General features: G+C 44.5%; 32 protein-coding genes and 1 pseudogene. 22 read left to right on the top strand and 11 right to left on the bottom strand.

All coding sequences use genetic code 11. The features are described 5' to 3' along the window. Positions 1 to 526: transposase (locus JGK11_RS26275; RefSeq protein ID WP_293175469.1), on the top strand; the 526-nt coding region annotated here is incomplete at its 5' end. 83 nt (positions 527 to 609) lie between these two features. Here JGK11_RS26275 and JGK11_RS26270 read toward each other — a convergent pair. The 3 genes from JGK11_RS26270 to JGK11_RS26260 all read right to left on the bottom strand — a co-directional run bounded on the left by JGK11_RS26270 (position 610) and on the right by JGK11_RS26260 (position 5,291). Beyond that, positions 610 to 2,049: a DUF2079 domain-containing protein gene (locus tag JGK11_RS26270; protein ID WP_293175467.1), complete on the bottom strand. Its 1,440-nt coding sequence runs from the start codon at positions 2,047 to 2,049 to the stop codon at positions 610 to 612. Between the two features lie 104 nt (positions 2,050 to 2,153). After that, complete coding sequence (locus JGK11_RS26265) at positions 2,154 to 3,719, bottom strand: DUF2079 domain-containing protein (RefSeq protein ID WP_293213466.1); 1,566 nt, start codon at positions 3,717 to 3,719, stop codon at positions 2,154 to 2,156. A 9-nt stretch (positions 3,720 to 3,728) separates the two neighbouring features. Beyond that, the gene (locus JGK11_RS26260) at positions 3,729 to 5,291 is read right to left on the bottom strand and encodes a DUF2079 domain-containing protein (RefSeq protein ID WP_293175473.1); all 1,563 of its coding nucleotides are present in this window, start codon (positions 5,289 to 5,291) and stop codon (positions 3,729 to 3,731) included. Between the two features lie 295 nt (positions 5,292 to 5,586). Between JGK11_RS26260 and dxr the strand changes: the two genes are divergently transcribed. Continuing rightward, complete coding sequence (gene dxr, locus JGK11_RS26255) at positions 5,587 to 6,777, top strand: 1-deoxy-D-xylulose-5-phosphate reductoisomerase (protein ID WP_293213464.1); 1,191 nt, start codon at positions 5,587 to 5,589, stop codon at positions 6,775 to 6,777. A gap of 293 nt (positions 6,778 to 7,070) precedes the next feature. On the opposite strand, the gene JGK11_RS26250 is transcribed toward dxr, so the two are convergent. Beyond that, entirely contained in the window at positions 7,071 to 7,586 is a 516-nt protein-coding gene (locus JGK11_RS26250) for a phosphoribosyltransferase family protein (RefSeq protein ID WP_293213468.1), read from the bottom strand. Between the two features lie 142 nt (positions 7,587 to 7,728). Here JGK11_RS26250 and JGK11_RS26245 point away from each other — a divergent pair. After that, positions 7,729 to 8,917: pseudogene (locus JGK11_RS26245) on the top strand (RNA-guided endonuclease TnpB family protein). Positions 8,918 to 8,948: 31 nt separating this feature from the next. Further along, positions 8,949 to 9,491 carry a pentapeptide repeat-containing protein gene (locus JGK11_RS26240; protein WP_293204384.1) on the top strand — a complete coding sequence of 181 codons (543 nt, stop codon included), beginning with the start codon at positions 8,949 to 8,951 and terminating at the stop codon, positions 9,489 to 9,491. A 295-nt stretch (positions 9,492 to 9,786) separates the two neighbouring features. On the opposite strand, the gene JGK11_RS26235 is transcribed toward JGK11_RS26240, so the two are convergent. After that, the gene (locus JGK11_RS26235) at positions 9,787 to 9,987 is read right to left on the bottom strand and encodes a hypothetical protein (protein ID WP_293175457.1); all 201 of its coding nucleotides are present in this window, start codon (positions 9,985 to 9,987) and stop codon (positions 9,787 to 9,789) included. Between the two features lie 755 nt (positions 9,988 to 10,742). After that, positions 10,743 to 10,940: a hypothetical protein gene (locus tag JGK11_RS26230; protein ID WP_293175455.1), complete on the bottom strand. Its 198-nt coding sequence runs from the start codon at positions 10,938 to 10,940 to the stop codon at positions 10,743 to 10,745. A 1,547-nt stretch (positions 10,941 to 12,487) separates the two neighbouring features. Here JGK11_RS26230 and JGK11_RS26225 point away from each other — a divergent pair. The 13 genes from JGK11_RS26225 to JGK11_RS26165 all read left to right on the top strand — a co-directional run bounded on the left by JGK11_RS26225 (position 12,488) and on the right by JGK11_RS26165 (position 32,787). After that, positions 12,488 to 12,664 (top strand): hypothetical protein, encoded by a 177-nt coding sequence (locus tag JGK11_RS26225; protein ID WP_293189505.1) that lies wholly within the window; start codon positions 12,488 to 12,490, stop codon positions 12,662 to 12,664. A gap of 651 nt (positions 12,665 to 13,315) precedes the next feature. After that, positions 13,316 to 14,188 (top strand): calcium-binding protein, encoded by an 873-nt coding sequence (locus JGK11_RS26220; protein WP_293175453.1) that lies wholly within the window; start codon positions 13,316 to 13,318, stop codon positions 14,186 to 14,188. A gap of 1,130 nt (positions 14,189 to 15,318) precedes the next feature. Beyond that, positions 15,319 to 16,179, top strand: a complete 861-nt coding sequence (locus tag JGK11_RS26215) for a calcium-binding protein (RefSeq protein ID WP_293175451.1) — start codon at positions 15,319 to 15,321, stop codon at positions 16,177 to 16,179. Between the two features lie 645 nt (positions 16,180 to 16,824). Next, positions 16,825 to 19,689 (top strand): tetratricopeptide repeat protein, encoded by a 2,865-nt coding sequence (locus JGK11_RS26210; RefSeq protein ID WP_293213461.1) that lies wholly within the window; start codon positions 16,825 to 16,827, stop codon positions 19,687 to 19,689. A 24-nt stretch (positions 19,690 to 19,713) separates the two neighbouring features. Next, on the top strand, positions 19,714 to 23,805 hold the full coding sequence (locus JGK11_RS26205; RefSeq protein WP_293213459.1) for a tetratricopeptide repeat protein: 4,092 nt from the start codon (positions 19,714 to 19,716) through the stop codon (positions 23,803 to 23,805). Then, a complete protein-coding gene (locus JGK11_RS26200; protein ID WP_293213457.1) occupies positions 23,798 to 25,732 on the top strand; it encodes a tetratricopeptide repeat-containing sulfotransferase family protein in 1,935 nt (644 codons plus the stop codon). The genes JGK11_RS26205 and JGK11_RS26200 overlap by 8 nt, the downstream gene beginning before the upstream one ends. Positions 25,733 to 26,080: 348 nt before the next feature. Next, positions 26,081 to 26,722: a Uma2 family endonuclease gene (locus tag JGK11_RS26195; protein ID WP_293213455.1), complete on the top strand. Its 642-nt coding sequence runs from the start codon at positions 26,081 to 26,083 to the stop codon at positions 26,720 to 26,722. Between the two features lie 429 nt (positions 26,723 to 27,151). Then, positions 27,152 to 27,886 (top strand): glutathione peroxidase, encoded by a 735-nt coding sequence (locus tag JGK11_RS26190; protein ID WP_293175442.1) that lies wholly within the window; start codon positions 27,152 to 27,154, stop codon positions 27,884 to 27,886. Positions 27,887 to 28,082: 196 nt separating this feature from the next. Then, a complete protein-coding gene (locus JGK11_RS26185) occupies positions 28,083 to 29,054 on the top strand; it encodes a sodium-dependent bicarbonate transport family permease (protein WP_293153762.1) in 972 nt (323 codons plus the stop codon). Positions 29,055 to 29,058: 4 nt separating this feature from the next. After that, positions 29,059 to 29,367, top strand: a complete 309-nt coding sequence (locus JGK11_RS26180; protein ID WP_293153759.1) for a P-II family nitrogen regulator — start codon at positions 29,059 to 29,061, stop codon at positions 29,365 to 29,367. Between the two features lie 721 nt (positions 29,368 to 30,088). Further along, positions 30,089 to 31,120: a type I glyceraldehyde-3-phosphate dehydrogenase gene (gene gap / locus JGK11_RS26175; RefSeq protein ID WP_293175471.1), complete on the top strand. Its 1,032-nt coding sequence runs from the start codon at positions 30,089 to 30,091 to the stop codon at positions 31,118 to 31,120. A 134-nt stretch (positions 31,121 to 31,254) separates the two neighbouring features. After that, entirely contained in the window at positions 31,255 to 31,629 is a 375-nt protein-coding gene (locus JGK11_RS26170) for a DUF1823 family protein (protein ID WP_293204391.1), read from the top strand. A gap of 462 nt (positions 31,630 to 32,091) precedes the next feature. Next, positions 32,092 to 32,787, top strand: coding sequence for a CsgG/HfaB family protein (locus JGK11_RS26165; protein WP_293175438.1), 696 nt, complete (start codon positions 32,092 to 32,094; stop codon positions 32,785 to 32,787). 549 nt (positions 32,788 to 33,336) lie between these two features. On the opposite strand, the gene JGK11_RS26160 is transcribed toward JGK11_RS26165, so the two are convergent. Beyond that, on the bottom strand, positions 33,337 to 35,706 hold the full coding sequence (locus JGK11_RS26160) for a protein phosphatase 2C domain-containing protein (RefSeq protein WP_293189497.1): 2,370 nt from the start codon (positions 35,704 to 35,706) through the stop codon (positions 33,337 to 33,339). 285 nt (positions 35,707 to 35,991) lie between these two features. Between JGK11_RS26160 and JGK11_RS26155 the strand changes: the two genes are divergently transcribed. Further along, positions 35,992 to 36,192: a hypothetical protein gene (locus tag JGK11_RS26155; protein ID WP_293175434.1), complete on the top strand. Its 201-nt coding sequence runs from the start codon at positions 35,992 to 35,994 to the stop codon at positions 36,190 to 36,192. Positions 36,193 to 36,445: 253 nt separating this feature from the next. Further along, a complete protein-coding gene (locus JGK11_RS26150; RefSeq protein WP_293189496.1) occupies positions 36,446 to 36,751 on the top strand; it encodes a hypothetical protein in 306 nt (101 codons plus the stop codon). 61 nt (positions 36,752 to 36,812) lie between these two features. On the opposite strand, the gene JGK11_RS26145 is transcribed toward JGK11_RS26150, so the two are convergent. Both JGK11_RS26145 and JGK11_RS26140 read right to left on the bottom strand, forming a co-directional pair. Beyond that, positions 36,813 to 37,994, bottom strand: coding sequence for a transposase (locus JGK11_RS26145; RefSeq protein ID WP_293175430.1), 1,182 nt, complete (start codon positions 37,992 to 37,994; stop codon positions 36,813 to 36,815). A gap of 397 nt (positions 37,995 to 38,391) precedes the next feature. Next, positions 38,392 to 38,736 (bottom strand): NAD(P)H-quinone oxidoreductase subunit M, encoded by a 345-nt coding sequence (locus JGK11_RS26140; protein WP_293175428.1) that lies wholly within the window; start codon positions 38,734 to 38,736, stop codon positions 38,392 to 38,394. A 343-nt stretch (positions 38,737 to 39,079) separates the two neighbouring features. On the opposite strand from JGK11_RS26140, the gene JGK11_RS26135 reads away from it, so the two are divergent. Together JGK11_RS26135 and JGK11_RS26130 are read left to right on the top strand one after the other, a co-directional pair. After that, positions 39,080 to 40,276, top strand: coding sequence for an AAA family ATPase (locus tag JGK11_RS26135; RefSeq protein WP_293213453.1), 1,197 nt, complete (start codon positions 39,080 to 39,082; stop codon positions 40,274 to 40,276). Further along, positions 40,270 to 40,893, top strand: a complete 624-nt coding sequence (locus JGK11_RS26130) for a DUF4276 family protein (RefSeq protein ID WP_293196580.1) — start codon at positions 40,270 to 40,272, stop codon at positions 40,891 to 40,893. Before JGK11_RS26135 ends, JGK11_RS26130 begins: the two co-directional genes overlap by 7 nt. Positions 40,894 to 41,139: 246 nt before the next feature. Here JGK11_RS26130 and JGK11_RS26125 read toward each other — a convergent pair whose 3' ends face one another. Next, on the bottom strand, positions 41,140 to 42,876 hold the full coding sequence (locus tag JGK11_RS26125) for a pentapeptide repeat-containing protein (protein ID WP_293213451.1): 1,737 nt from the start codon (positions 42,874 to 42,876) through the stop codon (positions 41,140 to 41,142). A gap of 110 nt (positions 42,877 to 42,986) precedes the next feature. On the opposite strand from JGK11_RS26125, the gene JGK11_RS26120 reads away from it, so the two are divergent. Next, the gene (locus tag JGK11_RS26120) at positions 42,987 to 43,772 is read left to right on the top strand and encodes an ion transporter (RefSeq protein ID WP_293175420.1); all 786 of its coding nucleotides are present in this window, start codon (positions 42,987 to 42,989) and stop codon (positions 43,770 to 43,772) included. Positions 43,773 to 43,948: 176 nt separating this feature from the next. Here JGK11_RS26120 and JGK11_RS26115 read toward each other — a convergent pair whose 3' ends face one another. Next, positions 43,949 to 45,325, bottom strand: a complete 1,377-nt coding sequence (locus JGK11_RS26115; RefSeq protein ID WP_293204398.1) for an ATP-binding protein — start codon at positions 45,323 to 45,325, stop codon at positions 43,949 to 43,951. Between the last annotated feature and the right edge of the window lie 148 nt (positions 45,326 to 45,473).

Raw genomic sequence — 45,473 nt, 5'->3', positions numbered from 1 at the left:
TCGCCATCAAAAAGTGGATAATTACTTGCACCACGCCAGTCGGCAGATAGTCAATCTGCTCGCATCACAAAAGATAGGGACGCTAGTAATTGGCAAAAACGTACAATGGAAAAATGAGATCAATTTAGGCAAGAAAACAAATCAAAACTTTGTCAGCATTCCTCATGCTCGACTAATTGAAATGTTGAAATACAAAGCTGAATTGATGGGAATAAAAGTGATAGAACAAGAAGAATCCTATACTTCCAAATCGAATTTTTTAAATTTAGATCCAATTCCTGTCTATGGGAATATTGGCGCCCAGGATGCCAAATTTAGTGGAAAGCGAATTAAGAGAGGATTGTACAAAACATCAGACGGTCGATTGATTAATGCTGATGTTAATGGATCTTATAATATTTTGAGAAAAGCAATCCCAAATGCCTTTGGCGATGGGATAGAGAGCTGCGTAGCTCAGCCGAGGCGGGTTAATCCGCTCGAAGTAAAAGTGAAAGGGGAGGGAATTGAAGCCTCCCATGTCATGTAATAGATGACTATACTTTTACCAGCTATTAAGCGTCAATTTGACCAGGTAAAATATTATGTCGCTCGATATGAGATGATATAAAATCATTTATTAGCGTTTTGGACAAATAGATAAATGTCATCCCGCTGATATTTGAGTGTAAATTGGGGATGGTTGGCGAGTTGAGTTATGAGGTTTTGCACAAAAGCTCGATCGCTCATCCAGCCAGGATACCTCAGATTTAGCAAGACATACTCAAACTCTGCGAGATTTCCAGGAGGCGTCTGAGCCTGAGTTAAGCGTACTACAGGGCGGTGCGTTAAGTGCGGAGCCATGTGAGAAGTGGTTAAAACACTGCCTTTTGTGTTGACGAGGGCGATCGCTTCTCTGCTAGCCGACAAAGTGTCGAGGGAATCTACATAAATAGTCCAAAAATAGCCGTATTTCGCTAAAGCTAAGAAACCAATTAACGACCAAATTACAATAACTCTCGGTAATTGATATTTAGGAATTGGCAATTTATCAAAGATTGTATTTCCCTGGTGCTGATTCCTATCTGCTAAACTAGAAATTACCGCAACCAACAAAAACGGCAATATCGGAATAGAATATTGATGAATCAAGTCTCGTTGAGCGGGGATATCCGAAAGAATATTCATCGCCAACATTGGTACAGCGCTAATTAAAGGTGTCAGATGCCGTGGCGAAATCCACCAAATTACAGGTAATATTAATAAGGCTAAATATTCAAAAGTGTCAGCAGAAAACAAACGCCCTAAAATTAGATTTGGTTTCAAGATTAAATTAACAGCTATTTCTAAAACCGAGTTTCCCAAATATTGATATCGCCCGATTCCCGCGTGTTCTCTTCCCTGATTGAAATATGGTATAATTCCCTGAGTAACTACCAGAAACCAACCTACGCCAAGAAATAGAGCTATCAGCCCGCAATTGCGTTTTTTGTCAAAACATAAGAGCCACAATCCCATCGCAGCTACAGTTAAAGATAACACGGCTTTGCAGCTCAAAACTAAGACGATGGCAGCACAAAACCACAGAGTTTTATTCAGCCGCGCGGCGAGGATTGCTGCTAGCAGTGCGGGTAAAGCAATGACTTCGGGGTGGAAGTCGAAGAGGTTGACATTGAAGACTAAGGGGTAGAAAAGGTAGATACAGGCGATCGCCCAAGCTATACTATTCTTTAACCCAGCTTGACTAGCCAAACCCCAAGCCGGCCAAGCCCCGGATGTCAGGGCGACTGCTTGCACTAACAACAGCCAATGAACATCGGGATATATTTTGTACAGCCAAGCCACGGGATACATCACCCCAGCGGCGTGATTTCCCAGGTGGTGAATTTCCAGAAATGAGGAAAATGGCGTTTCTCCTTGACTGATGAGATACGCTACTTGATCGTAAATTCCGAGCTCAAAGGCGTTGGATTCAAGCAGGGCGTGGCGTACACTGCTGCATAGAAAAAATATTAGGGCGAAAAGGGCGATTTGCCAACTTACTGGATGATATTTTAGCTTAAAATTGTTCATATTGTATTCATTCCCAAATTATCTTAAAATTATCTGCGTCTGTCTGTGTTGCATTTGCCTTAAATCTGCGGTTGGTTTATCAATGAATAATTGCAATAAGTCTACTAATTGCTGATTTTCTGAAACAAAAAAACATCATCTTGCTGAAAGCTAATTTTAAATGCAGGAGATTGTTTCAGTTGAGTCACGACACTCGCAGCAGTATCCGCAGTATCGTGCCAAGGATGGCGCATATTTAATAGCACATACTCAAATTCATTCAAACTTTGTCCGTTGGCAACTTGATGCAACAATTTAATTGTTGCACGATGAGCGAGATGAGTTGCTAGGGAATTATCCGTTAAGACATTGCCTTGAGTTTGCACTCTATTAATTGCCTGCCGCGTCGCTTGCCAAGTATCGAGAGACTCTAAATAAATTGTCCCAAAATATCCATACTTTGCTAAAATTAAGAAACTCAAAAACGACCACAAAATTAACAATTTAGACACATTAGCAAATAGCAATTTTCCCCACCTCCAACTGCGGTGAATCCACAGGCGGCGCATCCAGATATGTTTGACAGATTTAATCGAAATACGTTTCGAGACTGGCTTCCAAATTCGCGGCATCAAATTGCGGTGATTCCATAGATAATTTCCGGCATTTTTCCAAAAATTATTGCCTCTTTGCTGTCTGTCTGCTATGGTAGAGATTACCACGGTTAATACAAAAGGAAATATCGGTACTGAATACTGGTGAATCAAATCTCGCTGGGCGTCAATATCCGAAAGAATATTCATCACTAGCATGGGAAAAGCACCTATTAATGGTGACAGGTGGCGCGGGGAAAGCCACCAAATTACAGGGAAAAACAACAAAATCAAATATCCGAAAGTATCAGTCGAAAACAAACGGCCTAAAATGAGATTTGGTTTCAAGATTAAATTAATCGCAATTTCCAAAACTGAGTTTCCTAAATATTGATATCGCCCGACACCTGCGTGTTGTTTGCCTTGATTGAAATATGGTACGATTGCTTGAGTAGCTATCAAAAACCAGGCTGCACCGAGAAATATAGCAATGAGTCCGCACTTGCGGGTTTTCTCAAAGAAGAATAACCAAACTCCCATCATCAAGACTGTCAAAGATAGCACGGCTTTGCAGCTTAAGATTAAGAGGATGGCTGCACAAAACCACAATGTTTTATTCAGTCTGGCGGCTAGGATTGCTGCTAAAATGGCGGACATTGCTATGACTTCGGGGTGGAAGTCGAAGAGATTGACGTTAAATACTGCGGGATATAGCAGATACATGGCTGAAATGGCGATCGCCTTTGGTTCAGTTAATCCCGCTTGACGTGCTAAACTCCAACTAGGCCAAGCACCTAAGGCTAGGGCAAAAGCTTGCACGAATAACAGCCAGTGCACGTCGGGATATATTTTGTAGAGTAAGGCTAGGGGATAGAAGATAAAGGCAGTATGATCTCCTAAAATATTGATTTCCATTAATGAGGAAAATGGTGTTTGATTTTGGGAGATTAAGTAAATTGCTTGGTCAAAAATTGCTAAGTCGTAGGCAGTGGAATGAAATAAAGCGTGGCGCGCGCTGCTGGCTACAAATAAGATTATCGTTGTGACGACAATCATTAACAATACTGGATGGGATTTTGGGGATTGTAAGGTTAGCATTTTCTTGGTTTAATCGGCGATGCGTTTAAATAGTAGAACTTGTTTTTTGTGATAAGTTAATTGAAAAGCGCGATCGTTTTTAAGTTGATTTGCTAAGGTGTTACCAATTTTTTCAGTATCTGGCCACGGATGGCGCAGGTTTAATAATATGTATTTAAATTCAGCTAGATTTGTTTGAGGTGAAGTTTGTGAAAGTAGTTTGACTGTGGGGCGATGGGCAAAGTGAGGAGCAAGTCTATTATCTGTTAAAATACTGCTTTGGGGTTGAACTTGGGCGATTGCTTCTCGTGTGGCTTGCCAGGTATCTAGTCTATTTGCGTACAGAATAAAGTCTTTGGATTCTCCCAGCAATAGGAATATTATTAATGACCAAATTATCATTGCTTTGGGTAATTGCATTCCCAGCCACAGTTGCGGAATTTGGATGTTTTTAAATTGTAGCTTTGCGGTATTTGGTGCGCTAGATAACGGTTGATTGAGTATGTTTGTATTTTTTATTCCTTGTTCTTTGGCGATAATTGCTAAGATTAAAAATGGGACAATTGGCACTGAATATTGATAAGCTAAACTGCGTTGAAATGGTAAATCGGAGAGGATATTGATAATTAATGTAGGGATGGCTGGAATTAGGGATGTTAAATATTTGAGGTTGCTTTTGCGGGAGAATGGCAGCAACAGCCAAATTACGGGTAAGGTGAGGACAAATAAGTATTTGAATGTGTCGAAGGAAAGGATTTTTCCTAATACTAGCTGTGGTTTTAATATGAGGTTGATGATGATTTCTAGGACTGATTTGCCTAAATAGCTGTAACGCCCGACTCCGGCGACTTCGCTACCGCTAAAGTAGGGGATGATTTTTTGGGAAGCTATCAAAAACCATGCTACACCGAGTAAAAGTGCGATCGCCCCAAATCGTTGCTTTTTATCGCAAACAAACAGCCATAAGCCAATAGCAGCAACGGTTATAGACAAAACTGCCTTGCAACTTAACACCAGCAGAATTGCGGTACAAAACCACACCAGTTTATTTAAGCGCGCTGCTAAAATTGCTGCTAACAGTGCGGGTAAAGCGATTACTTCCGGGTGAAAATCAAATAAGTTGATGTTGAATACCACCGGATAGAGCAAATAAATTAGGGCGATCGCACGAGACTCTTCTTGATTTAAACCCGCCAAACGCGCTAAACTCCAGCTAGGCCAGGCTCCCAGCGATAAAGCAACTGCTTGTACCAACAGCAGCCAATGCACATCCGGGTAAATTTTGTACAACAAAGCCAGCGGATAATAGATTACCGCTGCGTGATCTCCCAAAATATGAATCCCCATCAAGGAAGAAAACGGCGTTTGGTTTTGACTCAGCAAGTAAATTGCTTGGTCAAAAATTCCCAAATCGAAGGCTGTGGATTGGAATAAAGCGTGCCGCAAACTGCTACAGGCAAAGAAAATTGTAGCAGCAATGGCGATCGCCCAAACCAAACTCGACGGTAAGCGCGATCGACCTTCTTCTATATTTTCCCCGATTCCAACGCCGATATCCTCATGGTCATCAGCAAAATTTTCCCCATTTTCCATGAAATCTGGCACTAACTGACGACTCAAAATATGATTCCTTCAAATATGCTTACCACGCCATAGTTCAATACGGTTCACTTAAAACTATTTATGCGCCGGAGATCCCCCTAAATCCCCCTTAAGAAGGGGAGTAGGGGTTGACTTTGAGAGCATTCTTGTCCCACCCCCTACTCCCCTTTTTTAAGGGGGGTTAGGGGGGATCTGTCTTAATTGAACCGTATTGCGGCATAGTTAACCGCTAATTTTAGTTCCGGTAATCGTAATATTAGAATAATCCACAAAACCTTAAAAAATTGTGAAAGCAATAACTCTTCTCGGCTCCACAGGCTCCATCGGCACTCAGACTCTGGATATTGTAGCTCAATACCCGGAACAATTTCGGATTGTCGGGTTAACCGCCGGACGAAATGTAACGTTACTCGCACAACAAATTCGCCAGTTTAAACCAGAAATTGTCGCGATTTGCGACGAAGATAAATTAGAGGAATTGCAAAGCGCGATCGCAGATCTCGACCCTCAACCTATTTTACTTGCTGGCGAGTCAGGCGTTGTCGAAGTTGCCAAATATGGCGATGCTGAAGCCGTCGTCACCGGCATAGTTGGCTGTGCCGGTTTGCTGCCAACAATTGCCGCTATCAAAGCAGGCAAAGATATCGCCTTAGCCAATAAAGAAACATTAATCGCCGGCGGCCCCGTTGTCAACCCCCTGATCGAAAAATACGGGGTTAAAATATTGCCGGCAGACTCGGAACATTCGGCAATTTTTCAATGCCTCCAAGGCATACCGGCGGGAGGGTTGCGCCGAATTATTCTCACAGCTTCGGGCGGTTCTTTTCGAGATTTGCCGATCGACAAATTAGCACAAGTAACAGTCGCCGATGCCTTGAAACATCCGAATTGGTCGATGGGGCAGAAAATCACCATTGATTCTGCTACTTTGATGAATAAAGGATTAGAAGTAATTGAGGCTCATTACCTGTTCGGAATGGATTATGATGACATTGATATTGTCATCCATCCCCAGAGTATCATTCACTCGTTAATTGAGCTACAAGATACATCCGTTTTGGCACAATTGGGCTGGCCGGATATGCGTTTGCCCCTACTTTACGCTTTGTCTTGGCCGGAGCGAATTCAAACAGATTGGCCGAAGCTGGATTTAGTAAAATCCGGTGATTTAACTTTCCGAGAACCCGATCACGAAAAGTATCCTTGTATGCAGTTAGCCTATGCGGCGGGACGTGCCGGTGGTTCGATGCCGGCGGTGCTGAATGCGGCAAACGAACAGGCTGTAGCGCTATTTTTGGAGGAAAAGATTACATTTTTGGATATTCCGAAGTTGATTGAAAAGGTGTGCGACAAACATCAAGCTGATAACTGTGAAAGTCCGGCTTTAGATGATATTTTGGCTGCGGATCGGTGGGCGCGGCAGGAAGTTTTGACAAAAAGCATGGAATTGGGCGATCGTATTCTTTCGGTTCGCTGATTCTTAGATGGAGCGGTTGAAACCGCGTCTATACAAACAAAACCCGGATGGTGCGCGGGTTGAAGATAAGATGGTGAAAATTACGCGATTTTCTTCATTTATTTCTTCATTCCGCGGAGGCGGAATTCGTTTTTGTAGACGCGGTTTCAACCGCCGTCTTATATTTTCCCATTATTGATATAATTCCCCAATATGTCGATCGCAGCAACACCCAAGGAAGAAGCCCAACAATCAGAGCATTTCGAGCTTGGGTAAAAGAGCAACTTCAAACAAAACACGCCTAGGGGCGGATTTCAGTAACTCCCCGCTTTCGCCGCCAAATCAGCCGCACTCATCTTTTCGTACATTTCAAAAGGTTGATGAATCCAAGGATTGTCAGCCAAATAATCTACATAATAATCGGGCACTGCAACAGAGCAAGCCTTGTACCAAAGCACAGCAGTCCGAATTTCCTGAATATCCTCGCCGTAACGACTCTTCAGCCAAACAATAGCTTGCTCTAAACTAATTCCCGAATCCACCAAATCGTCAACTAGCAGAATGTGGCTGCCCAAATTATCGCCCACCATTGTCAAATCCCGCGCAAACTCGATCGCCCGCCGGACTTTTCCCTCCGCCCCACAATAGGACGAGGCTGCTAAAATCGCCAGAGGTTTGTCGAAAATCCGCGACAGAGTATCGCCGACGCGCAGCCCTCCCCTCGCCAAACAGACAATGCGATCGAATTTCCATTGAGATTCATCAATTTTTACAGCCAAATCTTCAATTTTTCGGTGGTACTCAGACCAAGAAATGTAAAGGTCGTTCATCATAAAATTGGGTTAGAAACCCCGTCACTTCGGCTACGCTCAGTGCATCGCCTTATAGGACGGCTTTACTTAAATTTTTGTTAAGACTTATTATTTCACATAAGACGTGCTAGTATGTGAAAATAGCGCACTCAAGGTAAGCATGACACTAAAAGCCTTCAGCTATCGATTCTACCCAACGCCGGAACAAGAAAGTTTGTTGCGACGTACTTTGGGCTGTATCCGTTTGGTCTACAACCGCGCTTTGGCAGCGAGGACTGAAGCTTGGTACAAAGACCAAAAACGGGTAGCGTATGCTGAAACTTCTAGTATGCTGACAGATTGGAAAAAAACTGAGGAATTAGATTTCCTCAATGACGTTAGCTGTGTGCCATTGCAGCAGTGTTTGAGACATTTACAAACAGCTTATACTAACTTTTTTGACGGGCGGGCGAAATACCCCAACTTCAAAAAGAAACGCAATGGTGGTAGTGCAGAATTTACTTTCGTCAGCATTTAAGTTCAGAGATGGACAAGTCTACCTAGCAAAAAATACCCAAGCGTTACCGATTCGCTGGAGCCGGACACTACCTGATGGTGCAACACCATCAACCTTAAGCGTGAAGCTTGCACCATCAGGTAGGTGGTCAGTTTCTCTGTTGGTAGATGTTGAAATTGAAGCACTACCTAAAACAGACAGTCAAGTCGGCATCGATTTAGGAATCACAAGCTTGCTTGCACTGAGCAACGGCGAAAAGATTGCCAATCCCAAAGGATTCAAGGCCAAGTATCACAAGCTTAGAAGAGCGCAGAAATCTTTAAGTCGCAAGCAAAAAGGGTCGAACAACCGTCAAAAGGCACGGCTTAAAGTAGCGAAAGTGCATCAAGAAATCACTGATGCAAGGAGAGATAATCTTCACAAGTTAACAACGCGGTTGGTGCGTGAAAACCAAACCATCGCCGTAGAAGATTTAGCTGTGAAAAATATGGTTAAAAATCGGAAACTTGCTGCTTCTATAAGTGATGCAAGTTGGGGGGAATTGGTCAGACAACTTGACTACAAGTGCGATTGGTACGGTCGCACTTTAATTAAGATCGATCGCTGGTTTCCGAGTTCTAAACGATGTGGCAATTGCGGTCACATCGTTGAAAAGATGCCGTTGAATATCCGGGAATGGGATTGCCCTCAGTGCGGTACTCACCATGACCGAGATATCAATGCAGCTCATAACATTTTGGCGGCAGGGCTTGCCGTGTCAGTCTGTGGAGCGACTGTAAGACCCGAACAGAGTAAATCTGTTAAGGCAGGTGCGAAAACCCCTAGTGGACGGAAGCAGAAACCTAAGTCGTGAGTCTTAGGAATCCCCGTGCGTTTACGCCGGGGTGGATGTCAAGTCGGCTAATTTTGGCGAATGCAATGCAGTGGGAGCAAACTTGAGCGGAGCTATCTTGCGGAGTGCCGTGCTCAGCGGGGCAGATTTTACGGGGGCGAGTCTCAGGGGTGCAGACATCAGAGATGCCAACCTTCAACGGGCAATTTTGATTCAAGTTTATGCAGTTAACGCTAACTTGCAAGGTGCCAATTTGACAGAAGTAAAACTTTGCGGAATCAACCTGACTCAAGCAAATTTAACTGACGCCAACTTAACACAAGCCGATCTCAGCCATGCTAATCTCACTCAAGCAAATTTGAGTTGGGCTAATTTGACAGAAGCAAATCTCGAAAAAGCTAATTTGAAGGGAGCAGATTTGAGCGGAGCTAACCTGATTTGTGCAAATCTGCATCTAGCAGATTTGAGCGGAGTTTCCCTTAAAGGAGCAAATTTCAGGGGAGCAAACTTGCATCAAGCTTCTTTGCGCGGGACAAATTGGAAGGAGGCGAATCTGAGAGAAGCTATGATGCCTGACGGCACAATCTCGGAGTAAATAAGCTTGCAACACAGAATTTAAAACCGCAGGGTGCTGGTGGCGCACCCTACATTTAGCTTAATTCCAGATTTTATTGAGGGGATTTAATTCGATCTTCAGGTTACCCCGCCCAAAAACGGAGACAGGCCTCCGAGACTCGCCTAGTGGAGAGTCAAAAATTTTAGATCAAAGTTCAATCTCCAGATTTATCTGTTGAGACAATCTCAAATCTCAAATCTCAAATCTCAAATCTCAAATCTCAAATTGATTGACAGTGCATTTAAAGAGAAGTGGCAAAATTTTGGGTAACAGTTTAATCTACAACTTTCAGCCAGCCCCGGCGAACCGCGTGGAGCAAGCGGTTGATGGCTGTTTGATCTTCTTCGGTAAGACAGTCATTTAATAGCGCACTCTTGAGCTGTTGTCGGTGAGTGGGAGTCAGCAGACCGGAGTGATATACCTGAAACACTAGCTCTGCAATCGTAAATTGAGGTAAAAACGTTTGGGTCATCATTGGTTTTTTTTGAAATCACTTTTGACATTATTGACTGATTTTCCAAATATTTATGTGATTCAAATACGCCAGTAAATGTGATCGATTCTGTCTTGATTGGTGATTTGTGTCAATCGGACTTGGGGAGCGGATGTTTCCTCGATCGAGAGAGCATCTCGAAACACAAACCCCGTCCCGATTCCTCCTTTTTAGTAACTCCAAAATCTGTGTTTTTTGTTAAAAGCTGCTGACAAACAAATTAATATTAATTTAACAAATCACTAAGTATGTCCTTACCAATAAACATAGATGCGTTGAGGGGTGAGAACACTCATTTACTCTTTTGTATATGAGCGATCTTGACGCTGAAAAACACCTACAATGTACTGCCTTTTTTTTGCGATGACTACTAAGTAATTACTCCTAACTAAATCAACCGATATTAAACGTAAAACTTTTACGGTGTTGGGAAACCCACTTTGCTTGCATTTACTGGGTATCTTTGTGTAGTTTTTTTTTCCGTAGATATACTTAATGAGTGCCCGCTGCTGACTACTGACTACTGTCCGCGTGCGGGGACAGCACTAAGGACTGTTAACGGTTTTGCATCAAAAATCCCGGCATCTTCAAGAAACCGGGTGCGATCGCCACGATCGCAACAAAAAATATTTTTGAGAGGGTTAATGGAGAGACCTACTCACGGAAATCTTACTTGCGGGCAAAGCTTTACACCAGACAGAGTAGAACTACCAATCTAAACTTACTGTCTGAGGGTACTAATCGGAAATTCTGACCCATCCGCGGCGGATAGCGTGAAGTAGGCGGTTGACTGCATCTCGATCGTCTTCGCACAGAGCGCTTTCACAAAGTGTACGCAGTCCGTGACTTTCGGTACGACTCAGATTGCCCGAATGCGTTACTTGATAAAATAGTTCAGCGATCGTGCGATCGGATTTTAAAGTCAGAGTTTGCATGAAATCTCGTTGAACTCGGCTATTCTAATATCCAGCATTTGAGAACAGAGTAGGGTGATGGCCGTCGGGTAAGCTCTGTGATCTTTCTGAGATCTGCTTGTGATCTAAATCTCTAAGTGTACGTGAGTCAAATCACTTAAAAGGAGAGACCTCGATCGCATTGGCTGTGATTGTGGCGGTAGCCTCCAGGTTGGACGAAACCTCAAAAACTCCTGATGGCAAGACTTTGAGCGCGATTGTTGGTGGTTTCGTCGGTGTGCCTCCGACATCCTAGGCTGTGGACTCCCAGACTGGTAAAACTGTTCGTTTTCAACACTCCTCACCAAGGCCTCCAGTTGCGATCGGCGAGCCGCAGCCTGAGATACAATAAATTATCAATACTTCGACCCCATCTATAGGCAGGCAGGTAAAAGAATGCTCATTATTGGCTACTTTTCGGTTTCCTTAATCGTTTTTGTGGTTTGGTTCATTGTTTTTTGGAACGATACTTCAACATCCAAAAAAGACTTGCTCTCTTGGGTGGCCTTACTACTCGGCCCCCTGGTTTGGCCTATTGTTCTACCCTTATCCCTGTTTCAAATTAGTAGCAGAAAGTCGGTTGAACAAGAAGCTAAAGCAGAGCAAAAATTATAGTAAATTGTGGAAGTAACTGACTCAAACATAGTTAGTCATCTTGCCTGAATCATCATTCCTCGCTCCTCCCATCGAGTAAATCATCTTGTTTTATTACAAAACGTGGCATCTAGAAGGTGGAATCAGATAATAAAAATACTGAATCCTAAAACAGTATGTTTTTACCCCTATCAAATTCTGCCTTCTGTTTTTTGATGCCTGCTGTTATTTGGTGAGATTGTGATTTAAGGCTGCCACTCAGTCCGACCCCACGGATAAATTCGGGGGAAGAGAGGATTTTCGATTTTCGATTTGGGATTGATTCCACGGATAAATCACGTGGCGGGTACCACCTGTGAAATTATTGGTCAAAAGTGTGAGACCCCGATTTTGGACAGCGACCGCAAAATTTTTTCAGTCATAAATTATCTTGCCACCTCCACCAAGCTCAAACTTAACAGGAAATTTAACACGTTCTCTTGCTGGCAAGAGTATAACTTCAGACATATTTTAGCGTTCGGCTGACAACTTAATGATTTTTATTATTTCCGGCTTCTGCGTACCATTAATCGAATTGGCGAAAATCATTGCTGGTTTTTGATAAAAAGCTATACTTTTTACCCTGTAAGCTTTTGATGTTAGATATTGACAGATTGTAGCAGCTTTCCAACAGAAAATTGTAGAGTTCGAGATCGCCACAAGTCCGAAACTCTTACCACAGTTAGATACACAATTAAAGGCAGAGACTTCAATATGAAATAGCCAACAAAACTCTTGCTTGTCTCAAGCAGGACTTGTTTTATGGGAGGAATAACGAGTGAGTTTATAAGGCGAGCGATGGAATTTTGATCTGGTGCTGCATTTTTGGGAACTTCCCCAAAAAAGTGCCGTCACAGTATCAAAATTCACTATTTGCACAAACCCTAGGAGTGAAAATGAACGAAATGTCTGAGAAGCGAATTTATGGAATTCTTAACGCAGTGTCGCTGCTAGTGCTGACCTACTATGCAGCTAGTTCAATCAATTATCTTTTCCAAACTGACGCTCACATCTACAGCTACGACAGCCAGAGCTATGTCAACGGGTCACCAGCAGACTTAGAATCACACTGAGCGGGTAAATAGTACAGCTTGTCTATGAATGCCAACGATTTTTTCGGGAAATTGCTAATTGTTAATTTATTGTGTTCGAGCGCGTCGGAATTAGCAATTAGCAATAAATAATTGCTGAAAACTATAATTTATAAAATTAATTTTTTAAATATAGCTGTATTCCAACTTACCTAAGACTTAGGCAGCACTGACACTTTTACAAAGGGCTGCTATTGATTTGTTGTGGAAGGCTGCGTTGACGTGCTTCCCATGACAGAAAATATCTTATGCACGGGCCATTCCCACAGATAACTTGTGGGGATAACTCATTTCGGCCTCTAAAACCTTGCTGCTTAATGCTTTGGAGATAAATCTAGTGTTTTTGTTTTTTTGGGGAACTAATATTTTAACTGAACAGTCAGGTTGATTGAAGCGTACTAAGAAATGGCACTCTGTTAATTATTACGCAATCCTGACGATCGCAATTTGTGCGATCGATCATTATTTGCCATCTGGCGTGCAAGTTCTATCAAAGAGCATAGTCCCATTAAAAATGGTACATGAAAGCCTATAGCAGCCGGGTCAATCTGGGTCTCAACCGATGTCCCGTTTAATTGATGAAATCCCGTTGAAGGGAACAAGTAGAAAAAATAATTTAGGGGGGGAATGTAAATGACACAGGTAACTAATCCAACTCAGCCACAATCGGCAGTTGAAAATCGTGGGGGTGGACTTGATATTATCGGCACCCAAGGCGATAACAGGATACGTGGAACGATCGAAGAGGATATCATCCTAACTTTTGGGGGCAACGATATCATTGCTGGTGGCAGTGAGAATGACCTGATTTTTTCAGGAGGTGGCAATGATAGTGTGGGTGGTGGCAGCGACAATGATACTATCTACGCTGGTACAGGCAACGATGTAGTCGATGGTGGTAACGGCAACGACACACTCTTCGGCGGTAAAGGTTTCGATCTCGTCAACGGCGGTGATGGTGCTGATTTCGTCTCCGGAGATCGGGGCAATGACACGGTACTTGGCGGATCGGGTAACGATACTGCTTTGGGCGGTGACGGCAATGATATCGTCTTGGGCGGTGACGGCAACGACAGTCTGTTCGGCGGTCGAGGGAACGATACTGTCGATGGTGGGAGAGGGGATGACTTTATCTCTGGCGACAGAGGATCTGACCTTCTGACTGGCGGCGCCGGTAGCGATACGTTCTACTTTGCTGGTGTTGGTGGCGATTATGGAATTGACACAATTACCGACTTTAACCCCGGTGAAGATAAACTCAGTTTCGATCGCAATGCTTTCTCTGGTTTGGGTGGCTCTTTCGATGCTACCGACTTTATCGTGGTTGCTGGTTTTGCTCCCGGAAGCGCACCAGCAAATACTTTGAACAAGATCGTCTACGACCCGCAAAACGGTTTGTTGTACTACAATCCAGGTAACGGCGGAGTGAAGACTGTGGCTCAACTGCAACCGGGGCTCAATCTTAGCTCCACTGCTGTCAGCAAGAACAACTTCGAGCTGTTCTAGAAAAACTAGCTATTGTGAGAACAGCACCGGACAGATTCCGGGGCTGTTCTCACGCGGCAGTCTGACAATTTTGAAGGCTTCAATCTTAAGAAAGTGATGCTATGTGCTTAAGTAATCGATCGCCAAATCGATCGCCAAAATATAAATAATCTTAGAGTATAAAAATCTCAAATCATAACTCTGGGGGTTCACGCCGATGGGCTGAATTTCCAGGGAATAATGTGCTGCTCAACAAATTTTATTTTTCGGGAACTCTGGGCGGAACTTAAAAGTCTCGTGATTCAGAGTCTACTGAAAAATCGCAACTCAGTTTAAGCTCGATTGCGGGCGATCGAACTTTCGGGCGATCGACAGTTGCCAAGGATTGGCTAAAACGTGAAAGCTTACCGAGGGATAACCGCTCCCATGCTCCCGATGAAGTAAGAAGCAAATGTCTAGACTTGTCTAGGATTTGTATAGCAGCATACTCCCATTAACAAATGGTCTATGTGTATTTCTGGCTACAGTTTAAAAAATAAGTAGCCGCACCCAAGGTACGTATGGTAGACTCACAAACGTTTAAGTGGAATATTTTCGTGCTAGAGGAGGGAGTGATGGAGCCGAGAGTCCAAGGCAGAAAACAACTGATACTTGCTGCTCAACGAATACAAGATTCAACTCGCGGTTCCCGGCTCCCTCCTGACCAAAAATTTGGGATACAAGCCCCGTCCTTTTAGGACGGTTTTAATTGTTCCTAATTTTATTGGCAAAGCCTGTAATATAACAACACTCAAAAGATTTCTAGGCCCAAGACGCGTTGAAACAGCTACGATGCGGGCAAACTTAGAGACGGCTATAAGGGCAATGGTTAGCTCCAACCGTAGGATAGCAGAGTAAAAAGTCGCCATAGGGCATTGGGAGACTCTAAACGGACGCAGAGACAGAGTAAGACTACGACCAGCATCAGTCGATGAAGCGTCAAGAATCACCGCACTTTTAGGGCGGTGAGTATGTCAAAAATTAAATTACATGACAGCTTATAGCAGCCGGGTCAATTAGGGTCTCAACCGATGTCCGGTTCGATTTATTGAATCCCTTTGGAGGGAAAAGTGTATTGTAGAAAAGTGATTCATCTTTTAGGAGGAGTGTAAATGACACAGGTAACTAATCCAACACAACCAGCAGTTTCTTTGCCAGGAGCTGGCGGCTCCAGTGTTGTCGGCACCACAGGCGCAAACAGATTAAGTGCAGGCAATCTCAACGATATCATCCTGACCTTTGGGGGCGATGATGTCATCGCCGGTAACGGTGGGGACGACATCATTTTTTCCGGTGGCGGCAATGACAGTCTCGGCGGCGGCAGCGGTAACGATGCCCTCGTTTCAGGCAGTGGCAACGATGCTGTCTCTGGTGGTGACGGCGATGATAGAATCTTTGGCGGCAAAGGGAATGACCAGCTCGACGGCGGTGCTGGCAATGACTTGGTTTCTGGAGACAAAGGCAACGATCTCGTACTCGGCGGAACTGGTAACGATACCCTGTTCGGCGGCGAAGGCAGCGATACTGTCAGCGGTGGCGATGGCAACGATACCCTCTGGGGCGGTAAAGGCAGCGATACTGTCGATGGTGGCGCTGGCAATGACTTTATCTCTGGCGACAGAGGCAGCGATGTCCTGACTGGCGGTGCTGGCAGCGACACGTTCTACTTCGCCACCTCCGCCGCTACCGGCACATTAGACGGCATAGACACGATCACTGACTTTACACCGGGTGAAGATAAGATTCGCTTGAAGCAGGGCGGTGTGTTCGCTGGTTTGGGCAGCAGCTTCGAGGCGAGCGAGTTTGTCGTCGTTTCTGGTTTCAGCGCCAGCAGCCCAGGATCCACCAGTAACAAGTTGATCTACGACCCGACAAACGGTGCGTTGTTCTTCAACGGTGGCAACGGAGTGTTACAGGTTGCTCAGTTGCAGCCTGGCCTGACTATTACCTCGAACAACTTCGAGCTGTTCTAAAACAACTGGCGGTTGTGGGGCGACACCGGATTTTATCCGGGGCTGTTCTCACAAAAGCTGATAGTTTGAAAGGATTTCAACCTCATTCTGCCAACAGCGGGGTGAGGTTGAAATATTCAATGGCTCAAGTGAAGCAAGATCATTTAAAAAAATCGACCAACACCGATCGACCGAATTAATATTTTGCCCGATCGCACAAAATATAAATCAAGACCCTTGGGTTAAGCCAGATCCCCCCTTAGCTTGCCCCCTACTCCCCCTTAAAAAGCAGGGTGGTTTTATTGTGGTAACACAAATTAGGTACGTAGTTGCGCTTGGGCGCTCTTTCCTAATCTTATAAAGAGCGCTGAAGCGCAACTACGTACCTTCGCCCAAGCGTGAGCCAATCTTTGAGCGATAATTTTGGTAGTTTCAGATTTCTTTTCCCGACAATAAAACCACCCTGCCTAGCCCCCCTTAAAAAAGGGGGGGACAAGAACTTCATCAAAGTCCCCCTTTTTAAGGGGGATTTACGAGGATCTCCGGGTAATAAAAATTGTGAACCCGATCGCCTAAAATATAGATAGTCTGAAAATATCAAACTTTCAAATCAAAATTTATACGTTTTCCTGAAGCGGTAAAGCAACCGCAACTGCACGGCAAGCAATGACCACTCAAGAATACATCCGGCAAGCCCAAGTTTATTTGAAGCAGGGAAAGTTAAGTCAGGCGATCGATTTTTGCCATCAGGCGATCGAACGACAGCCATTTTCGCCGCTAGCTTACACCACTTTAGGCGAAATCCTCGAAGCGAGCGGAGATCCGACGGCAGCAAGAGATGCTTTTGTGCAAGCTTTGGAGATTTCGCCAACGTTTGTGCTGGCCCATGCTTACTTGGGTCAACTTTACAGTGAGTATTGCTGGCTGGATGAGGCGGCTTTTCACTACGGCAAAGCTCTGGAGTTGAAGCCAGACTGGCCGGAGTTAAATTATAACTTGGGAAATGTTTTTCACAATCAGGGTAATTTGTTGGGGGCGATCGACTGTTACCGAAAGGCGATCGCCCAAAAACCCGATTATTTACTTGCTGTATTCAATCTGGCTGTGGTTTTAAATGAAAATAATCAGCTAGAAGCGGCAATTGATAGCTACCGTCAGGCGATCGCCCTCCAGCCCGATTATGTAGAAGCTTACAGCAATTTGGGCGTGATTTTGCTGAAGGAAGATCGCCCTGCTGAGGCGATCGAGATTTACCAGCGGGCGATCGAGATTAAGCCGGAGTGGGCAACGCCGCACAATAATTTGGGCCAGGTGTTCCACGAAAAAAGTCCCGAAAAGGCGATCGCATCTTACCGTCGCGCGATCGAGCTAGCGCCGGAGATGGTTTTGGCTCACTACAATCTAGGGAAAGCTTGGCAATTGCAGGGGGAACATTTGGCGGCGGTTGCTTGTTTCGATCGGGTAATCGAACTCAATCCCCAACATATTTCCGGCTATACAGACGCCGGATTTTCTTTGATGTTTTTGGGCAAAATTGCCGAAGCCATGCCTTATTTTCAGCAGGCGGTAGCTCTCAAGCCAGAATTTGTTGAGGCTTACTGCCGTTTGGGAGAAACGAGGCAAGTTGCCACTGTAGAGGATGATGAGTTGTCAAGGGCGATCGCTGCGTGCGATCGATTTCTGAAAGCGCTAACTGGAAGCAAGAAGGAAGAAGGAACAAGGAACAAGGAACAAGGAAAAGCGAACAAGGAAGAAGGAAGATTTATTACCGATGCCCAATTCCCAATTCCCGATGCTCAATTCCCAATTCCCGATGCCCAATTCCCAATTCCCGATGCCCAATTCCCAATTCCCGATGCCCAATTCCCAATTGCTGAAATATGCGATTATTTAGCAGAAATTTACCTGCATTTAGGGAATGCTTTAACAGAGTATGGCGGATATGAATCAGCCGCTGCTTATTATCAAAAAGCTTTGCAAATTCAGCCCAAAAATGCAGAGCTTTACTGGCGGCTGGGAAATTGCTTGGCCCAGCAGCACCGATTCGGCCCGGCAATTGTCGTTTACCGCATGGCTTTGAAAATTCAACCAGCTTTACCTCATGTTTATTTTGAGTTAGCGAAACTGCTGGAGAAACAAGGACATTGGGAACGGGCGATCGATTATTATCAACAGGTTTTAGAGTTGCAATTGCACGGGTATGGACAGCCAAAACAGTGGGGCAGACAGAGTTTTATATCTTCAGAAGGCAATTCTTTAGAACGTCCGTGCGGTATTTATTTATCGAGTTGGGATTGGCTGGTTAATGCTAAGTTGGATGCTGGCAATTATGTGGAAATTGTTTGGGAATCTGCAACAGAAGCCAGGGTAGAAAATATTCAGACTTCTAAATTTTCTGTTAATTCGCAGTTGGCAAATTCCGATTGTGCCGGTTTAACTTGCGGGCTGTGTTTGCACAGAATTTCTAAGTGGTTCGATCCGGTGCATTTGGGTTGGGGAGTTTGCCGTTTGTCTAACTCGCAGCCGATACCTGTGGATTCCCCAAAAACTTTTGTCGCACAGATTCCCAACGGGCGAGTTTGGATTGTGCCGCAGCAAAATTATTGGCTGATTTGCAAGGCGATTGCTGTCATGACTCCTGATAATTATTTGCTGGCTGATGTGTCGAGAGATTATCCGGGTTTGTTGCCGGGATGCGAGAAGCATGATATCAGAAAACACAGCGTTTTTAAGTTAGAATCCTTTCCACCTTTAAAGCAGATAGACGGCAGCGTGGCGGTGCTTTCTGGTTTATCGGGAAATGTTTATTTTCACTGGATGGTGGACGTTTTGCCGAGGATAGAATTGCTGCGGCGCAGCGGTAGGGATTTGGCGGAAATTGATTGGTTTTTGGTGAACAGTTGTCAGCATGAATTTCAGCGGGAAAGTCTCCGGATTCTGGGAATTCCCGAGGAAAAGGTCTTGGAGAGCGATCGCATTCCTCACCTGCAAGCAACAGAGTTAATTGTACCTTCTTTTGCGGGATATTTGGGCTGGCCGTCCGGATGGGCGATCGATTTTTTGAGGCGGGAGTTTCTCAAGGGAATTATACCTGGTTCAAGTTATCCAAAGCGCATTTACATCAGTCGCAGCAAAGCCAGATATCGCAGAGTTTTGAACGAGGAAGATGTGGTTGAGGTTTTGGCACGATCGGGCTTTGTTTCTATTTTACCTGAGTCGATGTCTTTGGCAGAGCAAATTGCTCATTTTTACCATGCTGAGGTGATAGTTGCTGCCCACGGTAGCGGGTTAACAAATACGATTTTTGGTAAATCTGGAACTAAAGTAATTGAGTTGGTGTCGCCTCATTATATCAGTCATTATTACTGGGGAATTAGTCAATATTTGCAGTTGGAACATTACTTTTTAGCTGGTGAGGCTTTTGAATGTTATCCTATTAGACAGTTAATGTATCAAAATTCGCTGACTGAGGATATTTTGGTGAACTTGAGTTCGCTGAAAAGGATGGTTGAAGTAGTTGGTTTGCGTTAGCTGGCGTCTGGAGTAAGTTTATTTATGCCCTCGATTGAGAAGATGGAAAAAGCAGCGGTTGATTTGAATCGGCAAGCAGAAGTTTATTTGGTTGAAGGAAGGTTGAATGAGGCAGTTGCTGCTTGCGAGTCAGCGCTGAAAATTGAACCGAATTTGGCGGTGGCTTGTCAGACACTTGGGAAGGTAATGCAGGTTCAAGGTGAAGTCGAGCAGGCTAAACAGTGGTATGAAGCGGCACTGGATCGCAATCCGAATTTGCCGGAAGTGTATGCTAATCTAGGCAGTTTGTATTCTCAAGGAAAACAGTGGGAAAAGGCGATCGCCAGTTGTGAAAAAGCGATCGCCCTAGCACCGAATTTTGCCGCGGCTTATCGGCTGTTGGCGAAAATTTGGATGCAGTTGGATCGGCGAGCACAGGCGGCAGACTGTTGGTATCAAGCTTTCAAGATCGAGCCAAATTGGGCAACGGCTGAGGAATACGTCACTCTGGGAAATAGTTTAGTTGAATTGGGAAAGCTCGATCGCGCTACTGAGTGTTATTCGCAGGCAATTGAACTAGACCCGCAACTGGCAACAGCTTATCACAATATGGGCGAAATGCTGGTCGCACAGAAACGGTGGGATGAGGCGATCGCCAATTACCGACAAGCCATTGCCATCAATCCAGATTCTTTTGAATCTTACCACAGCTTGGGTCAAACTTGGGCAGAGCGAGGAGAAGGCGATCGGGCGATCGCCTGTTACCGCAAAAGCATTGAACTCAATCCTAATTATGCTCGTGCTTACCTTGGTTTGGGCAATGTTTTTGTGCAGAAAGGTGAGTTTGATGAAGCTATTCAATGTTACCGCCAGACTCTGGCAATTAATAATAATTCCTATTGGGCGCATAATTATCTAGGAGAAGCTTTTGCTCACAAAAAGCTGTGGCAAGAAGCTGTTATTTCCTACCGCAAAGCGATCGAACTAAATTCAGATATTCCTTGGTTTTATTGCAATTTGGGAATTGCCTTAACCTGCGAAAAATCCTGGGATGAAGCTGTTGCTGCTTTCCTGCGCGCGATTCAACTTGAACCTAATTTGAGAGGAATTAATCAGAGGTTGGGATATGTTTTGCGGAAGCGCAGTGAATCGGGGTTAGACAGCACAATCGCAACTTTCTGTCAAGGTATTGAGGCACTTGGTAGCGGGGAATTTTTCCATAAATTGCTAAAAATTGAGTTAGATGGAGCTGATTTTTTTATAAATTTAGGCAATAGTTTAGCGAAACAGAAGCAGCTCGAAGGTGCGATCGTATTTTATAGCATGGCCGTGCAGATTGAACCCAATGCTGCGGAAGTTGTCGCGCAACTCAAGGAAGTTCGCGCGCAACAACAGGAGTTATACGTACAAATTGCTAATTACCGCAGCCAAATTGCGATCGATCCGACTAATTCTAAGGCTTACAATGATTTAGGCAATATTTTACCGCAATTAGGGGAATTGGAAGAAGCGATCGTTTGCCATCAACAAGCGAGCGCATTGAGGGGTTGGCCTGAGTGTGCACAGAAAGATTATCAATTTACTCAAGATTGGTTTACCCACAATATTCCTATTTGGCAACGGCACTTGCAGCCGCTTACAGGAATTGCAGATTTTCAAGTGGTGGAAATCGGTAGTTTTCAAGGAATGTCGGCTTGCTGGCTGCTAGATAATATTTTAACTCATCAGACTGCCAAAATCACTTGCATCGATTTATATTTTCAAGAAACTTTTAAGGGCAATATTGTTAAAACGGGGGTTGGTGAGAAGGTAATTGAATTGGAAGGTTACTCTCAAGATTTATTAGTAAACTTGGATTCAGAATTTTACGATATTGCTTACGTTGACGGCTGTCACAAACCCACCAGCGCTCTGCAAGATGCGATTTTATCTTGGAGGTTGGTGAAAGTTGGGGGATTGATGATTTTTGACGATTATCAGTTTACGTTTCCCGACAGCCCGGAGCAAGATACTAAAATCGGCATTGATGTTTTTCTGGAGATGTTTGGAAGTCAGTTAAAATTAGTCCACAAAGGCTATCAACTGATTGTTAAAAAAATCGGCAATGAAAGTTTGGGCGAGGAGCAAACTCTTTTGTCTCTGGGTTGGGAAAAGTTGGGGAATATTGCGGCAGATGCAGGTTATGTGGATGAGGCGATCGAACGGTATCAAACAGCTATTAAAATTAAGTCTGGCAACTACTCAACTTACCACAAGTTGGGCAAAAGTTTGCAAGAAAAAGAAATGTTCGAGCGAGGTGCGGCGGCTTACCAACAGGCGATCGCACTCAACCCTAATTTTAGCTGGTCTTACCACTTTTTGGGCGAAACTTGGCAGGTGATTGAGCAATACGGCGAAGCTGCTGCTGCTTACCGCAAAGCCATTGAATTAAATCCAAATTTTTGTTGGACTTACAACAATTTAGGCGATGTGCTGATGGAGCTTTCTGAGTGGGAGGAGGCTGTTGTTAGTTACCGCAAGTTAATTGAGTTAAATCCCGATTTTTGTTGGTCTTACGACAGGTTGGGCAAGGCTTTAATTGCAGTGGAAAATTGGGAAGAGGCGGCCGCGGCTTACCGCAAAGCTATTGAATTAAATCCCGATGATTGTTGGCTGTACAATAGTTTGGGGGAAGTTCTGGAATCACTAGAAAATTGGTCAGAAGCAGCGGTTGCTTTTGCTCGTGCTGTTGAGCTAGAACCCGAGCACAGTTGGCTGTACAAGAAGCTGGGCGATGCGCTGCGGGAGCAAGGGGAACTCGAAAGGGCGATCGCAATTTACGAGCAAGGCATCAATATAGATCCAAAATCCTGTTGGTGTTACGAAGGATTGGGTTTGAGTTTAATGGTACAACAGCAGTGGGATAGGGCAATATCTAATTTTGTTAAAACCCTGCAAATCAAACCCGATTTGTTTGGAGTTTACTATCATCTAACATATGCTTTAGAACAAAAAGGAGAAGTGAATGAAGCCGACCTCCTCAAACTTGGCTATAATTTTTTGCCGTTAAGTTTTCTCAAAAAATACTGTGGATTTACAGATGATTTAGTGATTGCAGCAGACTCAGATCCAGGGATTACTTGCACAGACATCTATCCTGCAAGTGAAATCAATTTATCCGATTCCAGAACAATCCATAGCAACAGCAAATGTTGGCAAGATGAAATCTTTTATATCAAAAAATCTTTTGTTGCTGCCATACCAAAAGGACGAGCTTGGGCAGATATTGCTACTACCGCCGTCATCACTTCAGACAATAAACTTGTCACCGATATTTCAATGGGTTGTCCTGAGTTGGTAATAACATCCGACAAATTGTCTCCCGTCGAACACATCGAGGGAAATGTAGCTTTTTTATCCGCTCGCTGGGGAGGCGCAGCTTATTTTCACTGGATGTTTGATGTGGTTACACGGTTCGAGCTTTTGCAGCGCTGCGGATTGATAGACACTATTGATAAGTTTGTTATCAATGCTTGCGATTTGTCTTATGAAAAAGAAAGTTTAAATACTTTAGGAATTCCACTAGATAAAATTTCAGAAAGTCGCTACCAGCAACACTTTACAGCGGATAAATTAATAGTTCCTTCAATTTGTGATGGTGCTTCGGGAACCTCTAAATGGAAATGCGAATATCTGAAACGAATATTTTTAAATCAAGATAATTCCCAAAATACAAAATATTCAAAACGAATTTATATCAGTCGAAATCGAGCATCCTATCGGCGAATAGTCAATGACGAAGAGGTTGTCGCCTATCTAGAAAAAATTGGGTTTAGTACAGTTAAGTTAGAAATGATGTCGGTAGCGGAACAAGCAGCCTGTTTGGCTGCGGCTGAGGTAGTTGTCGCACCCCACGGAGGTGGATTGACTAATTTAGTTTTCTGCACTCCGGGAACTAAAGTAATTGAGATTTTTTCTCCGATTTATGTGCCAACTTGCTTTTGGACTATTAGTAATTTGTGTGAGTTGGAACATTACTATTTAATTGCTGAATTGTTTGATGACCAAACTCATAAATATTCGGGACATAAAGATATGCGGGTGGATATGAACTCGCTAGAGAAGTTAATGAATATTGCAGGAGTTGTGCATGAATAGTCACGATTACCACAAGTTGGGTAATTCCTTGCAAGAAAGCGGTGAGTTTAATGATGCTGTTGCTGCTTACCGCAAAGCTGTTGAATTAAATCCAGATTTTTCGTGGTCTCATCACAGTTTGGGCGATGTTTTGTTGAAACTAGAACGCTGGGAGGATGCTGTCGCGGCGTACAAAAAAGCTGTTGAGTTAAATCCAGATTTTTCGTGGTCTTATCATAATTTGGGTGATGCTTTACTGAAACTCGAATGCTGGGAGAATGCTGTCGCTGCTTACCGCTGCGAGATTGCACTCAACTCAGATTTTGCTTGGTCTTTTTACAATTTAGCCGACGCTTTGACCAAACTAAAACAGTGGGATGAAGCTATTGTCGCGTATTTAAAAGCTATTCAAATTGACGGAAATTTGCCGGGAATTTACGAGAAGCTTGGATATGCTCTCGGACAAACAAAGTCTGACTCAAAGTCATTATCACAACAATTTCAATTGCAAGTTACACCGGAAAATTTGCAGTTTTATTTACAGTTAGGAAAGAATTTAGCAAAGCGCGATCGCCCAAAAAGCGCAACAATTATTTACCAAACAATCTTGACAATTATCCCAGATTGTGGGGTGTCATCAGCAGACTTGGAGCGGTTGTTACAGGAGCAGCAAAAGTGCGTTAGCGAAGCCATCGAGTGCGATCGCGCTTTAGCCTCAGCCCGCGCCACAGTCGCCCAAAAACCGGATGATTGCTGGTCTTATTACAATTTAGGTGCGGTTTTGAGCCAGCAAAAATATGGGGAGGAAGCGGCGGCGGCATTTTTGCAAGCAATGGCAATAAATCCCGATCTTCCTTGGTGGTTTTATTACAATTTGTGGGAAGTTTTGATTCAGCAAAACAAGCTGGATCGAGTTGAGAACTTTTGCCGAGAAGTTGTTGATGCTCAACCGGAGGCTTTTTGGCCTTATTTGAATTTGGGAGAAGTTTTGACGAGGCAAGGCAAAATTGCTGAGGCGATTAGCTGTTATCAAACTGTCAGTTACAAACAAATTTTTGCATCTGTTATTAATAAAAAAACAAGCAATGTAGCTGTGGCAGAAAATACAGAGACAGGCAAGATGCCTGTGCCACAAAATATGGAGACAGGCAAGATGCCTGTGCCACAAAATACAGAGACAGGCAAGATGCCTGTGCCACAAAATTGGAACTTAAAACCAGTCAAATTTCCTAAGTTTATAATTATTGGTTCTCAGCGCTGCGGGACGACTTCTCTGTACACTTATTTAGCTGAACACCCGCAAATTTTGACTCCAATTAAAAAGGAGATGGATTTTTTCTCCTGGCACTTCCACAGAGGGATTGATTGGTATTGGGCCCATTTTCCCCCAATGCCACAGGGAGGGGAATTTATAACGGGTGAGGCAAGTCCGAGCTATTTTGACTTTCGGGAAGCGCCGGAACGTCTCTACAGCGCGTGTCCAGAGGTAAAGCTGATTGTGCTGTTGCGAAATCCGGTCGATCGGGCGATTTCTCATTTTTACCGCTTAAAGGGCTTGAATTGGGAAGGGCGATCGCTCGATCGGGCAATTAGCGACGAAATCGAACGGCTGAATCAAAACCCAGAATACATCATCGGCGAAGAGCCTGGGAATTACTTAGCTCGCGGTAGGTATATAGAATTTATTAAAAATTGGCTGGCTTTCTTCCCCCGAGAACAGTTGTTAGTTTTGCAAAGCGAAGATTTGTATGCAGGTGCGGCGGCGACTGTACAGCAAGTTTTAGCATTTTTAGATTTACCGGAATATCAATTGTCTGAATACCAAAATGCTAATCCTGGTTCTTATCAGCGGGTAAATGAGTCAGTTCGCGAGCTGTTGAGTGATTATTTTAAACCTTACAATCAGGAATTAGAGGAGTATTTGGGGCGGAAATTTGATTGGAAATAAGATAACACGGCGGTTGAAACCGCGTCTATAAAAACAAAACCTGCCTCCGCAGGTTGAATAAAAGGCGATTAAATTTGGGTTGTTCTCTTCAGTCTGCGGAGGCAGACATCGTTTGTGTAGACGCGGTTCTGCGGAGGCAGACATCGTTTGTGTAGACGCGGTTTTAACCGCCGTCTGCTAACAAAACCTGCGACTCGACTTCGCTCGCCGAATACCTCCGCAGGTTGAATAAAAGGCGATTAAATTTGGGTTGTTCTCTTCAGTCTGCGGAGGCAGACATCGTTTGTGTAGATGCGGTTTTAACCGCCGTCTGCTAAAATTAGAACAACTTGTAAGGAGGTAATACTAATGCTGACAATCGAGCTAGATACATTACTTAAACAACAAGCACTCCAACGCCAAGATCCTGAAGAGCGCTACATCACGGATAGGGTGAACTGGGAAGAATACGATACAGTGCTAAATCGAATTGGAGATGCTGCGGGATATCGAGTTACTTATTTAGATGGGCTTTTAGAAATTATGTCACCTTCTCGTCGCCATGAAAATGGTAAAACTCGCATTGGGAATTTGCTGGAAATTTATTTTGTAGAAGCTGACATTGAATATTTCCCTTTTGGGTCTACAACTCTGCGGCAAGAGGAAAAAAGTGGCGGTACGGAACCGGATGAAGCTTACTGTATTGGCACCGATAAAGAATTTCCCGACTTGGTAATTGAAGTGATTGTTACCAGTGGCAGCATCAATAAACTAGAACTGTATAGAAGGTTGAATGTGCGAGAGGTTTGGTTCTGGCGAAATGATGGATTTTCGATCTACCATTTGCGAGAAGAGCTTCCGGTTGAATTTGTGTCGAACTGCGGTTATGAATTGATCGCAAACAGCGAATTGCTACCAGAACTTGATATCGAGATGTTGACAGAATGTGTCAAAAATCCTCACCCGCTAGCAGCAGCAAAGGCATGGAGGCGAAATTTGCGATCGAACTAAGGATCGCGAATTAAATAATTTACACATATTTGTGGGATGGGCGTCCCGCCCGTCCTTTCTGGACGGGCGGGACGCCCATCCCACAAGAACAATAAAAAATGTAAGTTATTTAATTTTCATTCCTAAACAGCAATTTTTCAATCTTATCCATGGGTGCATCTCACCTTTGAAGAGGGCGAAGCATGACCGCATATAAGTTATTAGTTATCATCCCATATTGACTACGGTCATGCTTCGCCCCTACAAACATATTTGCCAAAAGCCAGATGCACCCTGCTCGATCGCCAAGCTGTCGCAAAGACGAGCAACTGACTCGCGCGCACCCAGCAGTCCCAAGAAAAAACCCACTGCCCTTGACAAGTCATACTCGTTATGAGTACGCTATAACAAGCAAAGGAATTTAACCCAAGTACCGAAGGATTCAAAATCATGCTGACGAACCACGAAGGTCAAAGAGTACCCAAAGTCACGTTTCGCACTCGCAAGGACAACGAGTGGGTGGATGTCACCACCGATGATTTGTTTGCAGGCAAAACTGTAGCAGTGTTTTCTCTGCCGGGAGCTTTTACTCCCACTTGTTCGTCAACGCACCTCCCTGGCTACAACGAATTGGCCAAAGTTTTCAAAGCAAATGGCGTAGATGAAATCGTTTGTATTTCCGTCAACGACACTTTTGTAATGAACGAGTGGGCAAAAGACCAAGAATCAGACAATGTGACGTTAATTCCCGACGGTAACGGTGAGTTTACCGAAGGCATGGGAATGCTGGTAGATAAAACTGATTTAGGCTTTGGGAAGCGGTCTTGGCGTTATTCGATGGTAGTCAAAGATGGCTTGGTTGAAAAAATGTTTATTGAACCGGAGGAACCGGGCGACCCTTTCAAGGTTTCCGATGCCGAGACGATGCTGCACTACATCAACTCCGCAGCAGCTAAGCCGAAGGTAGTTTCGCTGTTTACAAAAATGGGCTGTCCTTTCTGCGCCAAGGCTAAGAAAATGCTGACTGAAAAGGGCTTGGATTATGAAGAAATCGTCTTGGGCCGGGATGTCACAACCCGATCGCTCCGGGCGGTGACTGGCGCTACAACCGTGCCGCAAGTGTTTATCGACGGCAAGTTGATCGGCGGTTCCGAAGCTCTAGAGTCTTATTTGGCAACTGCTTAGTTAGGGAAAAATACTTAGGCTGCGGGTTGGCAGCGCACACCTTACTCTGTTGTTGTTGGTGTACGCTGCCAACCTGCAACCGTCTTTAGGAATATATATCGCCATTCCCAGAGTTCGATCGCACCATTGATCCATTCTCGTGTAACAATTATTTGTGAAGTAATATTAAAAAAATCAGAAATGGGAGTGAACGATCGTGGATTTAAGCCTCGTAGCGTCAAATATCTTAAATCCACCAGTATTAGCATTTTTCATGGGAATGCTGGCGATTTTCCTAAAATCTGACTTAGAAATTCCTGCGCCCATCCCGAAACTGTTTTCGCTGTACCTGCTGTTTGCGATCGGATTTAAAGGCGGCGTCGAACTGTCCCGAAGCGGAATCAACCAGCAAGTCGCCCTGACAATCTTCGCAGCGATGCTGATGTCAGCGCTAGTACCAGTTTATACTTTCTTCATACTGAAGATCAAACTCGACTCCTACAATGCCGCGGCGATCGCCGCCACCTACGGTTCCATCAGCGCCGTCACCTTTATCACCGCAACTTCGTTCCTAAAAGAACTAGGAATCGACTTTGACGGTTACATGGTAGCAGCGCTAGCATTAATGGAATCCCCTGCAATTATCGTCGGTCTAATTCTGGTAAGTGTCTTCGGTGGAGAGGAAGGAAAACGCGAAATAGTTTGGTCAGAAGTGCTGCAAGAAGCCTTCCTCAACAGTTCAGTTTTTCTGCTAGTCGGCAGCCTCATTATGGGCATTCTGACAGGAGAACACGGTTGGGAAGTTATGAGTCCGTTTACTCAAGATTTGTTTTACGGGGTTCTGACTTTTTTCTTGCTAGACATGGGTCTGGTTGCTGCTAGCAGAATTAAAGATTTGCAAGAAACAGGAATTTTCCTGATCGCCTTTGCAATCCTAATTCCTATAGTTAATGCAGCAGTTGGTTTACTGATAGCAAAATTAATCGGAATGCCGCAGGGAGATAGCCTGTTATTTTCGGTATTGTGTGCGAGTGCTTCTTACATCGCAGTACCAGCAGCAATGCGGCTGACAGTTCCCGAAGCTAACCCCAGCCTTTACATTTCAACAGCCTTAGCAGTGACGTTTCCGTTTAACATCGTTGTAGGCATTCCCATGTATTTATACGCAATCAATATGTTTTGGATGTGAACTTATGGACGCAGTTAAAAGGATAGAAATTTTTGCGAACTCGGTGGAGCTCCCAAAGATTTTAGACGGTTTAGACAAAGCTGGCGTCCCTGGTTATTCGGTGATTCGCGGTGTCGCCGGCAAAACCACTAGGGGACGCAAATCGGACGATTTAGCAATGAGTATGCTGGATAATATTTATGTGCTGGCTTTCTGCGAGCCCGATAAAATATCGGCAGTTGCAGAAAATATTAGACCGGTGCTAAATAAGTTTGGTGGGGCTTGTTTTATTTCGGATGCAGTGGAATTGCTCACTACTAAGTGCGTTGGGTAGTCAGTTGACTGTTGACTGTTGACTGTTGACTGTTGACTGTTGACTGTAGTTATTAGTAAGTAGTTACTGATTATTGGCAGATATAGTCTTTGTCAAAAAGATGAGGTACGTTGTTGGGATGCGAGCCCTCTTTGTCTAAGCGGTTATACAAGCCGCCAGTCATACCTCATTTTTCTGAGAATCGCTATATTCAAAAATAACAAATAACAATTGCCAACTGCCAACTACCAACTGTCATTAGAAACCCGGTTTATTTAATAAACCGGGTTTCTGAATATATAGCCTTTCTCAAAAAGATGAGGTATAACTGACAGCCCACATAACTCTTAAACTAAGAGGGCTGAAGCCCAACAACATACCTCATTTTTCTGAGAACCGCTATATAGCCATTTTACATTATCAAAATCGGCCATTGCTCCTACATAAAATCGGATTGAGCTTTTACATAAGTTTTTTTTAATTAATTTAGAGTAATTTAATCAACGATAATGTGATAAAAATCTGTGTTGATTATAGCAATTTTACAATTTTAAAATCATCAGCGATCGGTCATTAGCCAGCGGTCATTTCAGGATTAATTGCATTTCGCCGCCCGCACCAAATTCAGAATTCTTAAGATATAGAAAAGAATCAGTAGCCCAAATCCGTTAGCGTGGTAAATTCTAAGCCACAACAGGCTATCGCGCGATCGACTAGCGATATTTTCAATAGGAGTTTAAACATGGCTGCATTAAAAGTCGGCATCAACGGATTTGGTCGCATCGGACGGCTAGTCATGCGTGCCGGCATCAAAAACCCGAACATCGAATTTGTCGGTATTAACGACTTAGTTTCGCCAGAAAACCTGGCTTATCTTTTCAAATACGACTCTACCCACGGTATTTATGACGGCGAAGTTGAAGGGAAACCAGACGGGATTGTCGTTGACGGACGTTTTATTCCGTGCACTTCGATTAGAAATCCGACTGAATTGCCTTGGGGTAAAGCTGGTGCGGATTATGTTGTAGAATCTACCGGATTGTTTACGGATTTTGACGGCGGTTCAAAACATTTGACGGCGGGAGCAAAACGAGTAATACTTTCCGCACCGACTAAAGATCCAGAAAAAGTTCCAACTTTTCTAGTAGGCGTCAACCACCACAAATTTGACCCGGCCACAGATACTGTTGTTTCTAATGCTAGCTGCACTACTAATTGTCTAGCACCAATTGCCAAAGTTATTAATGATAATTTTGGTTTGGAAGAAGGTTTGATGACGACTGTTCACGCGATGACTTCTACTCAGCCAACTGTAGACGGGCCCAGCCAAAAAGATTGGCGGGGAGGACGCGGTGCGGCTCAAAATATTATTCCTTCTTCGACTGGTGCGGCGAAAGCTGTTAGTTTGGTGTTGCCGGAATTGAAAGGAAAATTGACGGGTATGGCTTTGCGGGTGCCGACTCCTGATGTGTCTGTGGTTGACCTTACTTTCAAAACGGGGAAGGAAACTAGCTATAAAGAAATTTGCGAAGCTATGAAGAAAGCTTCTCTTGGCGAACTGAAAGGTATTCTTGGATATACTGAGGATGCGGTGGTTTCGACGGATTTTCAGGGCGATGCCCGATCGAGCATTTTTGATGCAGGTGCGGGAATTGAACTGAATTCTAAGTTTTTTAAGGTCGTTTCCTGGTATGACAACGAGTGGGGTTATTCTAACCGCGTCATTGATTTGATGATCTCGATGGCCGAGAAGGACGGAATTTTGGGTAAGTAGTATTGTAGGGTGGTTCGGCGGGGCGATCGAATTACGCACCAATAAATCCAGATTTTCCCGCGCCGAACCTACCATCTGGGTAGACCGCCATAGGTTAAATTGTTGTTATTGTCGATCGCACTCCAACTCGAATTATGTCTGAACTGCCACCGCTGAACAACGAAACTATTTGGGCTATCCTCAACGAAGAAATGGACGATGCTGCTGTCAACCAATTAGTTTGGCTGTATCTAGGCTACCGCTTTGATGCCCAGACTGGTAAGTGGAACAGCGCTGATGTTGCTAGCGAGTGGCGCGAAGATTATCCGGAACCGCCGGATTTTATTGATTCTAGGCCTGCGACGGTGAAATTGACGCGATCGACTCTTCCAGAAAACAAGCAGTTGCTGAAGGAAAAATTGGGATTTAAGGGCTATAAGATTGGGGAATTCGGGCCGAGACAGACTCGCAGGGCGACGATGGCTAATTGGTTGATGGGTTTTTTGGAGGCTGGGGCTTCATTCAGTTGACAGTTGACAGTTGACAGTTGACAGTTGACAGTTGACATGGAAGTCCGAGGATTGGAGTAATGAATCGTCTGATTTTAATTTTTCCCCGATCGGGCTTCGGGCTTTAAACCAATTCTTTCTGGTAATAAATAAGAATTAAATAACTTATAATTTTAATGATTGTGGGATGGGCGTCCCGCCCGTTCTTTATAGACGGGCGGCACGCCCATCCCACAAGCTTGTGTAAATTATTTAATTCGCGATCCTAAGAAAGTATCGAATATTAGGGATTGAAACATTGATCAAAGTCTTGCTCAGTTTCTATTTTTATCTGCCGTTAATTAACAAAAATTAAAGATTTTTAGCGTCAGAATAAAGTAAAACTCTATCGCCCACACCAACATTAATCACCCGCAACCCTGACATCCGGCGGTTCCGTGCACTATTCTAGAGTCGGAACAAAACCATTGTGAGGAAAAATTCATGAAAACAACCACCATATCTCGCTTAACCAGCATTTCCCTAGCTACCCTCATGCTAGTCGGCGTTTCAGTAAATGCGATCGCCACACCAGCCAACATCAAACCCGCAACCCAACTAGCCCAAGCTACCGCCAAAAAGCGCCTCGTAGTCATGGACTTCGACTACGGCACCACCAACAGCTATTACAGTTCCTACAGGGGAGTCGGCGCAGCCAAAGGCATCAGCGAACTCCTAATCAACGAACTCGTCAACAACGGCACTTACACAGTAGTCGATCGCAGCAAACTCGAACAAGTCCTCAAACAAGAAAATCGCAGCGGTTCAATGGATGCCGGCACCGCAGCCGAAATTGGCAAAAAACTAGGAGTTGACGCCGTACTCATCGGCACCATTACCAAGTTTAATATCGACAAACAATCCGGCGGCGGCAGTTTCATGGGTATCGGTGGCGGTTCCCAAAAAACCAAAGCTACTGTGCAAATAGACGTGCGGTTAATCGGAACAGCTTCCGGAGATATTCTGGCCACGGCAAAAGCACTAGGAGAAGCAGATCAAAGCGATTCGAGTTTTTCTGTCAGAGGCGTTGGCGGCAATTCCGGGAGTAGCAATGAAGATGGACTTTTGAGCGCAGCAGTTGACAAAGCCGTAGCCCAAATGGTAACTAAACTTGCAGAAGTCTCTAAGAAATTAGGATAAGAAGTTTAAAAGTATTTTAGATTTTAGATTTGGCATAATTAAATCTAAAATCTAAAATCTAAAATTATTTCATATCATGTCGGTTCAATTGCCTGTTAGAAAGTTTTTTCGCTCGCTGGGGGCGCTTTATAGATATTGTGGATATCAATGAAAGATTGTTAGTGAAATCGGCTCGATCCATGTAATATTTATTGGTAACTTCATCAAATCTGCTCAACACATAGCTTTTCTCACTCTCCATGAAGTATGACAATTTTTGTGACTGGTTGATAGTACGAAGAGCGTCTTTATCTCCAGAAAACTGACAAAGCTAACAGGCACAAGGAATTACGAATTACCAATTACTATTTAGCATTACCGTCGAACACCTCATCTTTTAGAAAAAGATTACCAAGAAGAATGGGTTTAAAGCCTCCTCCTTTTAGGTGGGAAATAAAACAAAATTATTCACTATTTCAATCCTCTTCCTTTTATGGAGAGGTAGCCCTCAAGCTGTCAACTGTCAACTGTCAACTGTCAACTGTCAACTGAAACTCCAGCCTTAACAGTTTAATTAGTTTTGGGATTTGAGTCAGAAGCAACAGCGCATTTCCCCTGTTGATTCGGGTTGGGACTCGGATTAGTTGCTATCTGAGAAACAGCATCTTGTTCTTGAATCCATCCGATTTCCCCCGCTTGCAATTTGGCGCTTTCTACTCCCACTGTTGGTTTAACCGTGGGAGATGGCGAGGAACTTGCTACCGCCGGAGATGGCGAGGAACTTGCTACCGCCGGAGATGGCGAGGAACTTGCTACCGCCGGAGATGGACTGACTGCTGGTGTTGAAACATTAGAAAAATCCTTATTTAACTTGGGCTTGGGAGAGTTCGATCGCCCTATTTCAGGAATAGAACAAACTTTCAATTCCAGCCAGTTGCCTTGAGGCGTAAGCTGTTTGTTTGTTACCTGCAAAATGCTGCCCGCGGGGACTGTTCCCTTAATGGGCGAGTCACCGATGGCGACTCGCAAATTCAAGCGATCGCCCAATGGATCCAATTCCCCAGTCCCAGAACTTTTAATCTCTATAAACGTGCCTTTTTCTAAAGACTTGCTCGCAGTAGGTGCAGATTCAACTATTTTCCCCGACCCGTTTATAGGATTAGTTAAACGGCGTTTACCGAAAAGCGACTCCCCGGCAGTATCGATCGCCCGACCCACCGGAGGAATGAAAAAATAAGCAAATACACCCCCCAAACCCAACAAAAATACTATTTTTACCAGCAGCGTAAATAGACTTTTGCCTTTGTCGGGCGATCGTACTAACTGCGTTTTCACTTCAGAATTCGTATCGCTAAGGCTGGGGCTTTCCGTCAAATCGGTTGGCATATCCTCGCTGTCAGCAATTAGTTCCATCGGCACTTCTAAAGGTGCGACAGACAATTCTGTCAAAGTATTGCTTTCTTCCCTCAAATGTGCTTGACAGTGAATCAAAGCTACAGTGACATTATCGTGACCGTTTCTAGTATTAGCAATCTCGATCAGTCGATCGCGCGCCTTCGCCACAGTAATGCTACCGTCGAGAATCGGCAAAATCTCCTCTTCCCAACATTGCTCAACCCGGTCTTTATCGCTCAAACCGTCGGAGCACAGCAGCAAAACGCAATCCTCATCCACCGGAAAACGTTGCACCGTCGGGTGCAGAGTGTTGGAAGAAGTAATGCCCAAAGCTTGAATCAGAGCTCCGGCGGCCACTTGTTCCAAAGCATCCCGATAGAGGGAGTAGCCCAAACGTACCTCGCGGCAAGCCACATCGTCATCGAGAGTAACTTGATAGCAGCCGGTGCGGGTAATCCAGTAAGCCCGACTGTCTCCCACGTGGGCGACATAGAGCTCGTGAATGTGCGCTAAAGCCATCACCAGGGTAGTACCCATGCGCTGGCGGCCTTGGCGGTGTTCCGTGTCGTTGCGACCCGCTATTTTGTCGTTAGCAGCACAAGCTGCCCGTTCCAGCTTGGAAGTCAGGCTCAGCGGGTCCCAATTAGCTTGATGCAGGGGCATTTGCAGCAACTTGTCCCGCAGCACAGTAATCGCCAATTCCGAAGCGACTTCGCCGCCGTCTTGTCCGCCGATACCGTCACAGACGATCGCACAAGCTTCCGATCCCGGAATTCCGGCAAACACCGTACCATCGGGCGGATAGCAAGCATCTTCGTTGTGAGCCCGCGCTCTACCGACATCCGTGCCCGTGGCAATTTCCACAGTCCGATCGTAAAATCGGCCGCATTTTGCCAAAGCTTTATCCAATTGGCCCATCAGTTGTTCGCCGTGGCGCACTTGACCGGCCACCATTTGCTGGCAAAGCTGTCGCAAAAAATTGGCGATTGCGGGGTGAGCATCATCGATCCACTGCTGCCACAATTTGCCCAATTGCGACAAACTAGGCGGTTTGGGATCGGGCTGCAATTCCAAAAACCGAACTAATTGCCCTTCCACCCGTAGCAGTTCCGGAGTCAGCAGCGTCGCAGCCACGCCCTGAGCGATAAACGGCTGCCAAACTTTGGCAATTTGCCACAGCCAATTGAGCTGTCGCATGGCGGCTGCCCCTTTCCAGGTGTCCGCCAATTCCGGCATTAATGATTCCGTCACCTTTAAAATAGGTGCGTTTTCCAGCAGCCAGATATCTCCCGAGAGCTTGCTGAGCCGGGACGATACCAGTCCGTATACTTGAGGTACGTGCAACTGATAGGCAAACAGTCTCAGATAAGGAGCGATCGAACTCGGAATCTCTTCGGGCATTTCCGGCAACTGTTCCGGTTGAGTATCGACAAGAAGTCGATCGCGCTTGAGCAAATAGCGACCCGCGATCAGATCGCCCGGCTTACAAGCTTTGATCCCTTCACCTACAGCCCACAAATAGTGTTTTGGCACAGAGTTTTGCATAAGGGTTCCTGACGCCTTTGGGCCCAGTGCTGATCTGAACTATTCTAGCGCTTGAACCTCGATGGGTTGATACGTGGCGATTATTTTACACCCCCGCTTTCTCAGCACGCGGGGACTCTTAAGACTTTACAGTGCTAATCTCCTGATTTTTCAGGTTCCTAGGCTCACCAAGCTAGCACTTTTCGGTGCTCTGTGATTTCTCCAGATAATGTTTTAGGCGTGACTTTCCCCCAGTCCAGCAGTTAGTTTTAATGTCTTGTACTGACAAAAACAGTCTACCATTTTGTGGGCGCTCGGATAAATCTGGCGATCGGCTTTCATAGCTTGACTCAGGCGCGACGGAACCGAAGTCAGGAAGCTGAAGGGCGCGATGTTTTTAGCATATTCCCGATCGTGCCAATGGACGAAGCAATCGCGACTTTGAGCGGGAATAGAGACTTTGAACTGACTGTAATGCTAGGATGCAGGTACGTAGAAGTCCCCTGAGCCAGCAGGTATAAATAAGTATCAATTCTCACTTTTGTCGCGAAGGGCGATCGGTGCCTAGTGCCTGAGTTTCGCCTGTCTAGTTAAATTTAACGTTACCCGCATACCGATGCCAGCCCCCGACAGGAGTCGCAAGCAGCACAAAAAATTAGATATTAGTTCAAGCCCCCAGATTCATCTGTGGTATCAATCTAAAATCTAAAATCTCAAATTTAAAATCGATCGGCCTCTGCAAGCTGTTGAGTTACTAACCATGCCCGTACAAGAGTCCAGTACCATTCCCGAGAATTTGCCCGATCCGAAGCTGCTCCCGACCGTCGAGGTAGACGAAATGCTGACTAAGATTAAGCATTCTCACGGTTTTTATTACCAAGTGATGAATCTTGAGGTATGGGCGCTGGTGGAAACCTTGGATGGGCTATTTCCGGGCGCTTGGGGTCAGTTTATGACCAACCGCCAAGTTGCGGTAAAACAGTTTTTGCAGCGCGATCCCAATTGTGCGGTAACTCCCAAGAAGAGCGGGAAAGACGCAGAAACGGTGGGGAGTGAGGAAGATTGATCTATTGACAACTCCCCTGCCTTGCAGCTTGGGGATTCTTGGTTCATCAGGATAGCTCATGCTACTTGCCCTCCCCAAAATTCACTGCGATGTGTCCCACCGCTGTATATCCACGTTGCAAAACCACTTGCGCGGCTGCTACATCTCGATTCGTTTCAAACCCACACTCAGGGCATTTGTGCATCCGTTCAGACAGTTCCTTCTTGCCTGTGTGCGTCTGGCATCTAGGACAAGTTTGACTTGTTCCATTAGGATTGACCTTAGCAAAGTATGCACCCCTCTTGAAACAAACATGATTCAAGAGGTTGAGGAACTGTCCAAACCCTGCATCCAGAGTGTGCTTGCGGAGCATTCCGGCTGACATCGCTTTGAGATTCAAGTCCTCAGCAAACACAGTCTGCGCTTGGTCGCATAGATGATGAGCGGTTTTGAAATGAAAGTCCTTGCGGCTATTCGAGATGTATTCGTGATGATTAGCAATTTGATGTTGGAGTTGACGAAATTTTCTAGAACCCTTTTTCTTGCGCGACCGTTGACGTTGCAGCAATTTCAGCTTGCGTTGTCCATCCACAAAGAATCGAGGTCTATCAATCAACTCACCATCAGACGTTGCTAGAAAATGTTCCAACCCCAAATCAATGCCTAGTCCGTGACCTGATGGTGAAACTTGAGGGACTTCGACATCGCACTGCAACGTGAGCATCGCATAGTAGCCAGATGCGCGTTTCACAACACGAATTTGCTTGACCTCAAAGCCATCAGGAATGGGACGCGACAAGTGCATTTTGACCAAACCAATCTTAGGAAGATTGACCCAATCCTCACCATCGAATCGTTTCACGGATTCTAAATTCAGTTGCGGAAAGACAAACGATCTCATCCTTTTTTTGAATCTAGGGAAACCGTGACCCCGTTCCCACATTGCGACAAACGCTGCTTCGAGTTGACGCAACACTTGCTGCAAGACATGGGTATGAGGCAGCTTCAATTCAGGGATTGATTTCTTTGCCTCGAAGAGTGTTTTGCACTGACGAGCAAAAGTGGGTCGGGGTGCATCATTCGTGATGATGTACTCCTGCTTGATGCTGCATGAATCAACATCGCACTTACGGGAGTTAACCCAATCTTTTCGCTCACGCAATGCAAAGTTGTAGACCTTGCGGCAAATATCAAGCCACTGGTCGAAGGTTTCGCGCTGCGCGTCGGTCGGAATGAGTTTGTACTCGTAGGTTAAATTCAGCATAAAACCATTCTAGCCTTCCTCTGAATAAACGGATATGTATTTATTCAGAATCCTCGATGAAGCTTTTGATTCTGCTTGACTAAGACTTGAAAGCCGTCCAGGAAGGACGGGGCTTGTACCCATTTCTTCGGTCAATCGATTTTAGATTTTAGATTGAAGAATTTTAGATTGAAGCATTGACCCCACGGATAAATTCGGGGGGCAAGTTTCATCGGATACAGGTTTTTTATTTCTCCACGGATGAATCCGGGGGCTTGTATCCTGGATGATTTCGGTCAGTTGTCGGTTGTCAGTTGTCAGTTGTCAGTTGTCATTAGTCAGCAGTCATTAGTCATTAGGAAGAAGGAAGAGGGAAGATTTTTTTAATCTCCCCGTCTCCCCGTCTCCCCGTCTCCCCTTAGAGGTGAATTTTGGCATCAACTTGAGGAAGTCCCATGCTGTAGTTGACAGCGCGGCTGTTGAGGTTGTAGCTGATTTGGCCTTTTTGTAAGAACGATCGCACCAAGTGTTCCAATTCCGAACCGATGCGGCGGAGGTTGTATTCCGTCAAGTCTTCGCCCTCGTAGGAGTCTACGAGTTGGTCAAATTTGGCATATACCTGTTTGACTGACTCGTCGTTCCAGTTGAGTTCGTTATCTGGGTCAATGTCGATCGTCAAAAGGTCGTTGCTGGGTACGAGTTCGTTGTCTTCGAGGATGGCGGTGTATATGCGAATATGGCGGGTGGTGGACTTGAGCTGCATGAGTTCTTATTTGTAAAGATTTTTTCCTGAACCTATTGTAATGGCACAGAGATGCGCGAAGGACTGGGATGACGAGGATTGAACCGCGAAGACGTGTTAGGCTTGCGCCGCGCGTAAGCACTCTTGTCGCGAAGGAAGAGAGAGGGGAAGAGGGGGAAAGGGGGGAAGGGCGATCGTATTTTCATGTTCGCAGTCAGGTTCGTAGTGAGGACTTCAGTCCTTCTATTTTTAAGGACTTCAGTCCTTACTACAAACATTTTAGTTTTGAGACTTACTTAATTCAACACTAAAAACGAAAGCATTCGCAATGTATAATAGTTGAGAATTCGCCTAGGAGGACAAGGTGGAAGGCAAGAAATTTATTCACTCCCTGCAACTGCAAAACTTCCTTTCCTATGGAAGTGAGGGGGAAACAATTGAACTGCAACCATTAAACGTGTTGATCGGTACTAACGCATCGGGCAAGTCTAACTTAATCGAAGCGATGGGAGTGTTGAAGGCAACACCTACAGACTTACCTGCTCCGATCCGTCAAGGCGGAGGCATCAGCGATTTTTTGTGGAAAGGTGAAAAAGGTATTCCTACAGCAAAAATTGAGGCTATTTTAGATTACCCAGAACGAGCGATGCCACTGCGCTATCAGATTAGTTTTACCACATCCGGTCAGAGACTTGAGGTAGTGGACGAAGCTATAGAAGATATGGAACCGCGCTATAGTTCAGAAAGCGAGCCATTTTTTTATTACCGTCATAATAATTGGGGACGCCCAGTTATCAACGTTACAGAGGACAACGAGCAAACAAGAAAGTTGCGGACTCTGCGGCGAGAAGACATCATTCCCGATCAATCAATCTTATCTCAAAGAAAAGATCCAGAACAATATCCAGAGCTATCATATCTGGGTAATACATTTTCCCAAATAGGTTTATATCGTAACTGGCAGACAGGGAGAGATTCAGTATCGAGAAAAGCTCAACAAACTGATTTGCCGGAACATCCACTTTTAGAAGATGGTGGCAACTTAGGACTGGTTTTAAACAACTTACAGTATCAATTAGGAAGCAGGCAGATTATTGAAAAATTAAAAATATTTTACGATGCAGCCGAAGAACTGAGTATCAAGATTTATGGCGGTACTGTCCAGATATTTATCCGCGAAACCGGATTGATTCAGCCAATTCCCGCAACCCGTTTATCAGACGGTACGCTGCGTTATTTATTCTTAATAGCTTTACTCCTAGATCCAACTCCACCGCCACTTATCTGTATTGAAGAACCGGAGATTGGCTTGCATCCCGACATTTTGCCTGCGATTGCTGAAATGCTAATCGAAGCTTCACAGCGCACGCAATTGATTGTGACAACTCATTCCGATGCTTTAGTGTCGGCGCTGAGTCCTGAGTCTGTGTTAATATGCGATCGAGATGATAGAGGAAGTCACCTGAACCGTCTCGATGGCGATCGACTAAAAAAATGGCTTGAGAATTACAGTTTGGGAGACCTCTGGCGGATGGGAGAAATCGGGGGAAACCGATGGTAAAGGAGGTTCGCATTTACATCGAAGGTGGCGGCGATGGCAAGAATACAAAGCAATTGCTCCGACAAGGATTTAGCAGTTTTTTCAAAGAACTGGTGCAGGTTGCCCAAAGCAAGAAAATCAAGTGGCAGATCATTCTCTGCGGTTCTAGGAATCATGCTTTCAGGAATTTTAAGAATGCTTTGGAAGATCACCCAAATGCCTTTGTCATCCTTTTAGTTGACTCAGAAGCACCTGTAAAGCAGTCGCCTTGGGAGCATTTGAAGTCGAGGGATAATTGGGATTCGCCTGGGGTGGATGACACTCATTGCTATCTGATGGTTCAAGCGATGGAAGCTTGGTTGATTGCTGATATTGATACTTTGAAAAGATTTTACGGGCAGGGATTTAAAGAAAATGCGATTCCTAAAAATAGGAATGTAGAGATGATTGAAAAGGATTTGTTAGAACCAAGTATGAAAGCAGCTACCCGCGACACAAAATCGAAAGGCGAATATCAAAAGATACAGCACGCTTCCAAGCTGTTAGAACTGTTGGATGCTGACAAAGTTCGCAAGGCTTCTTCAGAGTGCGATCGTATTTTTAGAATTCTCACCGAACTAATGGAACAAGGCAACTAGAACGACTTGCGCGCCAGGGCCCAGAAACCGGGTTTTTTCGAGATATTTCGTTTCAGCCCGCAGATTCGGCAAAAAACCCGGTTTCTCAGAGTCGCAGTGCTTAAATCCAGTACAGGGGCCAGAAACCGGGTTTTTTCGCGAAAATATGGGTTTGGGGCGACAGATTCGGCAAAAAACCCGGTTTCTTTAGTCGCAATGCGTCACTCCAGAAATATAAGGATTGAAGTTTTTATTACACACATTAATTTATTTGCGAGTTCTCTTGTAAGTTCTGCCGTCTGGCATAATTGCGCCCGTTAGTTTTGCACCTTCCATCTTTGCTCCTGTTAAGTTTGCTCCCGCCAAATTAGCCTCCTTCAGATTAGCTTTCTCTAGGTTTGCCATTGTCAAGTTTGCCCCGCGCAAGTCTGCTGAAGTTAGATCGGCTTCACTCAAATTGACACCACTCAAGCTAGTTCCACATAGATTGAACCACCTTAAGTTTTGCCCGCTCAAGTTGATGCTATCTAGGGTTAATCCGACCAAACTTACCCCAATAAGATTAACACCTCTCAGGTCAAGACCTCTGAGGTTAGCTCTCTTCAAGTTAGCTCCAACAAAGCTTACACCTGTGAGGTTAGCGACCTTCAAGTTAACGTTCGTAAGGTCTACTCCCATAAAACTTACACCTGTCAATTCAACGCCTGTCAGATTAGTAGCACTTAGGCTTGCGTTGTTTAGATTTGATTTGCTTAAATCTGCTCCTGCCAAATTAGCACTATTTAGATTGGCAGAAGTTAGGTTAGCACTATTTAGATTGGTAGCAGTTAGGTTAGCAGCCGCAAAATTTGCCCCTGTTAAGTTTGCTCCACTGAGATTTGCCCCTGTGAGGTTTGCTCCTGTGAAGTTTGCATCGCTTAATATTGCTTGACGGAGATTCGCTTGAATCAGTTTTGCATACTCCAATTTTGCCTTAGTTAGATTCGCACTGCTTAACTTTGCCTCTATCAAATCAGCTTGTTGCAGATTGGTTGAGCTTAAGTTTGACTCTTGCAGGTTAGCTCCAATCAAGTTTGCCTTGACTAGGTTGGCATTACTCAGGTTGGCATTACTCAGGTTTGCTTGACTGAAACTAATGGGAGATTCCAGAATTTTTCCGCTCAAATCCACTCCTGCTAAGTTAACGCCTGTAAAATCTCGTTCTCCGTCTCTACACCGCCGCCAAAATTCCTCAGCAGTCAGTGCCGGTTCCTGACTTTCTTGAACTGAACTATCTACATCCCCATCTACTTCCACATTATCCGCATTCACAGGATTAGCAACAGACTCTCCCGCAGCCACTTCCTGCAATTGCTTATCCACCCGATCGCAAAAACGCCTCAAAACCTCAGCATCATCAACCTTCCCACCAGCATTCGCGCCCTTCTCAACTGCTTTCTCAACATGATACTTGTCCACAAAACTTTGCAATCCAGCATTATATCCTTGTCCTACAGCCTGAAATCTCCATTCACCATTCTTTCTGTACAAACGTCCAAACTCTAAAGCCGTTTCTTGCAAAAAAACCTCTTTTAAATTATACCGAACCAGTTCGCTACCAGTCTTGAGATTGTAAAGCCGGATAAACGAATTTCTGACTTGACTAAAATTTTGATTCTTTGCCTGTCCCTCGTGAATGGTAACAACAAACACAATTTCCTCAACAGCAGCATCGATCAGACTCAAATCCACATAAACCGTCTCGTCATCTCCCTCGATTTGTCCCGTTGTGTTGTCTCCCGAATGCCGCACCGCGCCGTCTGGCGATGTCAAATTGTTGTAAAATACAAAATATTTTTCATCGGGAATTCGACCGTCAGCGCCTAACATGAAAACAGATGCGTCAATGTCGTAGTTTTGTGCTGTCTGGCTGACTTGCCAACCCAGGGCGATCGCAACTTTATTGAAATCAGGAGCTTCCTTAGAAAGATTAAATCTGTCACCCTTCGTTAATTCGATAGTCATCTTCAATAATTACCTGATATTTGAAATTAGCGCTTTAAATATTTTAAGCTATTAGTTAGAGAGGATACAACAATATTGTGTCCCTACCCAGCCTACAATACAGATTATTTATGTTAAACCGGAAACAAATTGCATTTTATCTAGAAGATATTGAAACGCCCACAGGGAGAACCGTTAGTTTAATTATTACCGGACTAATTCTCCTCTCTTCCGCCAGCTTTATCGCTGAAACTTATCCGATTTCCCAATCCGTTAGAATCAAATTACAAACTCTCGACACCGCCCTTTTAGTTGTTTTTGCTGTCGAGTATTTACTGCGACTTTGGTGCGCTGACTATAAAATTAAGTTTATTTTTAGTTTTTTCTCTATCGTCGATTTGCTGGTGATTTTACCATTCTTTTTTGGATTTGTCAATGTCAGTTTTATTCGGATTTTTCGCTGGTTTAGAATTCTTAGACTCATCCGCTTTCTGGAATTGAAAAATTCTGTTTTTCGCATCAGCAGCGAAGATGGAGTGATTTTTTCCAGAATTCTGTTTACTTTGCTGGCGATAATTTTTGTTTATTCTGGTTTGATTTATCAAGTTGAACATCCCGAAAATCCTGAAGGTTTTGGGACTTTTTTGGACGCTGTTTATTTCTCGGTTGTGACGATGACTACGGTGGGATTCGGTGATGTTACTCCGATTTCGGAATCTGGTCGTTTTCTGACTATTTTGATGATTGTGACGGGGATTGCTCTGATTCCTTGGCAATTGGGGGATTTGATCAAGCAGTTAGTTAAAAGTGCTAATCAGGTAGAAACTGTTTGTACGGGTTGCGGTTGGTCTGTACATGATGCTAATGCTAAATTCTGTAAAATATGCGGCACTCAGTTAGATAATGGTAAGAGGTAATTGCGAATGGGGCATTGGGCATTGGGCATTGGGCATTGGGCATTGGGCATTGGGCATTGGGCATTGGGCATTGGGCATTGGTTATTAGAACCAACCAATAACTAATAACTCATAACCAATAACCAATAACCAATAACCAATAACTAATAACTAATAACTAATAACTAATAACTTCTTTAAGCTAAGGGTAACAAGATTTCAAATTCGGTACCGGTGCCTAATTGCGATCGCATTCTGAAGGCGCCGCCGTGTTTGCCGGTCACTATTTGATAGCTAACGGCTAAGCTCGTTTCTTTGAGGGCGCGTTTTTCGGTAGAGAATGATTCTAAGATTTTATTGTACTTGTTAGGTGACATTCCTGGGCCGTTATCTGCTATGCGAATCGAAACCCAGCGAACGTGTAATTTATCCAAATCACTCGCAGGTTCGGGACAGCAGACTTGAGTTGTGATTTCAATTTGAGGCTGGCGCTCGAAGTCTTTTATTACTCCACCTTTGAACTCTTTCGCCAATTCTTGACCGACTGCTTCGTTAATTAATGTATTAATAGAATTGGTCAAGATATTCATAAATACTTGGTTTAGCTGTCCTGCATAGCACTGAACTGGCGGCAGGTATCCGTAGTTTTTGACTACTCTGATTTCCCTGGTCAAACGACTTTTGAGCAGCAAAAGTATGCTATCTATGTTGGCGTGCAAGTCGGCTGGTTTGGGATAAACATCGTCGATGTGGCAAAAGTTTTGCAAACTGCTTGCTAATTTCCTCAAACGTTCGGCTCCGGCTTTGATGCTGGTAACTGTTCGGAGGAAATCGTTTTGCAAAAAGTCATAGTCTATATCTTCTTTTAGCTGTGCTATTTCTGGCGGGGGATTGGTACAGTGCGCGTCGTAAACTGAGAGCAACTGCATTAAGTTTTTGCTGTATTCGCTGATGTAGGTTAAATTGCCCCAAATGAAGCCTACCGGATCTAAAATTTCGTGGGCTACTCCGGTGACTAAACGACCTAAGCTGGCCATTTTTTCGCTTTGAATCATTTGAGTTTGGGCTCTTTCGTAGCGGACTTGAGTTTCTATGCCGCGAATTTGCCAGTAGGCGATGTTTAGTGCGTGAGGATCTAAGAGCCGGTAAGATTGGGAGTCGATTTGGACTACGATTGGTTCTGACTGCAATTCGGGCGATCGACGCAGAGCTTGTTGAGCCGCTGCCAAAATGGTTGTACTCTCTGCAAGCAATAATATTTCGACGCGAGCGTAACTGTAGAGAACCTTCAGCGGTAAGTGCAAAAATAGCTCGGGGCCTTGGGGTTTGAGCAAATATTCCAGCAGTTGTCTGCGGGATATCATCCCGACCAATTTTCCTGCTTCTATCAATACGGCTCCCGGGATTGGGCGATTCTGTTCAAAGATTTCGGCAACTACTACGGCCAAGCAGCTCGATTTAACCTGAAATTGATACAGGGGCAAATCTTGGAGGGTAGACTCTAGGGAAAGATCTTGATGGCTGCCTTCGGAGAGTGAAGGGCCGAGGAGTTTGGGACTTAATGTATTTGCCACTGAAACTTTTAGTTGCCGAAACACGCTCTTAAAGCAAAATGAGGACTTAAGGGACTTCCAAAAAATAAATCGTCCCGGACTGAATGAACTAAACTGAAGCCATGTTGAAACTTACAGACTCACTCAAAGTGTTATTTAAAGAGACAGC

It is taken from the genome of Microcoleus sp. PH2017_34_RAT_O_A (assembly GCF_020737885.1).
Lineage (GTDB): Bacteria > Cyanobacteriota > Cyanobacteriia > Cyanobacteriales > Microcoleaceae > Microcoleus.
Note: the sequence above shows the minus strand (reverse complement) of the source record. Positions and strands in the feature narration are given on the sequence as shown.

What these genes read in the sequence shown, in the direction of transcription:
- JGK11_RS26195 (WP_293213455.1), top strand. Translation starts at nt 26,081, where the DNA reads ATGCTGACAATCGAGCTAGATACATTACTTAAACAACAAGCACTCCAA.
- JGK11_RS26215 (WP_293175451.1), top strand. Translation starts at nt 15,319, where the DNA reads ATGACACAGGTAACTAATCCAACACAACCAGCAGTTTCTTTGCCAGGA.
- JGK11_RS26130 (WP_293196580.1), top strand. Translation starts at nt 40,270, where the DNA reads ATGGTAAAGGAGGTTCGCATTTACATCGAAGGTGGCGGCGATGGCAAG.
- JGK11_RS26205 (WP_293213459.1), top strand. Translation starts at nt 19,714, where the DNA reads ATGCCCTCGATTGAGAAGATGGAAAAAGCAGCGGTTGATTTGAATCGG.
- JGK11_RS26230 (WP_293175455.1), bottom strand. Translation starts at nt 10,940, where the DNA reads ATGCAAACTCTGACTTTAAAATCCGATCGCACGATCGCTGAACTATTT.
- JGK11_RS26165 (WP_293175438.1), top strand. Translation starts at nt 32,092, where the DNA reads ATGAAAACAACCACCATATCTCGCTTAACCAGCATTTCCCTAGCTACC.
- JGK11_RS26200 (WP_293213457.1), top strand. Translation starts at nt 23,798, where the DNA reads ATGAATAGTCACGATTACCACAAGTTGGGTAATTCCTTGCAAGAAAGC.
- JGK11_RS26150 (WP_293189496.1), top strand. Translation starts at nt 36,446, where the DNA reads ATGCCCGTACAAGAGTCCAGTACCATTCCCGAGAATTTGCCCGATCCG.
- JGK11_RS26170 (WP_293204391.1), top strand. Translation starts at nt 31,255, where the DNA reads ATGTCTGAACTGCCACCGCTGAACAACGAAACTATTTGGGCTATCCTC.
- JGK11_RS26270 (WP_293175467.1), bottom strand. Translation starts at nt 2,049, where the DNA reads ATGAACAATTTTAAGCTAAAATATCATCCAGTAAGTTGGCAAATCGCC.
- JGK11_RS26220 (WP_293175453.1), top strand. Translation starts at nt 13,316, where the DNA reads ATGACACAGGTAACTAATCCAACTCAGCCACAATCGGCAGTTGAAAAT.
- JGK11_RS26140 (WP_293175428.1), bottom strand. Translation starts at nt 38,736, where the DNA reads ATGCAGCTCAAGTCCACCACCCGCCATATTCGCATATACACCGCCATC.
- JGK11_RS26235 (WP_293175457.1), bottom strand. Translation starts at nt 9,987, where the DNA reads ATGATGACCCAAACGTTTTTACCTCAATTTACGATTGCAGAGCTAGTG.
- JGK11_RS26180 (WP_293153759.1), top strand. Translation starts at nt 29,059, where the DNA reads ATGGACGCAGTTAAAAGGATAGAAATTTTTGCGAACTCGGTGGAGCTC.
- JGK11_RS26120 (WP_293175420.1), top strand. Translation starts at nt 42,987, where the DNA reads ATGTTAAACCGGAAACAAATTGCATTTTATCTAGAAGATATTGAAACG.
- JGK11_RS26210 (WP_293213461.1), top strand. Translation starts at nt 16,825, where the DNA reads ATGACCACTCAAGAATACATCCGGCAAGCCCAAGTTTATTTGAAGCAG.
- JGK11_RS26260 (WP_293175473.1), bottom strand. Translation starts at nt 5,291, where the DNA reads ATGGAAAATGGGGAAAATTTTGCTGATGACCATGAGGATATCGGCGTT.
- JGK11_RS26265 (WP_293213466.1), bottom strand. Translation starts at nt 3,719, where the DNA reads ATGCTAACCTTACAATCCCCAAAATCCCATCCAGTATTGTTAATGATT.
- JGK11_RS26125 (WP_293213451.1), bottom strand. Translation starts at nt 42,876, where the DNA reads ATGACTATCGAATTAACGAAGGGTGACAGATTTAATCTTTCTAAGGAA.
- JGK11_RS26160 (WP_293189497.1), bottom strand. Translation starts at nt 35,706, where the DNA reads ATGCAAAACTCTGTGCCAAAACACTATTTGTGGGCTGTAGGTGAAGGG.
- JGK11_RS26145 (WP_293175430.1), bottom strand. Translation starts at nt 37,994, where the DNA reads ATGCTGAATTTAACCTACGAGTACAAACTCATTCCGACCGACGCGCAG.
- JGK11_RS26225 (WP_293189505.1), top strand. Translation starts at nt 12,488, where the DNA reads ATGAACGAAATGTCTGAGAAGCGAATTTATGGAATTCTTAACGCAGTG.
- JGK11_RS26190 (WP_293175442.1), top strand. Translation starts at nt 27,152, where the DNA reads ATGCTGACGAACCACGAAGGTCAAAGAGTACCCAAAGTCACGTTTCGC.
- gap (WP_293175471.1), top strand. Translation starts at nt 30,089, where the DNA reads ATGGCTGCATTAAAAGTCGGCATCAACGGATTTGGTCGCATCGGACGG.
- JGK11_RS26250 (WP_293213468.1), bottom strand. Translation starts at nt 7,586, where the DNA reads ATGAACGACCTTTACATTTCTTGGTCTGAGTACCACCGAAAAATTGAA.